This is a genomic window from Streptomyces malaysiense (assembly GCF_000980885.2).
In the GTDB taxonomy this organism is placed as follows: Bacteria; Actinomycetota; Actinomycetes; order Streptomycetales; family Streptomycetaceae; genus Streptomyces; species Streptomyces malaysiense.
Window position 1 is genome coordinate 1 of sequence record NZ_LBDA02000055.1, and the last position, 56,557, is coordinate 56,557.

Annotated in this window: 52 protein-coding genes (1 of these 52 cut by a window edge); 22 read left to right on the plus strand and 30 right to left on the minus strand. The window is 72.8% G+C overall.

The annotated features are described in order from the left end of the window. Positions 1-58: 58 nt before the first annotated feature. The 3 genes from VT52_RS23190 (at position 59) to VT52_RS23200 (ending at position 3,809) form a co-directional block, all read left to right on the plus strand. Positions 59-1,012, plus strand: coding sequence for a protein phosphatase 2C domain-containing protein (locus VT52_RS23190; RefSeq protein WP_046424612.1), 954 nt, complete (start codon positions 59-61; stop codon positions 1,010-1,012). Between the two features lie 106 nt (positions 1,013-1,118). After that, entirely contained in the window at positions 1,119-2,861 is a 1,743-nt protein-coding gene (locus VT52_RS23195) for a pyruvate dehydrogenase (RefSeq protein WP_046424582.1), read from the plus strand. Positions 2,862-3,416: 555 nt separating this feature from the next. Beyond that, positions 3,417-3,809: an ATP-binding protein gene (locus VT52_RS23200; RefSeq protein ID WP_107481417.1), complete on the plus strand. Its 393-nt coding sequence runs from the start codon at positions 3,417-3,419 to the stop codon at positions 3,807-3,809. Positions 3,810-3,979: 170 nt separating this feature from the next. Here the strand turns inward: VT52_RS23200 and VT52_RS23205 are convergent, their stop codons facing one another. After that, the gene (locus VT52_RS23205; RefSeq protein ID WP_046424580.1) at positions 3,980-5,047 is read right to left on the minus strand and encodes a DUF2637 domain-containing protein; all 1,068 of its coding nucleotides are present in this window, start codon (positions 5,045-5,047) and stop codon (positions 3,980-3,982) included. A gap of 418 nt (positions 5,048-5,465) precedes the next feature. Between VT52_RS23205 and VT52_RS23210 the strand changes: the two genes are divergently transcribed. Further along, positions 5,466-6,179 (plus strand): GntR family transcriptional regulator, encoded by a 714-nt coding sequence (locus VT52_RS23210; RefSeq protein ID WP_079175209.1) that lies wholly within the window; start codon positions 5,466-5,468, stop codon positions 6,177-6,179. Between the two features lie 660 nt (positions 6,180-6,839). Here VT52_RS23210 and VT52_RS23215 read toward each other — a convergent pair. From VT52_RS23215 to VT52_RS23225, 3 genes are all read right to left on the minus strand, one after another. Continuing rightward, on the minus strand, positions 6,840-7,373 hold the full coding sequence (locus VT52_RS23215) for a DUF2231 domain-containing protein (protein WP_046424578.1): 534 nt from the start codon (positions 7,371-7,373) through the stop codon (positions 6,840-6,842). A gap of 90 nt (positions 7,374-7,463) precedes the next feature. Next, the gene (locus VT52_RS23220; protein ID WP_046424576.1) at positions 7,464-8,231 is read right to left on the minus strand and encodes a hypothetical protein; all 768 of its coding nucleotides are present in this window, start codon (positions 8,229-8,231) and stop codon (positions 7,464-7,466) included. Between the two features lie 165 nt (positions 8,232-8,396). Beyond that, positions 8,397-10,079 carry a PucR family transcriptional regulator gene (locus VT52_RS23225; protein WP_046424575.1) on the minus strand — a complete coding sequence of 561 codons (1,683 nt, stop codon included), beginning with the start codon at positions 10,077-10,079 and terminating at the stop codon, positions 8,397-8,399. 293 nt (positions 10,080-10,372) lie between these two features. On the opposite strand from VT52_RS23225, the gene VT52_RS23230 reads away from it, so the two are divergent. The 6 genes from VT52_RS23230 (at position 10,373) to VT52_RS23255 (ending at position 17,832) form a co-directional block, all read left to right on the plus strand. Further along, positions 10,373-11,263 carry an FAD binding domain-containing protein gene (locus VT52_RS23230; RefSeq protein WP_046424573.1) on the plus strand — a complete coding sequence of 297 codons (891 nt, stop codon included), beginning with the start codon at positions 10,373-10,375 and terminating at the stop codon, positions 11,261-11,263. Further along, positions 11,263-11,835: a (2Fe-2S)-binding protein gene (locus tag VT52_RS23235; protein WP_046424572.1), complete on the plus strand. Its 573-nt coding sequence runs from the start codon at positions 11,263-11,265 to the stop codon at positions 11,833-11,835. The genes VT52_RS23230 and VT52_RS23235 overlap by 1 nt, the downstream gene beginning before the upstream one ends. Position 11,836: 1 nt before the next feature. After that, a complete protein-coding gene (locus VT52_RS23240; protein ID WP_046424571.1) occupies positions 11,837-14,221 on the plus strand; it encodes a xanthine dehydrogenase family protein molybdopterin-binding subunit in 2,385 nt (794 codons plus the stop codon). A gap of 216 nt (positions 14,222-14,437) precedes the next feature. Beyond that, positions 14,438-15,895, plus strand: a complete 1,458-nt coding sequence (locus VT52_RS23245; RefSeq protein WP_046424570.1) for an NCS2 family permease — start codon at positions 14,438-14,440, stop codon at positions 15,893-15,895. 49 nt (positions 15,896-15,944) lie between these two features. Beyond that, entirely contained in the window at positions 15,945-17,090 is a 1,146-nt protein-coding gene (locus VT52_RS23250) for an XdhC family protein (protein ID WP_046424569.1), read from the plus strand. 100 nt (positions 17,091-17,190) lie between these two features. After that, positions 17,191-17,832, plus strand: a complete 642-nt coding sequence (locus tag VT52_RS23255) for a LysE family translocator (RefSeq protein ID WP_046424568.1) — start codon at positions 17,191-17,193, stop codon at positions 17,830-17,832. 14 nt (positions 17,833-17,846) lie between these two features. Here the strand turns inward: VT52_RS23255 and VT52_RS23260 are convergent, their stop codons facing one another. From VT52_RS23260 to VT52_RS23275, 4 genes are all read right to left on the minus strand, one after another. Next, entirely contained in the window at positions 17,847-18,287 is a 441-nt protein-coding gene (locus tag VT52_RS23260) for an SRPBCC family protein (RefSeq protein ID WP_046424566.1), read from the minus strand. Positions 18,288-18,375: 88 nt separating this feature from the next. After that, on the minus strand, positions 18,376-19,143 hold the full coding sequence (locus VT52_RS23265; protein ID WP_046424604.1) for a polysaccharide deacetylase family protein: 768 nt from the start codon (positions 19,141-19,143) through the stop codon (positions 18,376-18,378). Positions 19,144-19,338: 195 nt separating this feature from the next. Beyond that, positions 19,339-20,181: a patatin-like phospholipase family protein gene (locus VT52_RS23270; RefSeq protein WP_046424565.1), complete on the minus strand. Its 843-nt coding sequence runs from the start codon at positions 20,179-20,181 to the stop codon at positions 19,339-19,341. Positions 20,182-20,293: 112 nt separating this feature from the next. Further along, positions 20,294-21,130: a helix-turn-helix transcriptional regulator gene (locus tag VT52_RS23275; protein ID WP_046424564.1), complete on the minus strand. Its 837-nt coding sequence runs from the start codon at positions 21,128-21,130 to the stop codon at positions 20,294-20,296. Positions 21,131-21,268: 138 nt separating this feature from the next. Between VT52_RS23275 and VT52_RS23280 the strand changes: the two genes are divergently transcribed. Next, positions 21,269-22,048, plus strand: coding sequence for an NAD(P)H-dependent oxidoreductase (locus tag VT52_RS23280; RefSeq protein ID WP_046424561.1), 780 nt, complete (start codon positions 21,269-21,271; stop codon positions 22,046-22,048). A gap of 110 nt (positions 22,049-22,158) precedes the next feature. Here the strand turns inward: VT52_RS23280 and VT52_RS23285 are convergent, their stop codons facing one another. From VT52_RS23285 to VT52_RS23295, 3 genes are all read right to left on the minus strand, one after another. Next, on the minus strand, positions 22,159-22,950 hold the full coding sequence (locus VT52_RS23285; RefSeq protein ID WP_046424559.1) for a S1 family peptidase: 792 nt from the start codon (positions 22,948-22,950) through the stop codon (positions 22,159-22,161). A 206-nt stretch (positions 22,951-23,156) separates the two neighbouring features. Continuing rightward, entirely contained in the window at positions 23,157-25,985 is a 2,829-nt protein-coding gene (locus VT52_RS23290) for an ATP-binding protein (protein ID WP_046424557.1), read from the minus strand. A gap of 156 nt (positions 25,986-26,141) precedes the next feature. Next, positions 26,142-27,014 carry a helix-turn-helix transcriptional regulator gene (locus tag VT52_RS23295; RefSeq protein ID WP_046424556.1) on the minus strand — a complete coding sequence of 291 codons (873 nt, stop codon included), beginning with the start codon at positions 27,012-27,014 and terminating at the stop codon, positions 26,142-26,144. A 151-nt stretch (positions 27,015-27,165) separates the two neighbouring features. Here VT52_RS23295 and VT52_RS23300 point away from each other — a divergent pair, with 151 nt between their 5' ends. Together VT52_RS23300 and VT52_RS23305 are read left to right on the plus strand one after the other, a co-directional pair. Continuing rightward, positions 27,166-28,839, plus strand: coding sequence for an AMP-binding protein (locus VT52_RS23300; protein WP_046424554.1), 1,674 nt, complete (start codon positions 27,166-27,168; stop codon positions 28,837-28,839). Next, positions 28,836-30,449 carry an AMP-binding protein gene (locus VT52_RS23305; RefSeq protein ID WP_046424552.1) on the plus strand — a complete coding sequence of 538 codons (1,614 nt, stop codon included), beginning with the start codon at positions 28,836-28,838 and terminating at the stop codon, positions 30,447-30,449. Before VT52_RS23300 ends, VT52_RS23305 begins: the two co-directional genes overlap by 4 nt. Positions 30,450-30,458: 9 nt before the next feature. On the opposite strand, the gene VT52_RS23310 is transcribed toward VT52_RS23305, so the two are convergent. Next, on the minus strand, positions 30,459-31,241 hold the full coding sequence (locus VT52_RS23310) for a hypothetical protein (protein WP_206306591.1): 783 nt from the start codon (positions 31,239-31,241) through the stop codon (positions 30,459-30,461). Positions 31,242-31,511: 270 nt separating this feature from the next. Between VT52_RS23310 and gcl the strand changes: the two genes are divergently transcribed. After that, the gene (gene gcl / locus VT52_RS23315) at positions 31,512-33,299 is read left to right on the plus strand and encodes a glyoxylate carboligase (protein WP_079175211.1); all 1,788 of its coding nucleotides are present in this window, start codon (positions 31,512-31,514) and stop codon (positions 33,297-33,299) included. 65 nt (positions 33,300-33,364) lie between these two features. On the opposite strand, the gene VT52_RS23320 is transcribed toward gcl, so the two are convergent. From VT52_RS23320 to VT52_RS23335, 4 genes are all read right to left on the minus strand, one after another. Next, positions 33,365-33,598: a hypothetical protein gene (locus tag VT52_RS23320; RefSeq protein ID WP_046424549.1), complete on the minus strand. Its 234-nt coding sequence runs from the start codon at positions 33,596-33,598 to the stop codon at positions 33,365-33,367. A gap of 677 nt (positions 33,599-34,275) precedes the next feature. Continuing rightward, positions 34,276-35,733, minus strand: coding sequence for a catalase (locus tag VT52_RS23325; protein ID WP_046424548.1), 1,458 nt, complete (start codon positions 35,731-35,733; stop codon positions 34,276-34,278). Positions 35,734-35,952: 219 nt separating this feature from the next. Then, a complete protein-coding gene (locus VT52_RS23330) occupies positions 35,953-36,846 on the minus strand; it encodes a 2-hydroxy-3-oxopropionate reductase (protein WP_046424546.1) in 894 nt (297 codons plus the stop codon). A gap of 44 nt (positions 36,847-36,890) precedes the next feature. Next, positions 36,891-37,748, minus strand: coding sequence for a TIM barrel protein (locus tag VT52_RS23335; protein ID WP_046424544.1), 858 nt, complete (start codon positions 37,746-37,748; stop codon positions 36,891-36,893). A 161-nt stretch (positions 37,749-37,909) separates the two neighbouring features. Here VT52_RS23335 and VT52_RS23340 point away from each other — a divergent pair, with 161 nt between their 5' ends. The 7 genes from VT52_RS23340 (at position 37,910) to VT52_RS23370 (ending at position 43,778) form a co-directional block, all read left to right on the plus strand. Then, on the plus strand, positions 37,910-38,194 hold the full coding sequence (locus VT52_RS23340; RefSeq protein WP_046424542.1) for a hypothetical protein: 285 nt from the start codon (positions 37,910-37,912) through the stop codon (positions 38,192-38,194). 47 nt (positions 38,195-38,241) lie between these two features. Next, positions 38,242-38,553 (plus strand): helix-turn-helix domain-containing protein, encoded by a 312-nt coding sequence (locus tag VT52_RS23345; protein ID WP_420856298.1) that lies wholly within the window; start codon positions 38,242-38,244, stop codon positions 38,551-38,553. Between the two features lie 137 nt (positions 38,554-38,690). Further along, entirely contained in the window at positions 38,691-39,203 is a 513-nt protein-coding gene (gene uraD, locus VT52_RS23350; RefSeq protein ID WP_046424536.1) for a 2-oxo-4-hydroxy-4-carboxy-5-ureidoimidazoline decarboxylase, read from the plus strand. A gap of 3 nt (positions 39,204-39,206) precedes the next feature. Further along, positions 39,207-39,614 carry a hydroxyisourate hydrolase gene (uraH, locus tag VT52_RS23355; RefSeq protein ID WP_046424534.1) on the plus strand — a complete coding sequence of 136 codons (408 nt, stop codon included), beginning with the start codon at positions 39,207-39,209 and terminating at the stop codon, positions 39,612-39,614. Positions 39,615-39,618: 4 nt separating this feature from the next. Continuing rightward, positions 39,619-40,566, plus strand: a complete 948-nt coding sequence (gene pucL / locus VT52_RS23360) for a factor-independent urate hydroxylase (protein WP_046424533.1) — start codon at positions 39,619-39,621, stop codon at positions 40,564-40,566. A 130-nt stretch (positions 40,567-40,696) separates the two neighbouring features. After that, on the plus strand, positions 40,697-42,076 hold the full coding sequence (locus VT52_RS23365) for an 8-oxoguanine deaminase (RefSeq protein ID WP_046424531.1): 1,380 nt from the start codon (positions 40,697-40,699) through the stop codon (positions 42,074-42,076). Positions 42,077-42,452: 376 nt separating this feature from the next. Beyond that, positions 42,453-43,778, plus strand: a complete 1,326-nt coding sequence (locus tag VT52_RS23370; protein ID WP_046424601.1) for a nucleobase:cation symporter-2 family protein — start codon at positions 42,453-42,455, stop codon at positions 43,776-43,778. A 64-nt stretch (positions 43,779-43,842) separates the two neighbouring features. Here the strand turns inward: VT52_RS23370 and VT52_RS23375 are convergent, their stop codons facing one another. From VT52_RS23375 to VT52_RS23415, 9 genes are all read right to left on the minus strand, one after another. Continuing rightward, entirely contained in the window at positions 43,843-44,265 is a 423-nt protein-coding gene (locus tag VT52_RS23375) for an acyl-CoA thioesterase (protein ID WP_046424529.1), read from the minus strand. Between the two features lie 97 nt (positions 44,266-44,362). Next, the gene (locus VT52_RS23380) at positions 44,363-44,986 is read right to left on the minus strand and encodes a hypothetical protein (RefSeq protein ID WP_046424527.1); all 624 of its coding nucleotides are present in this window, start codon (positions 44,984-44,986) and stop codon (positions 44,363-44,365) included. A 132-nt stretch (positions 44,987-45,118) separates the two neighbouring features. Beyond that, positions 45,119-45,715: a histidine phosphatase family protein gene (locus tag VT52_RS23385; RefSeq protein WP_046424525.1), complete on the minus strand. Its 597-nt coding sequence runs from the start codon at positions 45,713-45,715 to the stop codon at positions 45,119-45,121. 424 nt (positions 45,716-46,139) lie between these two features. Then, positions 46,140-46,367 carry a hypothetical protein gene (locus tag VT52_RS23390; RefSeq protein ID WP_046424524.1) on the minus strand — a complete coding sequence of 76 codons (228 nt, stop codon included), beginning with the start codon at positions 46,365-46,367 and terminating at the stop codon, positions 46,140-46,142. A gap of 11 nt (positions 46,368-46,378) precedes the next feature. Then, on the minus strand, positions 46,379-47,278 hold the full coding sequence (locus VT52_RS39750; protein WP_046424522.1) for a glycoside hydrolase family 25 protein: 900 nt from the start codon (positions 47,276-47,278) through the stop codon (positions 46,379-46,381). 340 nt (positions 47,279-47,618) lie between these two features. Beyond that, the gene (locus tag VT52_RS23400) at positions 47,619-48,149 is read right to left on the minus strand and encodes a hypothetical protein (RefSeq protein WP_046424521.1); all 531 of its coding nucleotides are present in this window, start codon (positions 48,147-48,149) and stop codon (positions 47,619-47,621) included. Between the two features lie 81 nt (positions 48,150-48,230). After that, positions 48,231-49,034 (minus strand): hypothetical protein, encoded by an 804-nt coding sequence (locus VT52_RS23405; RefSeq protein WP_046424598.1) that lies wholly within the window; start codon positions 49,032-49,034, stop codon positions 48,231-48,233. After that, entirely contained in the window at positions 49,034-50,296 is a 1,263-nt protein-coding gene (locus VT52_RS23410; protein ID WP_046424519.1) for a VWA domain-containing protein, read from the minus strand. Before VT52_RS23410 ends, VT52_RS23405 begins: the two co-directional genes overlap by 1 nt. Before the next feature lie 9 nt (positions 50,297-50,305). After that, positions 50,306-51,856 carry an IucA/IucC family protein gene (locus VT52_RS23415; protein ID WP_046424517.1) on the minus strand — a complete coding sequence of 517 codons (1,551 nt, stop codon included), beginning with the start codon at positions 51,854-51,856 and terminating at the stop codon, positions 50,306-50,308. 174 nt (positions 51,857-52,030) lie between these two features. On the opposite strand from VT52_RS23415, the gene VT52_RS23420 reads away from it, so the two are divergent. Then, complete coding sequence (locus tag VT52_RS23420; RefSeq protein WP_046424596.1) at positions 52,031-53,536, plus strand: IucA/IucC family protein; 1,506 nt, start codon at positions 52,031-52,033, stop codon at positions 53,534-53,536. Between the two features lie 16 nt (positions 53,537-53,552). Here the strand turns inward: VT52_RS23420 and VT52_RS23425 are convergent, their stop codons facing one another. From VT52_RS23425 to VT52_RS23445, 5 genes are all read right to left on the minus strand, one after another. Further along, positions 53,553-54,377 (minus strand): CAP domain-containing protein, encoded by an 825-nt coding sequence (locus VT52_RS23425; RefSeq protein WP_046424515.1) that lies wholly within the window; start codon positions 54,375-54,377, stop codon positions 53,553-53,555. Between the two features lie 361 nt (positions 54,378-54,738). Further along, positions 54,739-55,086, minus strand: a complete 348-nt coding sequence (locus tag VT52_RS23430) for a hypothetical protein (protein WP_143070905.1) — start codon at positions 55,084-55,086, stop codon at positions 54,739-54,741. A gap of 105 nt (positions 55,087-55,191) precedes the next feature. Then, positions 55,192-55,488: a Dabb family protein gene (locus tag VT52_RS23435; protein ID WP_046424512.1), complete on the minus strand. Its 297-nt coding sequence runs from the start codon at positions 55,486-55,488 to the stop codon at positions 55,192-55,194. 10 nt (positions 55,489-55,498) lie between these two features. Further along, positions 55,499-56,470 (minus strand): branched-chain amino acid transaminase, encoded by a 972-nt coding sequence (locus tag VT52_RS23440; RefSeq protein WP_046424510.1) that lies wholly within the window; start codon positions 56,468-56,470, stop codon positions 55,499-55,501. Further along, positions 56,467-56,557, minus strand: partial view of a phenylacetate--CoA ligase family protein gene (locus tag VT52_RS23445; protein WP_046424507.1) — the end only. The gene runs 1,331 nt beyond the window's last position; only the last 91 of its 1,422 coding nucleotides appear in the window; its start codon lies off the right edge, out of view; the stop codon is at positions 56,467-56,469. Before VT52_RS23445 ends, VT52_RS23440 begins: the two co-directional genes overlap by 4 nt.

A 56,557-nucleotide genomic window follows, 5' to 3' on the forward strand; every position in this document is an offset into this window, starting at 1 on the left:
ATCCTCCTCCGCCCCCGAACCTCCCTCGGTTGCCGAGCCCGCCTCGGCCCTCGACTTCGTGGGGTCCGGACCGCCCACCTACGACCCCGAGCCCACCGCCCTCCCCGGCGCCGAACCGGAGGAACTGGCGGAGCTGGTGGCGGACACGGTCCTGGACGGGGCCCGGTACGGGACGTGGACGCTGCGGTCGGTGTCGCTGCGCGGGGACTCGGCCCGCTACCGGGGCGAGCCGCGCCGGGACGCGCTGCTGACCGCGCGGTTCGGGACCGGCGAACACGCGCTGGTGCTCGTCGCCATGGCCACCGGCGCCCGCGCCACCCCCGAGGCGCACCTCGCGGCGGCCGAGGCGTGCCGCTGGATCGGCCGGGCGGTGGGCCGCAGCCACCGGCGGCTCGCCGAGGACATCCGGGCGACCCGGCGCGCCGACCTGAAGGCGGGCCTGCACCGGCTCGCCGACCGGAGCCTCGGCCGGCTCCGCGCGAGCGCCGTCGAACGGGGCGCGGGAGCCGAGGAGTACACGGCCACCCTGCGCTGTCTGCTGCTGCCCGCCGACCCGCACTGCCGTGCCCGCGTCTTCTTCGGCGTCGGTGACGGCGGCCTCTTCCTGCTGCGGGACGGCATCTGGCGGGACATCGAGCCGCGCGCCACGGCGGAGCAGCCCCCCGCGCCGCCCGGCGCTCCCGAGCCCGGTGCGGACGACGACCGCCTCACCCTCGACCTCGGCGTCCCCGCCCCGCCGGACCCGTACGAACAGCCGCCCGAGCCGCCGTCCCCGCCCGCCCCCGAACCCTTCCGTTTCCAGGTCTCGCTAGCCCGCCCGGGTGATGCGCTGCTGATGTGCACTCCGGGCCTGGCGGAGCCGCTGCGCGGCGAGCCCGCCCTGAGCGCCCATCTGTCCCGGCGCTGGTCGGGCCGCCGCGCGCCCGGCCTCGCCGCGTTCCTCACCGACGCCCGGGTACGGGTCAAGGGCTACGCCGACGACCGTACGGCCGCGGCCCTGTGGGAGGCGTGACCGGCCCGCGTATGCCTCCATGGAACCGGGGCACCACGCACGGGTCCGGGGACGGGTCCGTGACCCCGCACGGATCCCGGACCCCGGAAGGGGCAGACGAGAGAACATGGCCAGGCAGAACGTCGCCGAACAGTTCGTCGACATCCTCGTCCGCGCCGGCGTGCGCCGCCTCTACGGCGTCGTCGGCGACAGCCTCAACCCGGTCGTGGACGCCGTCCGCCGCCACTCCCGCATCGACTGGGTGCATGTCCGCCATGAGGAGACCGCCGCCTTCGCGGCCGGCGCCGAGGCCCAGATCACCGGGAAGCTGGCCGCCTGCGCCGGCTCCTGCGGCCCCGGCAACCTGCACCTCATCAACGGCCTGTACGACGCCCACCGCTCCATGGCCCCCGTGCTCGCCCTCGCCTCCCACATCCCCTCCAGCGAGATCGGCCTCGGGTACTTCCAGGAGACCCACCCCGACCGGCTCTTCCAGGAGTGCAGCCACTACAGCGAGCTGATCTCCAGCCCCAGGCAGATGCCCCGGCTGCTCCAGACCGCCATCCAGCACGCCGTCGGCCGGAGCGGGGTCAGCGTGGTCTCGCTGCCCGGTGACATCGCCGCCGAACCCGCCCCGGAGAAGGCCGCGCAGAGCGCCCTGGTCACCTCCCGGCCCACCGTCCGCCCCGGTGACGCCGAGATCGACGCACTCGTGGAGATGATCGACGAGGCCGGCAAGGTCACGCTGTTCTGCGGCAGCGGCACGGCCGGGGCGCACGCCGAGGTGATGCGGTTCGCCGAGAAGATCAAGTCCCCGGTGGGGCACGCCCTGCGGGGCAAGGAATTCATCCAGTACGACAATCCGTACGACGTCGGCATGAGCGGGCTGCTCGGCTACGGCGCCGCCTACGAGGCCACCCACGAGTGCGATCTGCTGATCCTGCTCGGCACCGACTTCCCGTACAACGCCTTCCTGCCCGACGACGTGCGGATAGCCCAGGTCGACGTGCGGCCCGAGGTGCTCGGCCGGCGCTCCCGGCTCGACCTCGCCGTGTGGGGCGATGTGCGCGAGACGCTGCGCTGCCTCATCCCGCGGGTCGAGGAGAAGACCAGCAGGCGCTTCCTGGACCGGATGCTGAAGAAACACGCCGACGCGCTGGAGGGCGTGGTCAAGGCGTACACCAGAAAGGTCGACCGGCACGTCCCGATCCACCCCGAGTACGTGGCCGCGGTACTCGACGAAATCGCCGACGACGACGCGGTGTTCACCGTGGACACCGGCATGTGCAACGTCTGGGCGGCGCGCTACATCTCGCCCAACGGCCGCCGCAGGATCATCGGTTCGTTCTCGCACGGCTCGATGGCCAACGGGCTGCCCATGGCGATCGGCGCCCAGTTCACCGACCGGCGCCGGCAGGTGGTGTCGATGTCCGGTGACGGTGGGTTCACCATGCTGATGGGGGACTTCCTGACGCTCGTGCAGCACGATCTCCCGGTCAAGGTGGTGCTGTTCGACAACTCCGCGCTCGGAATGATCGAACTGGAGATGATGGTCTCCGGACTGCCCGCGTACGGCACCGTCAACGTCAACCCGGACTTCGCCGCCGTGGCCCGCGCGTGCGGGGCGTACGGGGTGCGGGTGGAGAAGCCCAAGCAACTCGCCGGCGCGCTCAAGGACGCGTTCCGGCACAAGGGCCCGGCCCTGGTGGACATCGTCACCGACCCCAACGCCCTGTCCATCCCGCCGAAGATCAGCGCCGAGATGGTCACCGGGTTCGCGCTGTCCGCCTCCAAGGTCGTGCTGGACGGCGGGGTCGGCCGCATGGTCCAGATGGCCCGCTCCAACCTGCGCAACGTGCCCCGGCCCTGACACCGTCCGGACCCCCCTGACACCACCCGGACCGGGGAGCGGATTTCGGCCAGTTTCACGGCCCGTGACGACATGCCGACCGGCTGTGCCGGGCGCGGCGGTCCGGCCGTCACGGGGCGTCAGCGGCGTCAGGTGGCTGCCCGGAAGGCCGCCCGGGGGCCTCCGCGGCCATCCCGCGCCCCGGTGCGGCGGGCCCCGGCGGTGGCCGAACCGCCGGTCATCGGGCCGATGCCAGGACTGGCCGTTGGTCCACTGGGCAAGCATCCCCCCGTGAACGTGTTCGACCAGGAGGGGCAGGGTTCGAGCGGCGTGCGGGCGGGGGCCATGAAGAGGCAGGCACGAGGGGGCGGTCCCGTGACCACCGGGACCCCCTGCGCGGAACCGGGGGACGGTACGGAGGAGACCCCGGGGGAAGTTCCCGGCGGCGTCCGGGAGGCGGTGGGCACCGTGCGGGCAGCGGGTCCGGTGCCGGGCGCGGCGGAGTCACCGGGGCGGCTGGTGCGGGTTCCCGCCGGCGATCGCCCACGGGAGGCGCGCGGCGGGCGCGGCCGGGTCGTGGAGCCGCCGCAGCGGCTGTGGCGCAGGCTCGGGCGGGCGGATCTGCGTTCCGTGCCCGAGGCGCGCCGGGAGCTGCGCGAGCTGCTGCGGGACTGGGGCAAGCCGGGACGCTCGGAGATCGCCGAGCTGCTCACCAGCGAACTGGTCACCAACGCGCTCGTGCACACCGACGACGACGCCGTCCTCACCGCGGTCCTGGCGCCGGGCGGACTGCGGGTGGAGGTGAGGGACTTCGTGCCCCGAAGACCCCGGGTGCGCACCCCCGACCCGGACGGCGACACCCACGGCCGTGGCATGGTCCTGGTGGAGTCCCTCGCGGACGCCTGGGGCGTACGGCCGCACGGGGTCGGCAAGTCGGTGTGGTTCGAACTGGGCGCCGAGGCGGCGTGAGCGACGGCGGTCGTGGGCCGGGGACGGGCAGGGGCCGGGGACGGGCACGGGGCGGTGACGGACATGGGCCGGGGGTGCGACCGCTCGGTCGCACCCCCGGCCCATGAGGGATCCGTGGCTCCTGGAGGCTCCTGGGGCCTCTCGTCCCGATCACGCCGGGCTCGCGGACCCTAGCCGAACTGCTGCTCCAGGTCCTTGAGCTTGCGCTCCAGGGAGTCCAGGCGGGGCAGGGCCATGGTGTCGTCCTCGGCGGTGAGGTCGACGGTCACCGGCTCGGGCCCTTTGGCCACCGGCTCAGACCCTTTGCGGACCGGCTGGAGGGAGGGACGGGAGGGCACCGGCAGAGCATCCGCGTTCGCTATGGCAGGCTCCGCGGAGGTGGCGCCCGAGGAGCCGCGCTCCACCGCCTGCACCTCGACCTGCCGGCCGCCGACCCGGTTCACGAAGCGGCCGTGGCCCCGGCTGATGGCCTTGAGCTGGGCGCGCTCCATCCGCTGCTGCTCGCGCCTGCGCTGGCGCGACTGCTCCTTCTGCCGGTTGTCCTCGCGGACCTCCTCGACCGCCTCGTCCAGGCTGCGCACGCCCTCCAGGAGCATCAGCGACCACGCCTTGTAGGTCTCGCGGGGCGCGCGCAGCCAGCGCACGATGCGGATCTGCGGCAGCGGGCGCGGCACCAGGCCCTGCTCGCGCAGCGCGGCGCGGCGGGTCTGCTTGAGCGCGCGGTCGAACAGGACGGCCGCCGACAGGGACATGCCGGAGAAGAACTGCGGGGCGCCCGCGTGGGCGACACCGCGCGGCGCGTGCACCCAGTTGAACCAGGCGGCGGCCGCGGCGAACAGCCACACGAGGATGCGGGAGCCGAGGGCCGCGTCACCGTGGCTGGCCTCGCGCACCGCGAGGACGGAGCAGAACATGGCCGCGCCGTCGAGGCCGAACGGCACCAGGTACTGCCAGCCGTCGGTCAGGCCCAGGTTCTGCTCGCCGAAGCCGACGAGGCCGTGGAAGGACAGGGCGGCCGCCACCGCCGCGCAGCAGAACAGCAGCACGTAGGAGGCGGTGCCGTAGATGGCCTCCTTGCGCCGGCGGCGCTCCTCGCTGCGCTCCCAGGAGTCGTCCGCACTCGCGTTCTCCCCGGAGGAGCGCTTGCCGCGCGCGAGCACCGCTACCGCCGCCACCATGCCCAGGAGCAGTACGGCGCCCGGAAGCAGCCAGTTCAGCGATATGTCGGTCAGTCTCATCAGGGGTCCCTTGCATTGGGATAGGGCGTAACGCCCGCCATATTGACCCACTCCGGGCGGCCCTCAGGGAGTTTCGGGGCAAGAGGCCGCCAAGAGGGTGCGAGGGGATGCCCGGGGACGGCGATCTGCTCGAACTGACGCATGAGGGGCGGGAGTTGAGTTCGAATAAGACTACCCGTACGGATGGTTCGACGGAAAGTTCCTGCGACGGGTGAGGAAGTTGTGAATCACCTGTCCGTGCGCGGCGGCCCGATTCGAGTTGATCTTAGTGGACCGCGGGGGTCCGCTCGTCCCCGATCGTCCTCGATCGACCTCGATCGAGTTTGACGTACCGCTCGGTACGTCTAGGGTGCTTGACGAACAACCGACAAGCCGTCGTCAATGACCCCAAGTACCGACAAGCCGCCAGGAGGACCCCGTGAGGCAGAGCGCGCAGGGCTCCGCGGCGGCGTACACGCACGGTGAGGGACTGGTTCCGGGCCCGCGCCGGCCCGAGGGCGAGCGGCCGGTGGTACAGCGCGCCTCGGTGCGCGGGCAGATCCTGGAGGCGCTGCGAACGGCGCTGGTCGCGGGCGAGCTGAAGCCGGGCGAGGTGTACTCGGCGCCGGTGCTCGGGGACCGCTTCGGGGTCTCGGCGACGCCCGTGCGGGAGGCGATGCAGCAGCTGGCCCTGGAGGGCGCCGTCGAGGTGGTGCCCAACCGCGGGTTCCGGGTGGTCGAGCGGGGGGCGCGGGAGCTGGCCGAGCTGGCGGAGGTGCGGGAGCTGCTGGAGGTCCCGGTGATGCTGCGGCTGGCCCGTACGGTCCCGGCCGCGCGCTGGGCCGAGCTGCGGCCGCTGGCCCAGGACACGGTCCGGGCGGCGACGTCCGGCTGCCCCGCGACGTACGCCGAGTCCGACCGCGTCTTCCACCGCGCGATGCTGGCCCTCTCCGGCAACGAGGAACTGGTCCGCATCGCCTCGGACCTCCACCGCCGTGCACACTGGCCCCTGGCCGGCGGCCCGGTCCGGCACGCCCGCGCGGACCTGCTCGCGGACGCGGCGGAACACGTGTCCCTGCTGGAGGCACTGGTGGCCCGGGACTTCGAGGTGGTACGGGAACTGGTGGCGGAACACTTCGCGGGCGCGGCCTGAGCGACCCCGCCGGGCTCGTGGCCGCACCGGGACGCGGGTCCTCCGGCCCCGTGGCCGTACCGGGACGCGAGCGCCGCCGGGCTCGCGGGCGTACCTGGGCAGGGGCGCTGCGGTCTCGTGGCCGTACCTGGATGGGGCTGCCGCTGGGCCCGTTGCTTGACCCGGACGCGTATGCCGCCGGGCTCGCGGCCGTACCGGGGAGGCGGGTGCCGTCGGCGCTGTGGCCGCACTCAGGCGTGGATGCCGGCGCTCGTGGCCGTACCGGGACGCGAGCGCCGCCGGGCTCGCGGGCGTACCTGGGCAGGGGCGCTGCGGTCTCGTGGCCGTACCTGGATGGGGCTGCCGCCGGGTTCGTAGCCGTACCGGGGAGGCGGGTGCCGTCGGCGCTGTGGCCGCACTCAGGCGTGGATGCCGGCGCTCGTGGCCGTACCCGGACGCGCATGCCGCCGGGCTCGTGGCCGTAACCCGGATGTGGATGCCGCCCGGCCCTCAGCCGCGCCGGGACGCGGGCGCCGCCGGCCCCGTGGCCGTACTCGGTCGGGGGTGCCGCCGGCTCGTGGCCGTATCCGGACGCGCACGTCGCCGGGATCGCGGCCGTACCCCGACGTGGATGTCGTCGCTGCCGAGGGGGCGCGGTTTCCCGCGCCCCCTCGGCGCGCGTTACGAACCGTCGCCGTCGTGCTCGCTGTGCGCCGACTTCGAGAACCCGTCGTGCCACGCCGCCTTCGCGCCGGAGTCGCCGATCCGGTACACGTCCACCACCGCGCCCACCGCGATGACCGCGGACAGCAGCCCGATGACGATCCGCACCGGCAGCGCGGACCAGCGCGAGCCGACGCGCTCCGTGCCCTCCGCCGTGCTCGCCGCGCGACGCAGGTCGCGGCCGGCCCACCACACCACCACGGCCAGTACGAACAGGCCCAGCGCCCACGGCAGCAGCCCGTCGCCCAGCTCGGTGTGCTTGCGCACCAGCGGGTCGTCGTCGACATGCCGCTCCAGCCACTCACCGGCGTTCGTCGTGAGCGGCACGCTGACCAGCGACACGAGGCCCAGTACGGGCAGCAGGACGCCGAGCCGGTGCGCGGCCCGCGGCCACACCGCCGCGGCGACCAGCGCGAGCGCGGTCAGCGGGACCAGCACCACGACGACATGGACGAGCAGGATATGGGCCGGAAGCCCGTTGATGAGTGTCATACGACGCTCTCCTGGAGTGGGGGGTCTCGGGACGCGCCACCCTGGCACAGCCGTCTCTCAGTTCCCTCTGAGTCCGCCCCGCCTCCCGGGTCACGCCGTGACCGGTCCCGCCGCCGGGGGCGCGAGCTGCGCCGCCAGCCATGTCGGCACGCCCCCCAGGAGCCGGAACAGCCGCCGCGCCTCGTCCCGCAGCCGGGTCGCCGCCGGTTCGTCCTCGGTGTCCGCCAGGGACACCAGCGCGGGCGCCGTGCCCACGAGGTACCCCAGCTCCTCCCGGATCCGCAGGGACTCCGCGAACCCGTGCCGCGCCTCCGCCAGCTCCCCGTCCCGCAGGGCGAGCCCGGCGAGATGCCGCCAGGTGAACGACAGCAGCAGTGGATCGGTGTGCGCGGTCGCGCCCGCGTGCGCCCGGCGGTACGCGGCCCGCGCCGCCTGCGGGGAGCGGGACAGGTTCTCCGCGAGCAGCCCCCGCCGGAAGTCCAGCAGCGCCCGCCCCGCCGCCCCGGGCGGGATCAGCGCCGCCGCCCGCCCCAGCGCGGCCCGCGCCTCGTCCACCCGGTCCCGGACGCCGTGCAGCGTCGCGGCGTACGCGAGCTGCCCGCGCTCGCACGCGGCCGCGCCCCGCTCCTCGTCGGTGTGCGCGAGCGCCTCCGCCGTACGCAGCGCGTCCTCCGCGTCCGCCCAGCCGCCCTCGGTGTACAGGCAGCGCTCGACCAGCAGCATCGCCCGTTGCAGCGCCGCGCCCGGCGTGTCCGGTGGCAGCAGGGCCGCGGCGTCGGCCCAGCAGGCCCGCGAGCGCAACCGCCATACCGCGGTCTGGAGCGGATCGTCACCGGCGGTCGTTCCGTTCCCAGACATGGCGGTATACGCCACGTTGACCTCCCCAGGCACGCCATCGGGCTGTTGAGTGGTGGCGGCATTCCAGCACCGATCGCCACACCGGGCCAAGGGGATGGGTGAAAGTTTTCACAAAGTCGTGGGGGTGCGGCGCGGACGTGATTCGTCCGCTTCGCCCCGCCCGGCTCAGCTCATCCGCAGTGCCAGGAAGAAATCGAGCTTGTCCTCCAGGCGCGACAGGTCCCGTCCCGTCAACTGCTCGATCCGCCCGACGCGGTAGCGCAGCGTGTTGACGTGCAGGTGCAGACGGGTGGCGCAGCGGGTCCAGGAGCCGTCGCAGTCGAGGAACGCCTCCAGGGTCGGTATCAGCTCCGCGCGGTGCCGGCGGTCGTAGTCCGTCAGCGGGTCGAGCAGCCGGGCCGTGAAGGCGCGGCGCACGTCGTCCGGGACGAACGGGAGCAGCAGCACATGGCTGGCCAGCTCCTGGTGCCCGGCCGCGCAGACCCGGCCGGGCCGGGCCGCCGCCACCCGGCGGGCGTGCCGGGCCTCCTCCAGGGCGCCGCGCAGGCCCTCCGCGGAGTGCACGGCCGCGCTGACGCCGAGCGTGAGCCGCCCGTCGCCGTCCAGGCCCGCGGACAGCGGCTCGCGCACCACCTGGAGCAGCGCGTCGGCGAGCAGCCCGGTCTCCGCGTCCTCACGGTCCGCGGCGACGGCCGGTACGGCGGGCAGCGGCACCAGCGCCACCGCCTCGTCCCCGGTGTGCGCCACGGCGATGCGGTCGGCGGGCTCGGGGCCGGTCGCCAGCGGGTCGACCAGCACCTCCTCCAGGAGGGACTGGGCCACCGGGCCGCCCTCGATCTCCTCGCCGTCCCACTCCACCCGGGCCACCACGACCTGCCAGTGCGGGGCCGCGCCGAGGCCGGGCAGCAGCACCGGCGCGGCCACCCGCAGCCTGGCGGCGATCTCGGCGGGCGCGGCGCCCGTCTGCACCAGTTCCAGGACCTCCTGGGCGAGCCGGCGCCGTACCGTACGGGCCGCCTCCCGGCGGTCGCGTTCCACGGCGATCAGCTGGGTGACGCCCTGGAGCAGGTCCATACGCTGGCCGTCCCAGTCGCCGGCGTCCGCCTCCACGGCCAGCAGCCAGTCCGACAGCACCGTCTCGCGCACATCGCGCGCGGCGCCCGGGGCACGCCCCGAGGAGCGGATCGGGAAGAGCGAGTACGTCGTACCGTCCAGCTGGACCCGGTGCGGGGAGCGCCGGCCGGTGCGGGTGGCGGCCAGGTGCTCGGCGGCCAGCCGGGCGCAGGTCCCGGCGGGCAGGCCGGGACCAGCCTCCTTGGAGCCGGCGATCAGCCGGCCGGTGGGGGAGAGCACCCAGGCGCGCAGGTCGAGGTCGGTGCCGAGCAGGTCGAGCACCACGTCGGGGCCGCCGCCCGCCGGGCCGGAGGTCATCATCCGGCGGTGCCGGTCCACCACGGCGGCCAGGTCCCCGGCGCGCTCGCCGGACACCTGCCGTACGACGTGCTCGGTGACGGTCGCGAAGGCCACCGACTCGTCCACCGCGAGCAGCGGCAGCCGGTGCTTGGCGCAGGCCGCCACCAGGTCCTCCGGCACCCCGCCCAGCTCGGCGGTGCCCGCCGCGAGGGCCGCCACCCCGGCCTGCACCAGCAGGCGTACGAACGGCTCGGAGTCCGCCCCGTCCCGCCGCCAGGCGAGTCCCGTCAGCACCAGCTCGCCGCCGGAGAGGTAGCGGCTCGGGTCCCGCAGGTCGGTCGTCATCACACCGCGCACCGAGCGGTCCAGCTCGTCCTCGCCGCCGAGCAGCAGCAGGCCCAGCGCGTCGGTGTCCAGCAGTGCGCGCAGCCGCATCTCGTTGCCGCCGTTTCTGTGTCTCGAAACCTACGATGGATCTTCGGAGGGTGACGGGGGAGTGGCCGTTTCCCCGGGAAAACGGAGAGGTTACCGATGTCCTCCGTTCATACGAATCTACAAGATGCTTCCCCTGGCCAGCGAACTCCTTCATGGTTTCGGTGACTGACCCCGTCGGAGTACACAGCGGTGTACTGGCTCCACTCCACGTCAAGACGACAGGAACGAGCCGGGCCCGCCGCACACGGATTGGCTCAAATCCGCAGAACCCAAGACGAAGAAGAGAGCCGGTCATGGACTTCCTTCGCCCCGCCAGCTGGGAGGAGGCGCTCGCCGCGAAGGGCGAGCATCCCACCGCAGTGCCGATCGCGGGTGGCACCGATGTGATGGTCGAGATCAACTTCGACCACCGCAGGCCCGAGTACCTGCTCGATCTCAACCGCGTCGGCGATCTCTACGAATGGGAGACCGGCGAGGACTCCGTGCGACTGGGCGCCTCCGTGCCCTACAGCACGATCATGGAACAGCTCCGTGCCGAGCTGCCGGGCCTCGCGCTCGCCTCGCACACGGTCGCCTCCCCGCAGATCCGCAACCGCGGCGGCGTCGGCGGCAACCTCGGCACGGCGTCGCCCGCCGGCGACGCCCACCCCGCCCTCCTCGCCGCCGGCGCCGAGGTCGAGGTGGCGTCGGCGGCGCGCGGCACCCGCATGATCCCGATCGACGCGTTCTACACGGGTGTCAAGCGCAACGCGCTGGAGCCCGACGAGCTGATCCGCGCCGTGCACGTGAAGAAGGCGGACGGCCCGCAGCAGTACTCCAAGGTCGGCACCCGCAACGCCATGGTCATCGCCGTGTGCGCCTTCGGCCTGGCCCTGCACCCGCGGACCCGCACCGTGCGCACCGGCATCGGCTCGGCCGCGCCCACGCCGGTGCGCGCCGAGGCCGCCGAGGAGTTCCTGAACGCGGCGCTGGCGGAGGGCGGCTTCTGGGACAACGGGAAGATCATCACTCCTTCCGTCGCCAAGCAGTTCGCGGACCTGTGCGCCGCCGCCTGCAACCCGATCGACGACGTCCGGGGCACCGCGAGCTACCGCCGGCACGCGGTCGGCGTCATGGCCCGCCGGACCCTGACCTGGACCTGGGAGTCGTACCGCGGCGCCCGCCGCACCGAGGGAGCTGCGTGATGCGCGTCAACTTCACCGTCAACGGACGCCCGCAGGAGGCCGACGACGTCTGGGAGGGCGAGTCCCTGCTCTACGTGCTGCGCGAGCGGCTCGGCCTGCCCGGCTCCAAGAACGCCTGCGAGCAGGGCGAGTGCGGCTCCTGCACCGTGCGCCTCGACGGCGTGCCGGTGTGTTCCTGCCTGGTGGCCGCCGGACAGGCCGAGGGCCGGGACGTGGTGACCGTCGAGGGCCTCGGCGACCACGCGCGGCAGCGGTCCTGCGGCGGCTCCGACGGCGTCCCGCTGGACGCGGCCAAGGGCTGGGCGGCCAAGGCCGGCACCGACTCCCAGGCCGGCGAGGGCGTCGAACTCGCCCCCATCCAGCAGGCGTTCATCGACGCCGGCGCGGTCCAGTGCGGCTTCTGCACCCCGGGCCTGCTCGTCGCCTCAGACGAACTCCTGGAGCGCAACCCCAACCCGTCCGACGCCGACATCCGCGAGGCGCTGTCGGGCAACCTGTGCCGCTGCACGGGCTACGAGAAGATCATGGACGCGGTCCGTCTGGCCGCCGCCCGCCAGTCCGAGGGGGTCTGACATGCCGGCCAACGGCGTTCCCACGAAGATCACACAGGGCTCGGGCACCAAGGGCGGGATCGGCGAGTCCACCCTGCGCCCCGACGGCACCCTGAAGGTCACCGGCGAATTCGCCTACTCCTCGGACATGTGGCACGAGGACATGCTGTGGGGCCAGATCCTGCGCTCCACCGTCGCGCACGCCGAGATCGTCTCCATCGACACCGCCGAGGCCCTCGCGCTGCCGGGCGTGTACGCCGTCATGACGTACGACGACCTGCCGACCGAGGTGAAGCACTACGGCCTGGAGATCCAGGACACCCCGGTCCTCGCGCACGGCAAGGTGCGCCATCACGGGGAGCCGGTGGCGATCGTCGCCGCCGACCACCCGGAGACCGCCCGCCGCGCCGCCGCCAAGATCAAGGTGGAGTACCGCGAACTCCCCGTGATCACCGACGAGAGGTCGGCCCTCGCGCCGGACGCCGTCCTGGTCCACGAGGGCCGCGACGACCACCACATCGGGCATGTCGCGCACCCGAACATCGTGCACCGCCAGCCGATCGTGCGCGGCGACGCGGCCGTGGCCGCCGCCCGCGCCGATGTGATCGTCAAGGGCGAGTACACCTTCGGCATGCAGGACCAGGCGTTCCTCGGACCCGAGTCCGGGCTCGCGGTGCCCGAGGAGGACGGCGGCGTCCACCTCTACATCGCCACCCAGTGGCTGCACTCCGACCTGCGCCAGATCGCGCCCGTGCTCGGGCTGCCCGAGCGCAAGGTGCGGATGACGCTGTCCGGCGTCGGCGGCGCCTTCGGCGGCCGCGAGGACCTGTCGATGCAGATCCACGCCTGCCTGCTGGCGCTGCGCACCGGCAAGCCCGTCAAGATCGTCTACAACCGGTTCGAGTCCTTCTTCGGGCACGTCCACCGCCACCCGGCCAAGCTGTACTACGAGCACGGGGCCACCCGCGACGGCAAGCTGACCCACGTCAAGTGCCGGATCGTCCTGGACGGCGGCGCCTACGCCTCCGCCTCCCCGGCCGTCGTCGGCAACGCCTCCTCGCTGAGCGTCGGGCCGTACGTCGTGGACGACGTCGACATCGAGGCCCTCGCCCTTTACACCAACAACCCGCCCTGCGGCGCGATGCGCGGCTTCGGCGCGGTCCAGGCGTGCTTCGCTTACGAGGCCCAGATGGACAAGGTGGCGAAGGAACTCGGCATGGACCCGGTGGAGTTCAGGCAGCTGAACGCCATGGAGCAGGGCACGGTCATGCCCACCGGGCAGCCGGTCGACTCCCCGGCGCCGGTCGCCGAACTCCTGCGCCGCGTCAAGGCGATGCCGCTGCCGCCCGAGCGTCAGTGGGAGTCCAGCGAGGGCGCCGACGTACGGCAGCTGCCCGGCGGCCTGTCCAACACCACGCACGGCGAGGGCGTCGTACGCGGGATCGGCTACGCGGTCGGCATCAAGAACGTCGGCTTCTCCGAGGGCTTCGACGACTACTCCACCGCCAGGGTGCGCATGGAGGTGATCGCGGGCGAGCCCGTCGCCACCGTGCACACCGCGATGGCGGAGGTCGGCCAGGGCGGCGTCACCGTGCACGCCCAGATCGCCCGCAGCGAACTCGGCGTCGCCCAGGTGACCATCCACCCGGCCGACACCCAGGTGGGCTCGGCGGGTTCGACCTCCGCCTCCCGGCAGACGTACGTCACCGGCGGCGCCGTCAAGAACGCCTGCGAGCTGGTCCGGGAACGGGTCCTGGAGCTCGGCCGGCGCAAGTTCGGCTCCTACCACCCCGCCTGGGCCACCGCGGAACTGCTGCTGGAGGGCGGCAAGGTCGTCACCGACGGCGGCGAGGTGCTCGCCGACCTGGTCGACGTCCTGGAGGGCGAGGCCGTGGAGGTCGAGGAGGAGTGGCGGCACCGGCCGACCGAGGCCTTCGACCTGCGCACCGGGCAGGGCAACGGCCACGTCCAGTACTCCTTCGCCGCGCACCGCGCCGTGGTCGAGGTCGACACCGAACTCGGCCTGGTCAAGGTCATCGAGCTGGCCTGCGCCCAGGACGTCGGCAAGGCGCTCAACCCGCTCTCCGTCGTCGGCCAGATCCAGGGCGGCACCACGCAGGGCCTGGGCGTCGCGGTGATGGAGGAGATCATCGTGGACCCGAAGACCGCGAAGGTCAGGAACCCCTCCTTCACGGACTACCTGATCCCGACCATCCTCGACACGCCGACCATCCCGGTCGACGTCCTCGAACTCGCCGACGAACACGCCCCGTACGGGCTGCGCGGCATCGGCGAGGCCCCGACCCTGTCCTCGACCCCGGCCGTCCTCGCGGCGATCCGGGGCGCGACGGGCCTGGAGCTCGACAGGACACCGGTACGTCCGGAGCACCTCACGGGCACGGCCTGATCACCCGCCGCCGCGGCACGTGTGCCTCACCCCGAGCCTTCAGGGCTCGGGCGGCACGGTGGCCGCGGCGGCACCCCGGCGCCGGGCAACCGCTCACCCCGGCTCCACCCCACACGTGCAACACCGGGCCGTCCCCCGGGTTACGTGCACATCCCAAATCCCGCTCATCTCACCGGAGTTGACCGGGTGCCCCTGTGAACCTTGGGAGACGGCACCATGACCCACCCATCAGTGGAGACCAGGACCACGGCCGAGGACGCCGGCGACGGCAGCCGCGTCCCGGCCGGCCGGTCCTGGCTCGACCGGTACTTCCACATATCCAGAAGAGGATCCTCGGTCGCGCGTGAGGTGCGCGGCGGCGTCACCACCTTCATGGCGATGGCGTACATCCTCCTCCTCAACCCCCTGATCCTGTCCGGCAAGGACGTCCAGGGCGACACCCTCGGCCAGAAGGCCCTGATCACGGCGACCGCGTTCGCCGCGGCGCTCACCACGCTGCTGATGGGCTTCGTCGGCAAGGTGCCCCTCGCGCTCGCCGCCGGTCTCTCGGTCTCCGGCGTGCTGTCCGCGCAGGTCGTGCCCAACATGACCTGGCCGCAGGCGATGGGCATGTGCGTGGTGTACGGCGTCGTCATCATGCTGCTGGTCGTCACCGGCCTGCGCGAGATGATCATGAACGCGATCCCGCTCGCGCTCAAGCACGGCATCACCATGGGCATCGGCCTGTTCATCGCCCTCATCGGCTTCTACAAGTCCGGCTTCGTGCACCAGGGCAAGGACACCCCGCTGAGCCTCGGCCCCGCGGGCCAGCTCACCGGCTGGCCGGTGCTGCTCTTCGCCGGCACCCTGCTGCTGATCTTCATGCTCCAGGCCCGTAACGTCCCCGGCGCCATCCTCATCGGCATCGTCTCCGGCACGGTCGTCGCCGTCGTCCTCAACGGCATCGGTGTCATCGACCCCCACCAGTGGGAGTCCGGCGCGCCCGAACTGCACGGCGGCGCCGTCTCGATGCCGGACTTCTCGCTCTTCGGGCACGTCGGCTTCGGCGGCTGGGACAAGGTCGGCGGGATGACCATCGCGGTGATCGTGTTCACCCTGGTGCTCGCCGGCTTCTTCGACGCGATGGCCACCATCATCGGCGTCGGCACGGAGGCCGGCCTCGCCGACGACAAGGGCCGGATGCCAGGGCTCTCCAAGGCCCTGTTCATCGACGGCGCGGGCGGTGCGATCGGCGGTCTGGCCGGCGGCTCGGGTCAGACGGTCTTCATCGAGTCGGCGACAGGCGTCGGCGAGGGGGCCCGTACGGGACTCGCGTCCGCGGTGACCGGGCTGCTCTTCGCGGCCTGTCTGTTCTTCACCCCGGTGACCGCGATCGTCCCGCAGGAGGTGGCCGCCGCGGCGCTGGTGGTCATCGGCGCGATGATGCTGATGAACGCGCGGCACGTGGACTGGGGCGACCGGGCCACGGCGATCCCGGTCTTCCTGACCGTCGTCCTGATGCCGTTCACGTACGCGATCACCACGGGAGTCGCCGCGGGCGTCATCTCCTACACGGCGATCAAGGTGGCCCAGGGCCGGGCGCGGGAGATCGGTGCGTTCATGTGGGGGCTGACGGTGGTCTTCCTCGTGTACTTCGCCCTGCACCCCGTCGAGGGCTGGCTCGGCGTCCACTAGCGACGCGGGCGGCCCCCCTTCCGAGCAACCATCCTGAGGAGACCGACAGATGCTGGACATCGCCGAAGAGCTGGACCGGTGGGTCGGGCAGGGGCGTGACTTCGCCGTCGCCACCGTCGTGGGCGTCGGGGGCAGTGCCCCCCGGCAGCCGGGCGCCGCGCTGGCGGTGGACACCGACGGCACCGCCGTCGGGTCGGTCTCCGGTGGCTGTGTGGAGGGCGCCGTGTACGAGCTGTGCCAACAGGCGCTGAGGGACGGGGAGACCGTCCTCGAACGGTTCGGGTACAGCGACGAGGACGCCTTCGCGGTCGGCCTGACCTGCGGCGGCGTCATCGACATCCTGGTGGCACCGGTCCGGGCGGACGACCCCGCCCGGCCGGTGATCGCCGCCATGCTGGCCGCCGCCGCCCGCGGGGAGGCGGCGGCGCTCGCGCGGATCGTGGACGGCCCGGCCGGCCTGTCCGGCCGCGCCCTGCTCGTCCGGCCCGACGGATCGTACGACGGCGGTTACGGCGCCCACCCCGAGCTGGACCGCACCGTCGCCGCCGAGGCCCGCGCCCTCCTGGACGCGGGCCGCACCGGCACCGTGGAGATCGGCGCCCAGGGCTCCCGCTGCGGTGCCCCGCTCACCGTCCTGGTGGAGTCCTCCGTACCCCCGCCCCGGATGATCGTCTTCGGCGCGATCGACTTCGCCTCCGCCCTGGTCCGCGTCGGCAAGTTCCTCGGCCACCACGTCACCGTGTGCGACGCCCGCCCGGTCTTCGCCACCCGCACCCGCTTCCCGGACGCCGACGAGATCGTGGTCGAGTGGCCCCACACCTACCTGGAACGCACCGCGACCGACGGCCGTACCGTCCTGTGCGTCCTCACCCACGACGCCAAGTTCGACGTGCCGCTCCTCAAGGTGGCGCTGCGCCTCCCGGTCGCCTACGTCGGCGCGATGGGCTCCCGGCGCACCCACCTCGACCGCGCGCGGCGGCTGCGCGAGGTCGGCCTGACGGAGAGTGAACTGGCCCGGCTGAGGTCCCCGATCGGCCTGGACCTCGGCGCCCGTACGCCCGAGGAGACGGCCCTGTCCATCGCGGCGGAGATCGTCGCCGCCCGGCGTGGCGGCAGCGGGGTCGCCCTGACCGGCGGGCACACCCCGATCCACCACGAGACGGCGGCCCGCACGCGCATCGGGTCGGTGGCCTGAGCCGCCGCGCCCTCCCGGCCCCCGACATCCGGCCTCACTGGCCGCCGGCCGCGGCGAAAAGCGATTGCCGCGCGCACGGGCCCCTGTGTTCCATGAGGGAATGGTGTCCCTCGACCGGCTCCTCGCCTTCTCGGCGGTGGCCCTCCTGCTGATCGTGATACCCGGCCCGAGCGTGCTCTTCGTCGTCGGGCGGGCCCTGGCGCACGGCCGCCGCGCCGCGCTGACCACGGTCGCCGGGAACACCCTCGGCGCGTACGTCCTCGTCGCCGCGGTGGCCCTCGGCGTCGGGCCGGTGGTGGCACGCTCGGTCCTCCTGTTCACCGCGCTCAAGCTCGCGGGCGCCGCCTACCTGGTGCACCTCGGCGTCAAGGCATGGCGGCAACGCGGTTCGCTGCGGGCCGCGTTCACGCGGTCCGGCCCTCTGGAGCGGGGCGGTCTGCGCACCCTGGGCGAGGGCTTCGCGGTCGGTGTGGCCAACCCCAAGACCATGGTGTTCTTCGCCGCCGTACTGCCCCAGTTCGTGGACCGGGCCCGGGGGCACGTGCCCCTCCAGATGCTGCTGCTCGGCCTGGTCTTCAACGTCATCGCGCTGGTCTCGGACAGCGTCTGGGGCCTGGTCGCCTCCGCCGCCCGCGACTGGTTCGCCCGCTCGCCCCGGCGGCTGTCCGCGGTCGGCGGCGCCGGCGGTCTGGCCATGATCGGCCTGGGTGTGACGGTGGCGGTGACGGGGCGCAAGGACTGACCGCCGCCCGCGGTTCAGTCCCCCCTGAGCAGCCGGTTCATCGCCCGCCCGAAGACGGTGCGAGCCGTCGCCGCGACCACACCGTCGAACGCGCCGGGCAGGAGGCGCACCCGCAGTTCCTCCTGCCACACCACCCGGCTGCGGCCCCCGGGCCCCGGCCGGACCTCGATCTGCGCCCAGCCGAGGACCACCCGGCCCCGCTTCTCCAGCCGGCACATCCCGTCCTCGCCGTCCGCGGGCGGGCGCCAGGCGGTCACCTCCATGGGGTCGTCCACGGCGAGCGGGCCGATGCCCGAGCGCGCCGTGAAACGGGTGCCCACCCGGGTGGGGCCGGGGGTGAGCACACTGATCCGGGTCAGCGGTACGGCGGTCCCGTGGCGGGGCCACTCGGTGATCCGGCGCCACGCCTCGTCCAGCGGGAGCGGCACGGTCCGGGTGAGGGTGAAGGTCGGCACGTGCCGATCGTAGGCAATGACTCCCGCGTTCCCGGCAGTTCCGGACCGGCTCACCCGGTCGGGCCACTCCCCGGGGCCCGGAGGGGGCTCAGGGCCGGTAGACCTTGCCCGGTTCGGCCCTGCCGGGGGCGAGGAGCTGGGGGACCGTCACGAAGGTGTACCCGCGCTTCTTGAGGGCGTCGATGATGCCCGGCACCGCGGGCACGGTGCCGGCGTAGATGTCGTGCAGCAGGATGATCCCGTCCCGGTCGGCCTGGTCGAGGACGCGCTTGGTGATGAGCGCCGAGTCGGTGGTCGTGTAGTCCTTGGCGGTGACGCTCCACAGGACCTCCGCGAGCCCCAACTCCTTGCATATCTCGTGGATGTTGGTGTCGGTGCGGCCCTGCGGCGGGCGCATCAGCGTGGGCTTGCGCCCGGTGATCCGCTCGATCGCGTCGTTCGGCCGCCGCAGTTCGTCGCGCACCTGGTCGTCGGACAGGTCCGTGAGGATCTTGTGGTCCCAGGTGTGGCTCGCCACCTCGTGGCCCTCGTCCGACATCCGCTTGACCAACCGCGGGTACTTCTCGATGTGCCGCTTGCCGAGCAGGAAGAACGTCGCGTGGACCTTCTTCTCCTTCAGGATGTCCAGCAGTTTCGGGGAGTTCTCGCTGGGGCCGGCGTCGAAGGTCAGCGCGATGCACTTGGCCTTGCGGCAGTCGACGCCGCCGAAGCTCGCCGGCGCCTCCTGTGCCGCCTGCTCGCGCGCGGTGCTCGGTGAGGTGGTGTCGACCTGTGCGCAGCCGCTCAGGGCCAGCGCCAGGCCGAGGGCGGCCGAGACGAGTGCGGCCGGACGGAACCCGCGGCGCCGTTCGCGCATCTTGCCTGTCGCGAGCACCGGCGGACGGGTTTTCTCGATCGAAGGAGACATGCCGGGACTATACACACATTTTATAGTCCATTTGTTCGAATGTGATCACGGCGAGATGCCCGGCACGGCGCTGCCCCGGCCGCCGCCCGCGTGCGGCCAAGTACCCGTGGGGGAGCGGTGATCCGGGGGCCGGACCGGCCTCCGTCAGCCCTGCGCCCACTCCGGCTCCAGCCGCCGCCCCTGCTCACGGCCCGCCTTCGCCGCCGGTTCGCGGGTCGCCGGGTCCAGGGGGTTGGCACCGATCGCGGCGGCCGAGGCTTCGTCGGGAGCGATGACGAAAACCTGGGCGCCCTCGGCGCGCAGCGCGGCGACCGTGTCGTCCAGCGGGTAGTCGCTCGGGAGCGGTTCGACGGGACCCAGCGGGACGAGGACCAGGACACGGGTGGCACCGGTGGCGAGGTCGGCGTTGGCGACGGAGCGGATGCCGCCGTCGATGTAGCGGCGCCCGGCGATCGTCACCGGCGGCCACACGCCCGGGACGGCGCAACTGGCGGCGACCGCGTCGACCAGCGGGACGCCCGAGTCGCGGTCGAACACCCGCGGGTCACCGGTCTCCGCGTCGACCGCGACGAGCTTCAGCGCCCGCTTTGGCCAGCCGTGGTCCGGCAGCCGGGACTCGATCACCGCGAGCCGCTCCGGCTCGCCGACCGTCCGCGCGGCGAGGGCCACCCGGCCGACCGCGCTGCGCAGCCGTGCCGGCGAGGCAGCCGTGGCCATCGTGACGCCGATCTCCGCGGCGAACCTCTCGATGTCCATCTCGGCCGTGATCTCGCGGGCCTGCAACGAAGGCTCCACCTGCCGCGCGTACAGCTCCTCCACACCGAGCCCGCTGCCCAGTTGGGCCGCGACGGTCGCGCCCGCGGAGGTGCCCACCAGCAGACCGGCCCCGGTGACGTCCTGCCCGGCATCGGCGAGCCCGGCGAGCAGCCCGGTCATCCAGGCGATGCCGCCCACACCGCCGCCACCCAGCACCAACGCCTCGGTCATCTCTTCTCCTCCAGCGGTCCTCGGGGTCGCACCGGCACCGCCGGTCCCACGGGGAACCCTTCCCTCCGCCGTCCCCGCCCAAGATCCCCTTCGGGTAAAGGCCCAGGAAGGATCAGACGGTGTCCGGCACGACCGGGTCACCGGTGGCGTCGAGCGCGGCCAGCAGCCGCAGGCTGTCGTCGGCGGGGGTGCCGGGCGCGGCCGATTGCACGATCAGCTCCGTGCCCGCGCAGTCCGGCAGGACGAAGTTCTCCTGGTGCAGCTCCAGGCGGCCGACCGAGGCGTGCTGGTAGACCTTGCGGCCGTGGGTGCGGGTACGGACATCCGCGCGAGCCCAAAACTGGCGGAAACGCTCGCTGTGCATGGCGAGTTCACCTATGAGGGACGCCAGTTCGGGATCGTCGGGGCAGCGGCCGGCGGCCAGCCGCAGATGGCCGACGGTGTCGAACGCGCAGCCCTCCCAGTCGGCGAACAGCGCGCGCCCCTCCTCGGTCAGGAAGACGTGCCGGGCGAGGTTCAGCCCCTCGGCGGGACGGCCGTAGAGCAGATCGGCGAGCCGGTTCGCGGCCAGTACCGTCAGCCGGTGGTCGATGATGAACGCAGGTGCGTCGGCGACGAGTTGCAGCACCCGCAGCAGCTCGGGGCGCGGCCGGGCGACGGACGGCCGCCGCCGGGTCCGCGCGGGCCGGTTGGCGAGGCGGTGCAGATGCTCGCGCTCCACCTCGTCCAGATCGAGCGCCCGCGCGAGCGCGTCGAGCACCTGGGCCGAGGGCCGGCGGGCCCGCCCCTGCTCCAGCCGGACGTAGTAGTCGACGCTCACCCCCGACAGGTGCGCGACCTCCTCGCGCCGCAGCCCGCTCACCCGGCGGCGCGGGTCGGCGCGGATGCCGGCGGACTCCGGGTGGACCCGGGCCCGTCGGGTGCGCAGGAAGTCCGCGAGATCGTCCATCGCTCCAGTATCCGTGCCGGACGGCCGCGTTGGGTGGCCCTGCCGGTACCAGGAAGCCCGGACCTGCGGAAGGAGCGCCCCTGAACCGCGCCGCCCGATCCCGCGAGGATCGAACTCCCAGAGATCCGAGGAGCGGATATGAAGGTCTTCATCGTGCACGCCCACCCCGAGCGTCGGTCGCTGAACGGCGCGCTCACCGACATCGCCGTGGAGACGCTGTCCGGCGCGGGCCACGAGGTGCGGGTCAGCGATCTGTACGCGATGCGCTGGAAGTCCACCGTCGACGCCGCCGACTTCGGCCCCGTCGCCTCCGACCCGCTGGACGTCGTGCGCGACTCCGGACGTGCCCACGAGAGCGGCGCGCTCGCCGCCGACGTCCGCGCGGAACAGGAGAAGCTGCGCTGGGCCGACACCGTGATCCTCCAGTTCCCGCTGTGGTGGTACACGATGCCCGCGATCCTCAAGGGCTGGGTGGACCGCGTCTTCACCCACGGCTTCGGATACGGCGTGGGCGAGCACAGCGACACCCGGTACGGCGACCGCTTCGGCGAGGGCGCCCTCCAAGGCAGGCGCGCCATGCTGTCGTTGACGGTCGGCGGCCCGGAGTCCCACTACTCCGACCGCGGCATCAACGGCCCGATCGACGACCTGCTGTACCCGATCCAGCACGGCGTGCTCTACCACCCCGGCATGGCGGTGCTGCCGCCGTTCGTCCTGTACCGCGCGGGGCGGTTGTCCGCCGAGGCGTTCGCGGACGCGGCCGGGCGGTGGCGGGAGCGGCTGCTGTCCCTGGAGGAGACCGAGCCCGTCCCGTACCGCGCGCAGAACGCCGGGGACTACGAGATCCCCGCGGTCCGGCTGCGCGCGGGACTGGAGGCGCCGGGCCGCAGCGGATTCGGCCTGCACATCGCCGGGTAGCGCCGCGCGAGGGGAGGCCGGACGTGGAAAGGGGGGCGCTGCGGGCTGCTCGTGGTCGCTCGCAACGCCCCCCTGGCCTTACCCGAGGGGTACTCGGGAGATCCTCCGGGTCACGAGTTCACCTGTGCGGTGACCTGGTCCGCGAAGGTGGCCAGCCGGGTGTACACACCCGGGTAGCCCGCCTCCGCGCACCCCTCGCCCCAAGAAGTGATCCCTGCCAGGACGCCCCCGATGAGCAGGGGACCGCCGCTGTCGCCCTGGCAGGTGTCTACGCCGCCGGAACTGAGCCCGGCGCACACCATGTCGGACTGCACGTAGTCCGAACCGTAGGAGGAACGGCAGCTCGTGTCGGACACGACCGGCACGGTCGCGGTCCGCAGCTGCCTGGAGGAGCTGCCGTTCTCCGAAGTCGTGCCCCAGCCGAGGATCCGCGCCGTGGTACCGGCCGCGTACACACCCGTCTGGGAGGAGGAGACGTACGACACCGGCTTGTACGGCATCGACGTCGACAGGGTCAGCACGGCCACGTCGTCGCCCTTGGTGGCGTCCGAGTAGTCCGGGTTCACCCAGATCCTGCTGACCTTGCTCACCGTGCCGTCGGTGCCGTTCAGCTTGGTACGGCCGCCGACGACGCGGACGCCGCCCGGGGTTTCGCCGGCCATGCAGTGCGCGGCCGTCACCACCTTGGTGGCGGCCACCAGGCTGCCGCCGCAGAACTGGTTGCCGGACGCGTCCGTGATCTGCATGACGAACGGGTAGGCGGTGGTGGTCGTCGTCGTACCGCCGACAATGGGCTGGGGAGCCGCGCTCGCCGTGGGGGAGGCGAGCAGCGCGGTCGTCGCGGCGGCGGCGGTGGCCACCAGGACCGCGGCGGTGCGTCTGGCACGTGTGGGCCCGAACATGAGTCTCCTCAGTGGGGTTGCACCGGTGGGGGGTCGCACGGGTAGGGGGCGTGCACGGTGGTGGGGGGTGGGTCCGACCCCCTGTACCCGGGCGAGCGGTACGCCCATTACGCTAGGTCCGGAACCTTCGGCTCCCAATGAGGGAACCCCCTAGGGGGGCGGGTGAGGGAAAACCCTCGGTCCGGCTCAGTTAACCGCCGCCGTGCTCAGTGCGCGCGCCGACCTGCGGCCAATCGGACGATGTCCACCCGCGAACGGATCCCGAGCTTGCGGTAGACCCGGGTGAGCGTGGCCTCGACCGTCTTGACGCTGATGAACAGCCGCGCCGCTATCTCCCGGTTGGTGGCGCCCTCCATGACCAGCGCGGCCACCTGACGCTCCATCGCGGCCAGTACGTCCAGCACGTCGAGCGCGTCCAGGGCGGCGGGCGCGGTCCGCGCCGGTTCCGCGGCGAGGGTGGTGAGCGCCTCGTCCACCTGGCGCAGCCAGGGCAGCGCCCGGCAGCGGCGGAACAGCCGGGTCGCCTCGTCGTAGGCCGCGGGTCCGGGCCGCCGGCCGCGCAGCCGGGCCAGCGCGAACGCGGCCCGCGCCTCCTCCAGGCCGTAGCCCAGCTTGCCGAGCCGGTCCTGAGCCGACCTCAGCCGGTCGAGCGCCGCCTCGCCCGCGCCCTGCGCGGCCCGCACCAGCGCCTCGGAGCGGTCGAGCACGGCGAGGACGCTCTCCCGGCCGAGCCGGAGCGCGTGCTCCCGCGCGGTGTCGATGACGTCCTGCGCCTCGGCGGGTTCACCGATGCGGACCAGTGCCTCGGCGAGGTCGCCCTGCCAGCGGCCGCGGGCCGGGTCGGTGATGCCGAGCCCCAGCTCAAGACTGCGCACCCGGCGCAGCGAACGCACTGTGCCCGCCGGGTCCCCGGCCACCAACTGGGCGTACCCGAGCGCGCCCAGGGCCCGGGAGAGGTACATCTGGTCGCCGTCCCCCTCGGCGTGTTCCACCGCCTCCCGGGCGAGGGTGAGCGCCCGGTCCACGTCCCCGCCGGACGCCTCCGCGAGCGAGGTCAGCATGGCCGAGGCGGTCTCGCCGATCCCGGAGTCCCGGGCGAGCTCGAGGCTGTCGCGGGCGAGGTCCAGCGCGCGGCCGCAATGCCCGGCGCGCAGTTCGGTCTCGGCGAGGCCGCGCAGGAAGTGCACCTCGCTCTCCACCGAGCCGCGCCGGCGCACCTCGCGCAGCAGCCCGGTGACGGTGGCGCGCGCCTCGGCCAGCTGGTCGCCCATGACCAGCCAGCGGAACCGGGCGCTGCCCGCCCCGTTGTGATGCCAGGCCACCCGGGGGTCCTGGGGTTCGCGCAGGGCCCGCTTGATGGTGCGGGGCGCCTCCGGATGGCCCATCAGGGTCTCGGTCTGCGCCTGGAAGGAGAGGGCGAGCAGCTCGGTGCGCCGGTCCTTGCCGCGCGCGGCCAGCTCCGCGGCGTGCGCGGCGGCGCCGCGGGCCGCGGTGAAGTCGCCCTCCACTATCAGCGCCCGCCAGCCCAGCTGGTAGTTGACCAGGGCGAGCAGCCGCGGGTCGTCCCCGGCGTCGGCGAGGGCCTGCGGGAAGAGGGCGTCGACCTCGGCCATGGTGTGGCCCGCCGTGTCGATGACGATGATCCAGGCGCGCACCCGTTCGGCGGGCACGCTCGCCCGCTTGAGCACCTCCCGGGCGATGTCCCGGGCGAGGTCCACCTCGCCCGCGGTGATGGCGTCCTCGGCGGCGCCGAGCCGGCGTTCCTCCGGGCTGGGCGAGCCGTCCACCGGGGTGTGCCGGGCGGCCAGCAGACCCAGCTGGGCCGCGACCGAGGGTGCGCCGCGGTCCCGGGCGAGGGCGGCGGCCTCGGCGAGCCGGGCGGCGACCTCCGGATCGGCGCCGGTGGTGGCGAGGGCGAGGTGCCGGGCCCGCTCGATGGGGTCGGAGGCGGCCGTGGACAGCGCCGCGTGCGCGGCCCGCCGTTCCTGCGCGGGCGCCTCCGCGTACAGCGCGGCGGAGATGAGCGGATGCGCGAAGCGTACGGCCGGGGCCTCCGACTCCGTGGCCAGCAGCCCGAGTTCGGCGGCCTGGGCGCACTCGGCCTCGGCGTTCTCCCGGCCCGCCGCGTGCAGCAGCGCCGGGGTGGGGCGGGCGCCGGCGCTGGCCACCAGCAGGGTGCGGCGGGCCTCCACGGACAGCATGTCCAGGCGGCTGAGCACCAGGGCGCGCAGCGAGGTGGGCACCGGCAGCGGCTCGCCCGGCCGGGGCGGGGTGGGGCTCTCGGCGAGGGCGCGGCCGAGTTCCAGCGCGAACAGCGGGTTGCCGCCGCTGGTGCGGTGGACCTCGCGGACCGTGGAGCGGGGCAGCCCCCCGTGGCCGCGGTGACCGAGCAGTTCGGCGATCCGGGTGCGCGAGAGCGGCCCGAGCCGCACGGCGAGGGTGTCCGGCGGGCAGGACCGCAGATGGCGGTCGTACTCCTGGCTGTCCTGACCCTCCGTCCGTACCGCGCACAGGAGTTGGACCGGGGTGCCGCCGAGCCGGCGGGCGGCGAAGCCGAGCAGTTCGGCGCTGGCCGGGTCCAGCCACTGCAGGTCGTCGGCGACGACCAGGACCGGGCCGCGGGTTGCGAGCACCCGCAGCGCGGACAGGACGGCGAGGCGCAGGGCGAGGCCGTCGCGCTGGAGGCTGGACTCGCCGCGGCCGGTGAGCGCCGACTCCAGTGCGGTGCGCTGGGCGGCGGGCAGCCGCGGGCAGACGTCGTCGAGGACCAGGCCGAGGAGGTCGGCGAGGGCGAGGAACGGAAGGTGGGATTCGGACTCGGTCGCCGAGCAGCGCAGGACGATGTGCGCGGGCGAGGCGTATTCCTCGGCCAATGCCCGCAGGATGGTCGATTTCCCTATTCCGGCCGGCCCGTGGAGCAGCACGCTGCCGCCGGCGGCGAGTTGGGCGCGGGCGGCGGAGCACAGCTCCTCGCGGCCGATGACCAGGTCCGAGCGGCATCTCGCAGGCTCCTGGAAGTCCCGTCGCACGGTCACCGCTCCCCTCGTATGTCGTGTCCGGACCAAATTCTAGGCAACGATCCTTGAAATTCGGACGGAAGCCGTGGTGAGGGAAATAACAAACGGTCAAGCATGAGGAAATTCAAAGCATCCGCGCATGAATGGGAAGGTTTCCTTCAGTGTCCCGGGGGGCTACGGAAGCAGCCCCGCCCTACGTGCCGCGGTCACCGCCTCCCCTCGCGTGTGTGCGCCCAACTTCCGCATCGCTGAACGCAGATAGCCCTTGACCGTCTCCGGGCGCAGCCCCAGCCGCTCGGCCACCGCGGCGTTGGTCGCACCCGCCGCCACCCAGGACAGCACGTCCAGTTCGCGCGGCGCCAGAGCCGGTCCGCCGGCCGGCCGCGGCGCCGTCAGCAGCCCGCAGGCGGCCAGCAGATCGGCACGCAGGGCCGGATCGGTGATCCGGGGCGCGAGCGCCCGCAGCGCCGCGTGCGCCTCACGCACCTGCTCCCAGGTGCCCGTGCCGCCCCCCGCGCCGGCCCCGGCGGCACCGCACGGCTGGGCCCCCGCACCCTTGAGGGGGGCCCGGCCGGCCACCGTCAGCAGCTCCCACGCCTCGTCCCGCAGGACCAGCGTCTGCTCCACGTCCCGCGCCACCGCCACCGCCGCGCCGAGCGCCCGGTCACCGAGCGGCTGTGCCGAACGCAGCGCGCCGTACAGCACCCCGCGCACCCGGCGCCGCACCACCACCGGCACCGCGAGCACCGAGCGGATGCCCTCCGCGGCCACCGGGATGTCGTACTCGTGGCTGATGTGCCGGGAGCTGGAGTAGTCCGTCACCGCGCAGGGCCTGGCCAGCGCCACCGCCTTGCCGCCGAGCCCGCTGCCCGAGCTCACCGCGAGCGAGCGCAGCGCGGCCGTCGCCGTGCCGCTCAGCTCGCTGATGCGCACCTGCGGCCGGCCGGACTCCACCAGCCCGCCGAAGGCGACCGGCAGCCCCGTCGCGCGCCGTAGCCGGAGCAGCGCACCGCGGATCTCCACCGCCGTCACGGCCTGTGCTGTCACCTCATCGCTCCTTCGGTGCGGCTGATGTGCGGACCACACCCCCGTGCGCGCAGGGACCACACCCCCGTTCGGGGGTAGTGAGACCTGCATCACGGATTAGACGATGCCGGGGAGCCGCCCGGCAATGGTCGGGAACATAGGAGGACGACGGATGACGACGGCGACCGATGCCTTCAGGAGCGCGCGGGACTTCCTGCTGGCACACCGCGAGGACTATGCCACCGCCTACGACGGGTTCGCGTGGCCCCGGCCGGAGCACTTCAACTGGGCGCTGGACTGGTTCGACGTGATCGCCGCCGGCAACGACCGCGCCGCGCTGCACATCGTGGAGGAGGACGGCGGCGAGACCCGGCTGTCCTTCGCCGAACTGTCCGAGCGCTCCGACCGGGTCGCGAACTGGCTGCGCGCGCGGGGGGTCGCCGCCGAGGACCGCGTCCTCGTCATGCTCGGCAACCAGGCCGAGCTGTGGGAGGTCATGCTGGCCGCGATGAAGCTGCGCGCGGTCGTCATCCCGGCCACCCCGCTGCTCGGCCCCGCCGACCTGCGCGACCGTGTCGAGCGCGGCCGGGTCAGGCACGCGCTGGTGCGGGCCGAGGACGTCGCCAAGTTCGCCGAGGTGCCCGGCGCCTACACCCGGATCGCGGTCGGCGGCACACCGGCGGAGGGCTGGCTGCCGTACGAGGACGCCTACGGCGCCCCCACCGGCTTCACGGCCGACGGGCCCACCCGCTGCGACGACCCGCTGATGCTCTACTTCACCTCGGGCACCACCGCCCGCCCCAAGCTGGTCGAGCACACCCATGTCTCCTACCCCGTAGGTCACTTGGCGACCATGTACTGGGTCGGCCTGAAGCCCGGCGACGTCCATCTGAACATCTCCTCGCCCGGCTGGGCCAAGCACGCCTGGTCCAACCTGTTCGCCCCGTGGAACGCCGAGGCGACCGTCTTCATCTTCAACTACACGAGGTTCGACGCGGGCCGGCTCATGGCCGAGATGGACCGCGCCGGGGTGACCACCTTCTGCGCCCCGCCCACCGTGTGGCGCATGCTCATCCAAGCCGACCTCGGACAACTGCGCACGCCGCCACGCGAGGTGGTGGCCGCGGGCGAACCGCTCAACCCCGAGGTCATCGAACAGGTGCGGCGCTCCTGGGGGTTGACGATCCGGGACGGCTTCGGGCAGACCGAGACCGCCGTACAGGTCTCCAACCCTCCGGGCCAGCCGCTGAAGACCGGCTCCATGGGCCGCCCCAGCCCCGGCTACCGCGTGGAGCTCCTCGACCCGGTCACCGGCGCGCCCGGCGCCGCCGAGGGCGAGATCGCGCTCGACCTCGCCGACCCGCCCGTCGGCCTGATGGCGGGCTACCACGGCGACCCGGACCGCACCGCCGAGGCCATGGCGGGCGGCTACTACCGCACCGGTGACATCGCCGCGCGCGACGAGGACGGCTACCTCACCTACATCGGCCGCGCCGACGACGTCTTCAAGGCGTCCGACTACAAGATCAGCCCCTTCGAGCTGGAGAGCGCGCTGCTGGAGCACCCGGCGGTGGCCGAGGCCGCCGTCGTGCCCGCCCCGGACGAGCTGCGGCTCGCGGTGCCCAAGGCGTACGTCCTGCTCGCCGAGGGCTACGAGCCGGGACCCGGCACCGCCAAGGCGATCTTCGAGCACTCCCGCCAGGTGCTCGCCCCCTACAAGCGCGTCCGCCGACTGGAGTTCGGCACGCTGCCCAAGACCGTCTCCGGCAAGATCCGCCGCATCGAGCTGCGCGAGGCCACCGCGCGGGGTTCGGCGGACGAGTACCGCGAGGAGGACTTCCGGTGAGCGCCCCGCAGCTCTCGTACGCCCACGGGACGGGCACCACCGCGCTGCTCGGCGACACCATCGGCGCCGACCTCGCCCGTACCGCGCGGACCTGGCCCGACCGCGAGGCCCTGGTCGACGTGGCGGGCGGGCGCCGCTGGACGTACGCCGCCTTCGACGCCGACGTGGACCGGCTCGCCCGCGCCCTGCTGGCGAGCGGCATCGCCAAGGGCGACCGGGTGGGCATCTGGGCGGTCAACTGCGCCGAGTGGGTGCTCGTGCAGTACGCCACCGCCCGCATCGGCGCCGTCATGGTCAACATCAACCCGGCCTACCGCACCCACGAGGTGCGCTTCGTGCTCCGGCAGGCGGGCGTACGGCTGCTGTTCGCCTCTCTCAGCCACAAGACGAGCGATTACCGCGCCATGGTCGAGGAGGTCCGCGGCAGCTGCCAGGAGCTGCGCGAGGTCGTCTACTTCGGGGGGCCCGGCTGGGCGGCGTTCACCGCGCGCGGCGACAGCGGTGACCGGACCGGACTGGCGGCACGGGAAGCGGAGTTGTCCTGCGACGACCCGATCAACATCCAGTACACCTCGGGCACCACCGGCTTCCCCAAGGGAGCCACCCTCTCCCACCACAACATCCTCAACAACGGTTATTTCGTCGGGGAGTTGGTCAAGTACACGGAGCAGGACCGGATCTGCGTCCCGGTCCCCTTCTACCACTGCTTCGGCATGGTGATGGCCAACCTGGCGGCCACCTCGCACGGTGCCTGCATCGTGATCCCGGCCCCGTCCTTCGAACCGAAGGCCAGCCTGGAGGCGGTGCAGCGGGAGCGGTGCACGTCCCTGTACGGCGTCCCGACCATGTTCATCGCCGAGCTGAACCTGCCGGACTTCGCCTCGTACGACCTCTCCACCCTGCGCACCGGCATCATGGCCGGCTCGCCCTGCCCGGTGGAGGTGATGAAGCGGGTCGTCGCCGAGATGCACATGGCCGAGGTCGCCATCTGCTACGGCATGACCGAGACCTCGCCGGTGTCCCTCCAGACCCGGACCGACGACGACCTGGAGCACCGCACCGCCACCGTCGGCCGCGTCCTGCCCCACCTGGAGGTCAAGGTCGTCGACCCGGCCACCGGTGTCACCCGGCCGCGCGGCGGGACGGGCGAGCTGTGCACCCGCGGCTACAGCGTGATGCTCGGCTACTGGGACGAGCCGGAGAAGACCGCCGAGGTCATCGACGCGGGCCGCTGGATGCACACCGGGGACCTGGCGATGATGCGCGAGGACGGGTACGTGGAGATCGTCGGCCGCATCAAGGACATGATCATCCGGGGCGGCGAGAACATCTACCCGCGCGAGATCGAGGAGTTCCTCTACGCGCACCCGAAGATCAGGGACGTACAGGTCGTCGGGGTGCCGGACGAGAGGTACGGCGAGGAGGTGCTCGCCTGCGTGATCCCGCGGGACGAGGGCGACCCGCCTACCCTCGACGAACTGCGGGCCTTCTGCCGGGGGCGGCTCGCGCACTACAAGGTGCCGAGCAGGCTCAGCATCCTCGACACCTTCCCGATGACGGTGTCGGGGAAGGTGCGGAAGATCGAACTGCGGGAGCGGTACCGGGACTGAACCGCCGCGTCAGCCCCGTCGCGCGCGGCGCCCCGGCTCCGGGGCGCCGTCGGCGTCCAGGGCGCCGGCGGGATCGTTCACCGGCTGCGGGACGCCCGCGAGGTCCAGCACGAACAGCGGCACGCCCAGGGAGTCCGCGCAGGCGCGGGCGGCCTCGCTGTAACCGGCGAGCGAGAAGTACACGCAGTCGGCGGACTCCGTCATCGCGGTCAGCCACAGGCACTCCACGTCCCGGGGCGCGGCGGGCCGTACCGTCGGCTCCACCTGGGCGAGCAGCCCCCGGGCGGCGAGCCCGACGCCGTTCGTCGGCCGCTGGTCGGCGCGGCGGATGTCCTCGTACCCGAGCCAGCGCAGATACAGCGCGGTCGCGGTGACGACGTCCCGCGCGGTGCGGACGGCGTGCGGCCGGAAGGCGCGGCGCGACGGGGCGGCGTCGGGGGCATCCGGCCGGGCGGCGCGCGGCTCGGCGCGGGCGGCGGAAGCCTGCGCGTGCGCGGGGGACGGCTCGCCGCGGACCCCCGGGCCCGGGTCCGCCTCCAGCACCGGGACGAGCAGCACCGTGCCGCACGGACAGCCCAGTTCCGGGCGCGGCCAGTGGTTGAGCCGCCCGCACGCGGCGCACACGGCGCCGGTCCACTCCTCGGCCCAGGACCGGTGCTCGGCCACGACCGGCGCGGCACGGCGGTCCAGCCGCGGGGCGGCCGTGGTTCCGCAGGCGCAGGGATACACCGGGGCGGTGTAGACGTGCTCACGCCGGCAGGCCGGACAGCGCACCGGCACGCTCTCGGGCATGGCCCACTCACTCTCGCGCGACACCTCGGGACAGCGCTCCCATGGTGCTCCCGGCCCACCGCGTTTGTCCGGCGTTTCCGCGGCACTTGCCGGTGTCTTTGTGTCTCTTGACGAGGTCGGCGCTTCTCTCTACATTGCTTCCAGATAGTAGAAGTTGAATTCCACGATACGGAATATCTGGTCTGTCGGGGTTCAACGCAGACTCTCTGGAGAGTGCTCACCGCGGGGCGCGACGGGAGTACGCATCCGACACCGAGGCAGGAGTACTCGATGGCTCGTATGACCGCTGCCCGCGCGGCAGTTGAGATCCTCAAGCGCGAGGGCGTCAGTGACGCCTTCGGTGTGCCGGGGGCCGCGATCAACCCGTTCTACAAGGCCCTCAAGGAGGGCGGCGGCATCCAGCACACCCTCGCCCGCCATGTCGAGGGCGCCTCGCACATGGCCGAGGGCTACACTCGCGCGCGGCCGGGCAACATCGGCGTGTGCGTCGGCACGTCCGGGCCGGCCGGCACCGACATGATCACCGGCCTGTACTCGGCGTCCGGCGACTCCGTCCCGATCCTGTGCATCACCGGGCAGGCGCCCACGCATGTGATCCACAAGGAGGACTTCCAGGCCGTCGACATCGCCGCGATCGCGCGCCCGGTGACCAAGATGGCGGTGACCGTGCTGGAGGCGGCCCAGGTCCCCGGCGTCTTCCAGCAGGCGTTCCACCTGATGCGCTCCGGCCGGCCGGGACCGGTGCTGATCGACCTGCCGATCGACGTCCAGCTCACGGAGATCGAGTTCGACCCGGAGACGTACGAGCCGCTGCCGGTGTACAAGCCGGCCGCGACCCGCGCGCAGATCGAGAAGGCGATGTCGTACCTGCTCGCCGCCGAGCGGCCGGTCCTCGTGGCCGGCGGCGGAGTCATCGGCGCGGACGCCTGCGAACTGCTCACCGAGTTCGCCGAGCTGACCGGCACCCCCGTCATCCCGACCCTGATGGGCTGGGGAGCGCTGCCCGACGACCACGAGCTGAACGCGGGCATGGTCGGCGTGCAGACCGCGCACCGCTACGGCAACGCCACCTTCCTGGAGTCCGACTGCGTCCTCGGTATCGGCAACCGGTGGGCGAACCGGCACACCGGCTACAAGCTGGACGTCTACCGCGAGGGCCGCACCTTCGTGCACGTGGACATCGAGCCCACGCAGATCGGCCGGATCTTCCCGCCGGACTACGGGGTGGTGTCCGACGCGCGGGCGGCGCTGGAGCTGTTCGTCCGGGTGGCACGGGAACTGAAGGCGGCCGGCCGGCTCCCCGACCGCGCGGACTGGATCTCCTCGTGCCAGGAGCGCAAGGCCACACTGCTGCGCCGTACGCACTTCGACGACGTGCCGATGAAGCCGCAGCGGGTGTACGAGGAGATGAACCGGGCCTTCGGCCCCGAGACGCGGTACGTCACCACGATCGGGCTCTCCCAGATCGCCGGCGCGCAGATGCTGCACGTCTACAAGCCCCGGCACTGGATCAACTGCGGCCAGGCCGGGCCGCTCGGCTGGACGATCCCGGCCGCGATCGGCGTCGCGAAGGCCGATCCGGAGGCCGCGGTGGTCGCCCTGTCCGGCGACTACGACTTCCAGTTCCTGATCGAGGAACTGGCGGCCGCCGCCCAGCACCGGATCCCCTATGTGCACGTCCTGGTCAACAACGCCTACCTGGGTCTGATCCGCCAGGCGCAGCTCGGGCTGGACATCGACTTCCAGGTGAACCTGGAGTTCGAGAACATCAACACGCCCGAGATCGGCGTCTACGGCGTGGACCACGTCAAGGTCGCCGAGGGCCTGGGCTGCAAGGCCCTGCGGGTCACCGAGCCGGACCAGCTGGGCCCCGCGTTCGAGGAGGCGAAGAAGCTGGCCGCCCAGTACCGGGTGCCGGTCGTGGTCGAGGCGATCCTGGAGCGGGTCACGAACATCTCGATGAGCCGCACGATGGACATCAGCGACGTCACCGAGTTCGAACCCCTCGCCACGGAGGCGGCCCACGCGCCGACGGCGATCGGCGCGCTGAAGCGCTGACGCCCCGCGGTGTGCGAAAGAGGCGGCCCGTCCACCGGACGGGCCGCCTCTTCTCATGTCCGCTCCTACACCTCGTGCTCCGAGAGGCCGGGCCAGTCCTCGGGCCCGCCGCCCTGCCACTCGATGAGGTCGTCCTCCTCCACCTCGACCCGGTCCAGATCGACCAGCCGCAGGATCTCCACGACGTCGTCCAGATGCGAGGCCAGCCCCAGCGTCACCTCTCCCTCGGTGACGCGCCTGGAGCCGTCCAGGGCGGGCGCGTGGACGACGATGTGCGGGTGCTGAACCGGATTACCCATACCGCCAGCGTGCGACGGCCGCGGTGTTCCCGCACGCCGTACGGCTGCCGCGGGACTCCCCGGACCATGCCGAGGGCCAAAGCGACCGGCTCGACTTCCAGGAGCGGTACCGGATCTTCCAGGACGGGGCACGCCGGGAGCCCGGCGTCCGACACCGGTGCGGCCTGAGCAGGCGGCACCGCACGCCCGGGTGCCTGCCGGCGCCGTGCACGAGGCCGTCGGGCAGGCCGTCGGCCACCTCGTCGGGCCGGACGGGAACCGTGCCGGGATCCGTGAGGCCGCGTGAGGCCGTGTGGAGGTCCTCACCTGCGAGGAACTCCTGGACAACGCCGAACGCTCCCTCGCCGTGGGTCTCGACCCGGCGTAGGGAGCGTCGTGCTGCTGCTGCCGTCCGGCGGCGCGGCGCTGGGCGCGACAGGTAGGTCGCGCCGCCGGACGGGGTCGGGATGGGTGGGACCGCGGGGGTGTGACGGAGGCGGGGCCTCTTCACTCTGGTCGAGAAGCGGCCCGGCTCCTTGACCACCGCACTGGCTCGCACGCCGCCGCGGTCCTCGCCCTGCCCGTGCCGCACTGGACGGCCACCCCTCAAATCGGGCCGTCCGGCGCGGCGCGGGCCGCGTGCGCGGGCATGACCTCCCGTCAGTCCCCGCACGCCGCCTGCTGATCGATCGAGGCGCTCAGTCCTCGCGCAGTGCCTCGACCGCTTCCCGCACGCGCCTGCCGTAGTCCGGGTCCGCCGCGTGGAAGTGTGCGAGGTTCTTCTCGATCACGTCGTCGCGGGAGACCTGGGCGAGGCCCCCGGCGATGTTGGCGACCAGGCGCCGCTTCTCCTCCTGCGACATCAGGCGGTACAGCTCGCCCGCCTGGTAGAAGTCGTCGTCCTTGGTGTGGAGCGGTGCGGCGTGGGTGCCGGTGTGGCCCGAGACGGGCAGCGGCGACGCGAGGGGCCGGCCGGTCTCGGCGGGGCCGTCGTAGGAGTTCGGCTCGTAGTTCTTCGCGTACCGGCCCTGGGAGTTGGCCGCCATGAGACCGTCGCGCCCGTAGTTGTGCGCGGTTGTCGCCCGGGGCGCGTTCACGGCGAGCTGGGTGTGGTTGACGCCCAGGCGGTACCGGTGGGCGTCCGCGTACGCGAACAGCCGGCCCTGGAGCATCTTGTCCGGCGAGGGACCGATGCCCGGCACGAAGTTGTTCGGGGAGAAGGCGGCCTGCTCGACCTCGGCGAACACGTTGTCCGGGTTGCGGTCCAGGACCAGGCGGCCCACCCGCTGGAGCGGGTAGTCCCGGTGCGGCCAGACCTTGGTCAGGTCGAACGGGTTGAAGCGGTACTCCGCCGCGTCCGCCGCTGGCATGATCTGCACGTACAGCGTCCACGACGGGTGCACGCCCCGCTCGATCGCCTGGAGCAGGTCCGTCTGGTGGGAGTTGGGGTCCTTGCCCGCCAGCTCCTGCGCCTGCTCGGTGGACAGGCAGCGGATGCCCTGGTTCGTCTTGAAGTGGTACTTGACGAAGAAGCCCTCGCCTGCCGCGTTCGTCCACTGGTAGGTGTGCGAGCCGTAACCGTTCATGTGCCGGTACGACGCCGGGACGCCGCGGTCGCCCATCAGCCAGGTCACCTGGTGCGTGGCCTCGGGGGCGTGCGCCCAGAAGTCCCAGACGTTGTCGGGCTCCTGCTTGCCGGTGAACGGGTCCCGCTTCTGCGAGTGGATGAAGTCGGGGAACTTCAGCGGGTCCTTGATGAAGAAGACCGGGGTGTTGTTGCCGACGAGGTCGTAATTTCCCTCCTCGGTGTAGAACTTGAGCGCGAAGCCGCGAGGGTCGCGCACCGCGTCCGCGCCGCCGAGGTTGTCGGCGACCGTGGAGAACCGCGCGAACACCTCGGTGCGCTTGCCGATCTCGCCGAGGAAGGCGGCGTGGGTGTAGCCGGTGACGTCGTCGGTCACCTCGAAGTGGCCGTAGGCGCCGGAGCCCCGGGCATGCACCACCCGCTCCGGGATCCGCTCGCGGTTGAAGCGCGCGAGCTTCTCCAGGAGGTGCTGGTCCTGGAGCAGGAGCGGGCCGCCGACGCCGGCGGTGGCGGAGTTCTGGTTGTCGGCGACCGGGGCGCCGGACTCTGTCGTGAGCACGCGCTGCGACATCGTGGACCTTCCATGCGAGTGGCAGCGGAAATCGTCTTCCGCTTTGTGGAGCCTAGAAGTCTGCGTGGAGCCTAGGAGTGGGGTGAACGAGGCGTCAACAGTTTGTTGAATTTGGTTCCGGGCCGCGGCGCCGCATCGGGCGCGACGGGACAGGTGTCAGCGGCACCGCGACCCGGAAGTCTCGAAGGGGGCCCGGAGGCCGCCGGCTGCGGTGAGGTGTCAGACCTGTGCGCCGGACAGCCGTTCCACCGACCGCAGCAGGGCCGAGTGGTCCAGGCCGCCGTCGCCCTGGGCACGCAGGGACGCCACCAGCTGTGCGACCACGGCGCCGACCGGCAGGGCCGCGCCGACGCTGCGGGCGGCGTCGGTCACGATGCCCATGTCCTTGTGGTGCAGATCGATCCGGAAGCCCGGCGCGAAGTCGCGGTTCAGGAAGTTGTCCTTCTTGCGCGTCAGCACCGTCGAGCCGGCGAGGCCCCCGTTCAGCACGTCGAGGGCGGCCGCGAGGTCCACCCCCGACTTCTCCAGGAAGACCACGGCCTCGGCGCACGCCTGGATGTTGACGGCGACGATCAGCTGGTTGGCCGCCTTCACGGTCTGACCCGAGCCGTGCGGTCCGCAGAGCACGATGGTCTTGCCGAGGGCCTCGAAGAGGGGCTTCGCCTCGTCGAAGTCGGCCTGGTCGCCGCCGACCATGATGGACAGCACCGCCTCGACGGCACCGGCCTCGCCGCCGGAGACCGGGGCGTCCAGGACCCGGACGCCCTTCTCCTCGGCGGCGGCCGCCAGGTCGATCGAGGTCCCCGGGGTGATCGAGGACATGTCGATCAGCAGGGTGCCGGGGCGGACGTTCTCCAGGATGCCGTCCGGGCCGTAGGCGATGGCCTCCACCTGCGGGGACGCGGGCACCATCGTGATCACCACATCGGCGTCGCGCACGGCCTCGGCGATCGAGGGGGCCGCGGTGCCGCCGGCGGCGGCCAGCCGGTCCAGTTTCGCCTGCTCCAGGGTGTGGCCGGTGACGTCGTAACCCGCCTTGATCAGGTTCTCGGACATGGGGGAGCCCATGATGCCGAGGCCGATCCAGGCGATCTTCGGAAGCGTCTTGCTCATGTTCGGGGGTGCCTCTCTCAACTGCCGTGCAAAGTCTGGGAAGTTCAGCGCGCGGGGCGCGCCTCGCGCGGGAGCCAGTCGAAGGCCTCGGCGCTCGGGCGGTCGCCCGGCTTGTACTCCAGGCCCACCCAGCCCTCGTAACCGGCCTTCCGCAGCCGGTCGAGCGACTCCGCCAGCGGGAGCGTGCCCGTGCCGGGGGCGCCGCGGCCCGGGTTGTCGGCGATCTGGACATGGCCGGTCTTCGCGGTGTAGCGGTCGATCACCGCGGGCAGGTCCTCGCCGTTCATGGCCAGGTGGTACAGGTCCATCAGGAACGACGCGTTCCCGAGTCCCGTGGCCGCGTTGACCCGGTCGACGACCTCCACCGCGGCCGGCGCCGACACCAGCGGGTAGCGCGGCGACTCGGGCGCGTTCAGCGCCTCGATCAGCAGCGTCGCCCCGATCCGGTCGGCGGCGCGGGCCGCGAGGGTCAGGTTCTCCAGGGCGAGCGCGTCCTGCTCGGCAGGGTCCACGCCGTCCACGCGGTTGCCGTAGAGCGCGTTGAGCGCCGTGCAGCCGAGGGACGCGGCGAAGTCCGCCGTCACGTCGATGTTGGCGCGGAACCGCTCGGACTCCTCGCCGGGGACGGACAGGGCGCCGCGATCGGGGCCCGGGAGCTGTCCGGCGTAGAAGTTCAGTCCGGTCAGCCTTACGCCCGCCTCCTCGATCGCCCGTTTCAGGGCGTCCAGGCGGGATTTCTCGGGGGTGGGTGAGTCGACCCAGGGCCACCACAGCTCGACCGCGGAGAAGCCCGCCGCGGCGGCGGCCGCGGGGCGCTCCAGGAGCGGGAGTTCCGTGAAGAGGATCGACAGGTTGACGTTGAAGCGCTGGTCTGCGGCTGTGCCCCAGTCGAAGCCTGGCATGTCGGGCCGCGCTCCCTTCCGTGGTAGTAATTCCGTATTACGGAAGTTCGTTTCTGCTTAATGGAAGATTGCCGCCGTGTGTCGGTGCTTGTCAAGAGGGGTCCGCAGGCCGGTCCCTGCTGGGGCGCCCCGGGGCGCGCGTCGCGCGTTAGGTTGTGCGCGTGCGATTGAGAGTGGAGTTCACGACCGAACCCTTCGACTTGGAAGAGGCCCCCGCGCATGCCCTGGCGGCGCGCGAGGTCATCGAGGCCGCGGCCCTCGACGCCGTGGACGTGGGCCCGTTCGGCAACACCGCCGAGGGCGGCGCCGAGCGCGTGCTCACCGCGGTGGACGCGCTGCTGCGCAGGAGTCTCGCGGCCGGCGCCACCCGGATCTCGCTCCAGGTCAACGTGCTGGGCGACGGGGACGGCGCGGACGGCCGGAGCGATGGGGAGGGCGATAGGTGACCGGGGAGCAGCCCTTCATCGCGGCCGTGAAACCGCTGGTCGACGCCATGGGCGGGGTGATGATGCCGCCCGACGAGGCCGGCCCCGAGGACGTCGTGCTCGCCTGGGAGGGGGCCGATGTCGTCGCCGTACGGCTGCCTCAGCTCGCCGACTCCCTCGATCACATCCTCGCCGCGATGGAGCGCAGGGAGGGGCGGCCGCTGTCCGACCTGGACCGCAGGGCCAAACAGGAGGTCGTGCGGATACTGGAGGCGCGGGGTGCCTTCGCGGTGCGGCACGGCGTGGAGACCGTGGCGAGCGCGCTGGGCGTCAGCCGCTTCACCGTCTACAACTACCTCAACCGGGAGAAGGGCGCCTGAAGCCCTCAGGAGGTGTCGCCGCTCGTAACAGCTTGTAACGCGGATTTTTCAACAAAGTGTTGACGTGGCGTTTCCGGGGGCGTTAGCTATCGGCAGCCCGTTCAGCACGAAGGCCGAATCCGGCCACGGAGGCTCCCGTGACGTCGACTTCCACGCCCCCGGGTCTGGCCCGGTTCAACGATCTGGAGGAGCGGGCGGCTTTCGCCGCCCTCCACGAGGCGTGCGCCTCCAGCACGTGGGCACGACGGCTGACCGCCGCCCGCCCCTACGCCACAGCCGAGGAGCTCTACGCGGCGAGCGACGCGGCCCTGGCCGAGCTGACCGCCGCCGACCTGGCGGAGGCGATGGCCGGGCACCCGCCGATCGGGCGGCCCCGGCCGGGCGATCCGGCCTCGGCCCGTGAGCAGCGCGGCATGGCCGGCGCGTCCGACGAGCTCAAGGCCGAGATGCTCGAACTCAACCTGGCCTACCAGGAGAGGTTCGGACACGTCTTCCTCATCTGCGCCACCGGTCTGACCGGCGAGCGGATGCGGGACGCGGTCAAGGCGCGGATCGGCAACGCGCCGGAGCGGGAGCGGGAGATCGTCCGCACCGAGCTGGGGAAGATCAACCGCATCCGACTGGCCCGACTCGTCGAAGAGGACGCCTGACCCATGAGCACCAGCACCACCGCCTCCGTGTCCACGCACATCCTGGACACCTCGATCGGCCGCCCCGCCGAGGGCGTCGCCGTCCACCTCTTCGCCCGCTCGGGCCGGGACGCGGACTGGCGGGCGCTCGGCGGCTCCGCGACCGATGCCGACGGCCGGTGCAAGGACCTGCCGACGCCACCGGTGGGTACCACCCAGGTACGGCTCGACTTCGCGGTGGAGCCGTACTTCCGAGAGCAATCAGCGAACCAGCAAGCCGATGCGCAGCAGGACGCCCCCGCGAATCGGGACAGCGGACCGGCCGTGTTCTTCCCGGAGGTGGCGATCACCTTCGCCGTCGTACCGGGCGAGCACTACCACGTACCGCTGCTGCTCAACCCGTTCGGCTACTCCGTTTACCGAGGGAGCTAGCTACATGACCGTCAATTCCCGCCCTGCCCGCCCTGTGATCCTGGGCCAGAACCAGTACGGCAAGGCCGAGAACCGAGTCGTCAAGATCACGCGGGACGGCGCCACCCATCACATCAAGGACCTCAACGTCTCCGTGGCGCTGAGCGGTGACATGGAGGACGTCCACTACTCCGGCTCCAACGCCCATGTGCTGCCGACCGACACCACCAAGAACACGGTGTTCGCGTTCGCCAAGGAGCACGGCATCGAGTCCGCCGAGCAGTTCGGCATCCATCTCGCCCGCCACTTCGTCACCTCGCAGGAGCCGATCCAGCGCGCCCGGATCCGGATCGAGGAGTACTCCTGGGAGCGGATCGCCACCTCCGACGCCAATTCCCAGTTCATCGGGGCGGACGAGGTCAAGCACTCCTTCGTCCGCAAGGGCCAGGAGACCCGGCTCACCCAGATCACCTACGACGGCTCGTCCTGGGAGGTCGTCTCCGGCCTCAAGGACCTGACCGTCATGAACTCGACCAACTCCGAGTTCTGGGGCTACGCCAAGGACAAGTACACGACGCTCAAGGAGGCCCACGACCGCATCCTGGCGACCTCCGTCTCCAGCCGCTGGCGGTTCAACTGGACCGACGACGAGCAGAAGATGCCCCAGTGGGAGAAGTCCTACGAGCAGGTGAAGAAGCACATGCTCCAGGCGTTCGCGGAGACCTACTCGCTCTCCCTGCAGCAGACGATGTACCAGATGGGCGCGCGCATCATCAACAACCGCAGCGAGATCGACGAGGTCCGCTTCTCGCTGCCCAACAAGCACCACTTCCTGGTCGACCTGGAGCCGTTCGGGCTCAAGAACGACAACGAGGTCTACTACGCCGCCGACCGGCCCTACGGCCTGATCGAGGCGACGATCCTGCGGGACGGCTGCGAACCGCGGATCCCGGTGGACCTCACCAACCTCTGATCCACCCCCCTTTTCTCGGCACCCGCGGCCGGGGCGACGCCCCCACCCGAACCCCGGCCGCGGTACTCAAATCTCCCAGGGTCCTGCCGTGCCCTCCCCACAGAAGTCCGCTGAGCGAAAAGGACGGAACATGGCAGCAGCCCAGCGCATCGTCATCGAGAACTGCTCGATCGCGACCGTCGACGCCGAAGACACCGAATACGCCTCCGGGTACCTGGTCCTCGCCGGCAACCGCATCGAGGCGCTCGGCGCCGGGTCGGCTCCCGAGGGCCTGGAGAACGTGGTCCGCCGGATCGACGCGACCGGACATCTCGCGACCCCCGGCCTGATCAACACCCACCACCACTTCTACCAGTGGATCACCCGGGGCCTGGCCACGGACCACAACCTGTTCGACTGGCTGGTCGCGCTCTACCCGGTCTGGGCGCGCATCGACGAGTCCATGGCCTACACGGCGGCCCAGGGGTCGCTCGCCATGATGGCCCGCGGCGGTGTCACCACCGCCATGGACCACCACTACGTCTATCCGCGCGGCACCGGCGACCTGTCCGGCGCCATCATCCGCGCCGCCCGCGAGACGGGCGTCCGCTTCACCCTCGCCCGCGGCTCCATGGACCGCGGCGAGTCGGACGGGGGGCTGCCCCCGGACTTCGCGGTGGAGAGCCTGGAGGGCGCGCTCGCCGCGACCCAGGCCACCGTCGAGGAGCACCACGACCCCTCCTTCGACGCCATGACCCAGGTCGCCGTCGCCCCCTGCTCCCCCTTCTCCGTCTCCACCGACCTCCTGCGCAACGCGGCCGAGCTGGCCCGCCGCCTCGGCGTACGGCTGCACACGCACGGCTCGGAGACCGTGGAGGAGGAGAAGTTCTGCCACGAGCTGTTCGGCATGGGCCCGACCGACTACTTCGAGTCCACCGGCTGGCTGGGCGAGGACGTGTGGATGGCGCACTGCGTCCACATGAACGACTCCGACATCGCCGCCTTCGCCCGTACCGGGACCGGCGTCGCCCACTGCCCCTCGTCCAACGCCCGGCTCGCCGCCGGCATCGCACGGGTCCCGGACATGCTCGCCGCCGGCGTCCCGGTCGGCCTCGGCGTCGACGGCACCGCCTCCAACGAGTCCGGCGAACTCCACACCGAGCTGCGCAACGCCCTGCTCATCAACCGGCTCGGCGCCCACCGGGAGGCCGCGCTGAACGCCCGCCAGGCCCTGCGGCTCGGCACCCACGGGGGCGCCCGCGTCCTCGGCCGCGCCGCCGAGACCGGTTCCCTGGAGGCGGGCAAGCTGGCCGACGTGGTGCTGTGGAAGCTGGACACACTGGCCCACGCCTCCATCGCCGACCCGGTGACCGCCCTGGTCCTCGGCGCGGCCGCCCCGGTCACCGCGTCGTTCGTGAACGGTCGTCAGATCGTCGCGGACGGACGGCTGCTGACCGTCGACGAGGACGCCGTCGCGCGCGCCACCCGCGACGAGGCCCGGCGCCTGGCACAGCTCGCGGCCCAGCGCTGACCCCCCGACTCCGGCCGGGAGGGACGGCTCCCGGCCGGCAGCCGTGGACCCGAGCGGGGCCCACGGCGGCCGGCTCCGGGGCGCGCACGAGCGTGCGCGCCCCGGAACGGTTCCCCACCAAAACCCTTGTGGTTCCCCTCCACGACCCCTACGGATCCCCGTCCACGACCCCCCCAAGGTCCCCCGGTCCCTCCCTCACTCTCGGCTGCGTTCGAGCGGGAGGGTGCCCCCATGCCCGTCGCGCACCACCTCCCTGACACCCACGTCCACAGCCGACGTGTTCAACCGACCGGAGGAGCCCGTCGTGTCCGCCCAATCCGCCGAAGCAGCGCCAGTCCCCGTCCACCCGGTGGACGAGAAACTCCCCGCCCTGAAGATGGCGACCAGCGGCCTCCAGCATGTGGCCGCCATGTACGCGGGGGTCGTCGCCCCGCCCCTGATCGTCGGCGCGGCCGCCGGCCTGTCCGGCGGCGACCTCACCTTCCTCACCGGCGCCTGTCTGTTCACCGCAGGGCTCGCCACGTTCCTCCAGACCCTCGGCTTCTGGAAGATCGGCGCCCGGCTGCCCTTCGTGAACGGAGTCACCTTCGCCGGCGTCGCCCCCATGACGGCGATCATCGCCTCGGTCAAGGACAAGTCCGACGCCCTGCCGGTGATCTTCGGGGCGGTCATGGTCGCCGGCCTCCTCGGCTTCCTCGCGGCCCCGGTGTTCTGCAAGGCCGTCCGCTTCTTCCCGCCGGTCGTCACCGGTACGGTCATCACCCTGATAGGCGTCTCCCTGCTCCCGGTCGCCTTCGGCTGGGCCCAGGGCCCCGACCCCTCGGCCCACGACTACGGTTCGACCACCAACCTCACCCTGGCCGGCATCACCCTTCTCATCGTCCTGCTGCTGCGCCGATTCACCCGGGGGTTCGTCAAACAGATCGCCGTGCTGCTCGGCCTGATCGCGGGCACCCTGATCGCGATCCCGTTCGGGGCCACCGACTTCTCCCCGGTCGCGTCGGCCGACCTGATCGGCTTCCCGACGCCCTTCCACTTCGGTGCCCCGCAGTTCCACATCGCCGCGATCCTGTCGATGTGCGTGGTGATGGTGGTCTCGATGACCGAGTCCACCGCCGACATGCTGGCCCTCGGCGAGATCGTCGAACGGCCCTCCGACGAGCGGACCATCTCGGCCGGCCTGCGGGCCGACACCCTGGGCTCCGCCCTCAGCCCCCTCTTCAACGGCTTCATGTGCAGCGCCTTCGCCCAGAACATCGGCCTGGTCGCCATGACCCGCATCCGCAGCCGCTTCGTCGTGGCCTTCGGCGGCGGCTTCCTGGTCCTGATGGGGCTGTGCCCGGCGGCCGCGGCCCTGATCGCCGTCGTCCCCCGTCCCGTCCTCGGCGGCGCGGGCGTCGTCCTGTTCGGCTCGGTCGCCGCGAGTGGCATCCAGACCCTGGTGCGGGCCGGCCTGGACAGGGACAACAACGTCCTGATCGTCGCGGTCTCCCTGGCCATCGGGATCGTCCCGATCACGGCGCCGGACTTCTACCACGCGTTCCCGGACACGGCGCGGATCGTGCTGGACTCCGGGATATCCACGGGGTGTGTCGCGGCGGTGGTGCTGAACCTGGTCTTCAACCACCTCGGCCGCGGCCGGGACGCGCAGGACGTCACGCATCCGATGGAGGCGGGGGAGGAGCTGGCGTCGGTGCAGTGAGGCTAGGGCGCGGGGTACGGCGACGGCCGTGCCCCGCACCGGGAACCGCCCGCCCCCCGGTGGGTCACAGGCCGAACAGGGCCGCGTCGGTGGCCAGTTCCTCGAAGACCTTGGCCGGGTCGGCGACCAGCTTGCGCTCCCTCAGGTCCAGCAGGCCGCCGACGCCGGTGACCTCGGCGGCCAGGGTGCCGTCGGCCTTGCGCAGCTCCTGGTGGACCTTGAAGGTCTTGCCGGAGGTCCACTCGAAGGCGCAGGTGACGTCCACCTCGTCGCCGGCGAGGAGTTCGCGCAGGTAGCGGATGGTCGTCTCCAGGACCACCGGGCCGACACCGGTGCGCACCAGGCCGGTCTGGCCGATGCCGGCGGCCTGGAGCAGTGACCAGCGGGCGTGCTCGGCGTAGTTGAGGTACACGGCCTGATTCAGATGGCCCTGCACATCGGTCTCGTACCCGCGGACGGTGACGCGGACGGAGAACGGTTCGCTCACGGCTTTCCCCTCTTGCTCCGGTACGGCGGCTGCTCCGGTACGGCGGCGCCGCCCACCCGGTGATCCTTCCACGCGCGGTGGCGGTGCCGCCCCCGGGTCAGGCACGGCGCGGGGACGCCAGCAGATAGCGGGCGCGGGTGCGCGGCTCGGTGTACTCGCCGGGCTGCCACCCCGCCCGCTCCAGCGTCTTCGCGCAGGCCGACAGGGCCGACGCGTCCGGCGCGTACACGGCGACCGCCTCCGGCTGCGGGGTGGGGCGCACCCGGTAGCCGGGTGCGGACTCCGTCTCCGGGTGGTGTCCGGCCGCCTCCAGGGCGAGGGCGGCGGCCCGCACCAGATGACCGCGCTCCCAGCCGCACGGCCGGTCCGCCGAGCCGTCCGGGTTGGTCATCCGGCGCAGCTCCAGCAGGCCCTGCCACGCGCCGCGCACCTCGCGCAGCCGCGCGGCGGCCGAGGGCGGGGCCGCCTCCCGCGCCCCGCCGGCACGTGCCGCGAAGACCCCGGTGGCGGGGGCCGCCCGCTCCGGTGTCCCGGGTGACCCCTCGCGGGTCCGCTGCCCGGCCGGGGTCAGGAAATGGTCGTGCGGCGGGCGCGGGTGCCGGAAGGCGAGGCCCCGGCGCACCAGGGCCGCGAGCTGCGCCTGCGTTCCGCGCAACCGGCCGGTGACCGGGTCGGCCGCGTCGATCACCCGCCGCTGGGCGGTGGTCGGCTCTCGGCTCACGGTGTGCTCCCCTCCCGGGTGCCGCCGGGTACGGCCGCCGGTCCGGCGGCTCGGAGGGAAGCCTAGGGCGAGGGTATGACAACGGGCCGCGGGACGGGAGCCCGACCGGGTGCGGGACGGTGGGTCCGGTCCTCAGCCGGGCCGGATGTTCCACCCCGCCACCACCGGCCGCCCGTGCTCCGTGCCCAGACGGCACAGCGTGCCCGTGGCCAGCTGGAACAGCGCGCCGTGTCCGGCGGGCAGGCCGAGGCGGCGGGCGGTCAGGACGCGCAGCAGGTGGCCGTGGGCGACGAGGACCACGCCGCCCTCGGTGTCGCGCAGGGCGGCGTCGACCTCGGCCAGCACGCGGTCGGCGCGCTCGCCGACCTGCTCCGGGCTCTCACCGGGGTGGCCGGGCGGGCCCGGCGCGACGCCGTCGGCGAACAGGAACCAGCCGGGGCGGGTCCGCTGGATCTCCGGGGTGGTGACGCCCTCGTACCCGCCGTAGTCCCATTCGCGCAGGTCGGCCTCGACCCGGGCGTCGTGGACGCCGATCAGCTCGGCGGTCTCCCGGGCCCGCCGCAGCGGGCTGACGAAGGCGGCGCCGATGCGCTGCGAGCGGATCAGCGGCACCAGCCGGCGCGCCTCCTCCCGGCCGCGTTCGGTCAGCGGTACGTCGGTCCAGCCGGTGTGCCGTCCGGAGCGCGACCACTCGGTCTCACCGTGCCGGACGAGAAAGAGGTCACCCATCCCAGCGCCTTCCCGCTCGTCTGGCAGCACCGTGCCACGGGGGACCGGCGCCCGCAGGGCGGATTGCGCCGGACGGCCCCCGGCCGCGCGATGGGCCGCTCGTCGTCCCGGCCGTCCGGAGCGGCCGGGTGCCGCCACCGGGCCCGTGCGCCGCGGCCTCCCCACGCGGGGGTCGGCGAGGCCGCGGCTCAGCCGGACCACCAGCGCCTCTCGGGCGAGGTCTGCCGGGGCGCTCGATCGCAGGGCTCGGCGTGGATCTCGGCGCCGGCGCCGGCGGCGGCCGCATCCGGATCGACGGCCACCTCCGTCGCCTCGCCGGGCTGGAGCAGCTTGTCTCCGGGTCGTGGTCCGCGACGTCCTCCCCGACCTCGGTGAGTCCCCGCGCGATCCCATCGGGCTTCGTCTCCGCCCGAGTCCGGCATCGTCACTCCCGCACTCCCACCCCATTCGTTCGCAGCCACACCGGCAGCAGACCCTGTACCGACGGAAGGGCCATCACCCGCGCCACCCCGCCGGCCACCGCCAGCGCGCCCGCCACCCACGGCAGCGACTCCGGCACACCCGACGCGCGCACGATCTCCGGCAGGACCACGGCGACACCCACCAGCGCCTGGAACACGGTCCGCACGGTGACCTTCGTGGAATCCTTCATGACGGCCTCCTTCAGCCCTGAGAGCCGGTCACGTCGACCGACACGTGAACCACCGCGTCCGCGATGGCCTTCTGCACGGCCGCCACCACCGTCGCCGTGTCCACGCCCGACCCGATCAGCGACGCGAGCTTCTCGATCGCCGCCGTCTGCGCGGCCTCCTGTGCCTGCATCTTCGTGAGCATGGCCACGATCTTGTCGCTGTTCTCGTGGGCGATGCGGGAGTGCGCGTAACCGGAGCCGAGCGCGAGGTCGACGGGGATCTTCCGGTCCGCGAGGCCCTTGTCGTCGGGCCAGTGCGCCGGGATCCACGCGCCGATGTTGATCTGGTCGCTGAGCTGCATGTCCGCCTCCTGCGGTGTGGTTCCGGCCGCCCACGCGGCGAGCGCGGCCCGGGAATCGAAAGCGGCGACGTCGCCGTCACCGCCCTGAGGTGCGGCGTCCGTGTACTGGTGGATCAGCCACTTCGCCTTGATGCGGGGCTTGCCGGCGGTGACGTAGTCGGCGATCCACAGGCCGTCGCCGGCGTAGCTGGTGGTGTCCCGGCCGAGCCAGAACGTCTGGTTGCAGTACAGGATCACCTTGTGGTTCGGGCGGAGGCGTTTCACCTCGCGGAGGAAGGTGTCCTTGTCGGCGCAGGAGACGCCCTGGTCTTCCCAGTCCGCGGCGAGGATGTCGCCGGGCCGGGAGGCGCACTTCGACACGAAGTACGCCGCCTGGGCGGTCATGCTGCCGGGCCGCAGGAAGTGGTAGAAGCCGACCACGAGCCCGGCCGCGCGGGCATGGTCGGCCTGGGCCTGCATGCGCGGGTTGATGTACGAGGTGCCCTCGGTCGCCTTGACGATGACGAAGTCCAGGCCGGATGTCGAGTACGTCGACGGCTGGTACGCGGATACGTCGATGCCGTGGATCATGATGTGCTCACGTTGTTGTCGTGCGCCCACCCGTCCATCGGCGCCCCGGCCTGAACCAGCCGAGGATCAGGCGCGGGAACCGGAGAAGGAGTGGGCGACGGAGGAGGGGACGGCACCGTGGCCCACACCGGCACGGTCACATCGCCCTGTTGGGGCAGCGGCCACTGCGTGTCGGCCTCCCAGAACCAGGCAGAGCCGCTCGTTCTCCTGGATTATCCCCAGTAGTTGTCGATCCGGAACGCCTGCCGGCCGGTGTCGTGGGCCGAGAGCACGTACGCGTGGCCGCCGGCTGCCCGGGTCGTTCGGACGCCCGGCGAAGTGACCGGCCCGGCCGGTGGGTTCACGTGGACGCCGGCAGGTTCCACTCTCCCGAATGGCCGGGCGGAAGACCGAGATCGTGCCGGACGGCCGCGTAGTACGCCTCCCGCGCGGCGCGCTGGCGCGCCATCATGGCCCGCCATGTCTCGGGGTCGTGGCTCTCCTCGCGCAGGAACCGCTCCATGTCCATCAGCGCGACGACCCACTCGCGCGCCTTGTCCACCACGCCGGTGCTGCCGAGCATCAGCAGCGCCTCCCCGGCGGGATCCCGGGCATCGGTCGCCTCGGCCAGCTGGGGAGCCGCCTCCTCGGGGGACAGCGGATGCGGATGGGGGTCGACGCCCAGATGGGCCGCGATCCGGTAGGTCAGGGTGACGGACTGCTTGAGCGCCCTCGCGTACTCGGCGTAGATCGCCAGCCGCCGCTCCTCCCAGCGGGCGGCCCGCTCACGGTGGAAGCGGATCCGATCGCCGCGGGCGATCGCCAGGTACGAGCCGATGGCGCCGATGACGACCCCGACCAGCGCCGGAAGCTGTTGTATGAACGCGGACATGGCGCCAAACTATCGGCTGCGGCGAACCGCCGGGGCCGTAAAGGAGGGCCCGCCACCCGGCGGGCCCTCCTCGCGGCGAGGTCAGACGGTCGGCGGCCGGCCGTGTCCCCGCGTCAGCGCGTATCCGCCGATTCCGGCCAGCGCGGCCAGCACCGCGCCGATCGCCGTCCACACCCAGCGGTCGGACCACCAGCCGGAGGACCAGCCGTCCCGGGAACCGAAGCTGGAGAGCACGGCGGCCTTGGAATCGTCGCCCCGCGCCTCGGACTTGACCGCGATACCGGGGACGAGCGGCTTGCCCAGGGACCCGTCGACGGCCGAAGCGCCGCCGATGTCCTTGGAGTCCACCTGGACCTCGGCGCCGACCGGCTGACCGAGATCCGCCGCGCCGAGGTCCACGACCGTCAGCCGGACGTAGTACGTGCCGGGCAGCGGGTCGTTCGCCCATGGCTCCGCCCAGCCGCGCACCGTGCGCATCACGCAGGCCAACTCGACCGATTCGGCGCTCTGTCCGGCGGTGCGGGAGGAGGCGCCGTACTGGCAGGACTGGTGGCGGCGCAGACCGTCGTACACATCGAGCTGCCAGGTCTCGGAGCCGTGCGTCCGCGGCAGTTTCACGCTCGCCCTGACCGTCGGCCGCTGCCCGGTGTCCGCCGGGAAGGACCAGTACAGGTAGTCACCGGTGGACCCGGAGGCCGTGGCCCGCTGCCCCTGCTGGAGCTCCGTCGCCGTACGGAAGGACGTACCCGCCTGCGTGGGCGCCGAGCCGTCGGAGCCGCCGGAGGCACTGGGGGAGGGCGAGGCGTCGGCGGCGGCCGGACCCGCGGCCAGGCCGAGCGTGAGCAGCGCCGCGCCCAAAGCGCCCCATACCCGTGTCGTACGCATCAGTTCGTCCTCCAGATCGCGACCCGCCAGCGCGACAGCCAGCCCCACACCACACCCGCGACGAAGCCGACGAGCACCAGCGTGCCCAGCAGCCACCAGCCGCGGCCGAGACCGAACGACGCCACGTCGTGCGCCTGGTCGGGACCGTTCACCACGTCCACGGTCAGCTCCAGCGGCAGACCCGGCGTGCTCTTCACGCCCGCGGGCGCCGAGAAGGAGTGCGCGACCTCCAGGCACACCGTCTCGGCCGGCGCGTTGTCGTCGTCGCTCGACGGCTTCGGGTAGCGCAGTCCGGTGGAGATCATGTCGGTGCGGCCGGTACCCGCCGCCTCACCACGGACGATCTCCCGTCCCTTGACGGTCACCGCCCGCAGCAGCACCCCGTAGGAGGGGTTCACCGCCCGGTCGTCCGCGACGCTCACCGAGGCGCGCAGCTCCTGGCCGGGCTTGACGTCGACCTTGTACCAGCGCTGCTGTCCGAACGCCGCGCGGTCGGTGTACAGACCGGACTTCAGCGTCGGCGCGCTCGTGCACTGCCCGGCGCCCGAGGTGGCCACCGGCGTCACCACCGGATCCGCCGCCCGGTGCACCAACTGGTCCACCCGGTCGGTCAGTTCCTCCTTGTGCTGCACGGAGGTGTACGTGCCGCCGGTCGCGTCCGCGATGCAGCTGAGCTGGTCGCGGGTCTTGGAGTCGGGCACCAGACCGAGCGTGTCGATGGTCAGGCCGATGCCCTTGGCGGCTATCTCCCGGGCCACCTCGCACGGGTCCAGCGGCTGACAGGTGTCCTCGCCGTCGCTGATCAGCACGATCCGGCGGGTGCCGGAACCACCGTCGAGGTCGTCCGCCGCCTTCAGCAGCGCGGGCCCGATCGGCGTCCAGCCGGTCGGCTGGAGCGTCGCCACCGCGGTCTTCGCGCCGGTCCGGTCCAGCGGGCCGACCGGGTACAGCTGCGCGGTGTCCTTGCAGCCCTCCTTGCGGTCGTTCCCGCGGTAGTTGGCGCCGAGCGTGCGGATGCCCAGTTCCACGTCCTGCGGGGTCGCGTCGAGCACATCGTCGAACGCCTGCTTCGCCGCCGCCATCCGGGTGCCGCCGTCGATGTCCCGGGTCCGCATGGATCCGCTGACGTCCAGCACCAGTTCGACCTTCGGAGCGGCCTGCTCCGTCTCGTCGGCGGCCGCCGCTGTCGGGAACGTGAGCCCGGCGGCCAGTGCGGCGAGCAGGGCGCACACTCCTGCCGCCAGCCGTTGTCTTCTGATCATCGACGGATCCTATTGATCAACCGTGCCGGGCTCCAAAACGTGCGGGTGGGGCAGGGCCGTCCACCGGTCGCCCGGCGTTCCGGGCGACAGCCGCATCAGCGTCAACGCCTTCGCGGGCACCGGACCCCGGCGCAGCACGGTGAGATCGGATGTGTCCGCGAGGTCCGGTACCGCCGCCGCCAGCGCCGCCCCGAGTGCCGGACCGGACCCCGCCACCGAGGCCAGCGCGCCGGCCACCAGGGAGCCGAACAGCTTGCGGCGCAGGGCGGTCTCGTCGTCCGTGACCAGCCGTCCGGCGAGCGCGGGCGGCGCGATGCCGTGCCGGGCCAGGCGGGCCGGGCTGATCCGGATGTCGGCCAGATCGCGGTAGACCAGCCGCAGCGGGCTCCCGTCGGCGGCCAGCACTATCAGGAGGTTCTGGCCGTGCGCCTCCAGGGCCACCCCGAGATCGAGCAGCCGCAGCCCCACGGTGAGCGCCAGCCGGGTGAATGCGGCCAGCCATTCGGGATCCCGGGGCAGCCGGGTGGTGGCGAGCGCGGCCACCGGCAGCACCCGCTCGCCCGGCCCCGCGTACCCCGCGGGCGACTCCCGCAGCAGCGCGGCCAGATCGGGGATCCCCGCGGTGACCGCGCCCAGGGTGCGGGTGACGTCCAGCAACCCGCTGGTGTGCGCCGCGAGTTCGGCCGCGAAGTCGGACAGGACCGCCGCCGCCTCGACCGAGTACGGCGAGATGTCCCGGACCGACGAGGTCAGCCGGGCACTCAGCGCCGTCTTCACATGGAGCCCGCCCGGCACGGCCAGCGTCCGCAGGGACATCAGGGGCCGGGCCGTGCGCCACTCGTCGTACGGCCGCTTCAGCACATGCCCCGCCTGCCACGGGTGCACCGGCACCAACAGCCTTTCCCCGTCACGCAGTTCGTCCGGCCACTCGCCGGTCACCAGGCACTCGTCGGCCGGCACCGGCAGCGTCCCGAGCCGTACCGCGGACCGGTGCTCCGGGGCGTACGCCAGCTGGTCCGCCACCGAGAAACCGGGCCGGGAGCGGCAGTTGGGATGGAAGGGGTGCCCGTCGACCACCCGCTGCTCCCACTCCCAGTCCCGCTCCCGGCCCGCGGATACGCCGACCGGCCACTCGTCCGGGTGATCGGCGGCGGCGCGGGACAGCGCCAGACCGGCCACGCTGTGCCCCAGCTCCGCCGCGAACCTCTCGGCCTCCGGCCCCACCCCGGCACCGGCCGCCAGCTCCGCCGTCAGCCGGGCCGGATCGTCGTACCGCCGCCGCTCCAGGTGGACGGCGGTGACGTAGGCGTGCGTGGCGTACGGGTCCGCGTGCGGGCCGCGCAGCGTCCGGCCGTCGGCCAGCCGCAGCTCCAGGCCGTACGCCCCGCGTGCCCGCCCGGTGATCCAGGGCAGCGGCTCGTGCGCCAGTCCCCGCCACAGCCGGGTCAGCACGGCCGCGCGGGCGCCGGGCAGCTCGGCGTCGTACCGGGGCAGCAGCCCGGGGCGCAGGGCCCTCAGCTCCGCCGCGACCTCGGCCTCGGCGGTGGGGGAGTGGGACACGGACGGCTCCTCGATCGCGGCCGGTACGGGGCACGATGGTCGGGTACGGAGGTCGGCACCATGGTCGGATACGAAGCCATACTGATCGCTTCCGGGCCCCGTGCGAAGAACGCCCCCACCCGGGTGCGACGCTCGAAGGAGAACGGCTCGGAGAAGAACGCCGCCGAAGAACGAATGGATCGCGTGGACCTCAAGCCCCCCGCAGCCGCCGTCGGCCGGCTCGCCGACGCCTATGCGGCCGCCCCCCTGCTCAACTGCCTGCTCCGGGAGGTGGCCGAGCCGCTGTCCGGCGCCCCCGGGAAGCGGCCGGCCCACCGGCTGCCCGGCACCGGACGGCTGCTGCGCGTGCGCCCCGGCCGCCGCCCCGCCGACCCCGAGGTGTTCGTGGCCGGCGCCTGGCACCGCATCGGCCATCCCGAACTGGTCAAGCTCGTCGCCGAGGAACTGCGCCGGCACACCGGGCTGCCCGGCGGCGACCTGCCCGCCGAGATGATCGACAGCCGGGAAGCCGTCGCCGCGCTGCTTGCCGCCCGCGCCCGCACGGCCCCGCCCGAGGACCCCTATCTGCGCTCCGAGCAGTCCCTGATCACCGGTCACCCCTACCATCCGGCACCCAAGGCGCGCGGTGGCGGCCCGGTCGCTTCCTGGCTGCCGTACGCCCCCGAGGCGCACGCCCGCTTCCCGCTGGTGCTGCTCGGGGTGCGCGAGGACCAGGTGACCGAGGAGGGCGACACCCGGGCCCTGGACGCCCTGGGCAGCGCCCCGCCCGGCTACCGGCTGCTGCCCGCCCACCCCTGGCAGCTCGACCTGGTCGCCGACACCCTCGCTCCCGCCTTCGCCGACGGCCGCCTCGTCCGGCTCGGCACGACCCCCTTCGACGCCTGGCCGACGGCGGCCGTCCGCACGGTGTACGAGCCGCGGGCCGACCTGTTCCTGAAGTTCAGCCTGGACGTGCGGATCACCAACGACATCCGCCGGCTCTGGCGCCACGACCTGCGCCGGCTGCGCCGTACCGACGCCGCCGCCGGACGCGCCTTCGCCGCGATGGGAGCGCCCGCCGCGTGGCTCGCCGACCGCGGCCACCGGGCGCCCTCCTTCGCCTACGAGGAACTGGCCGTGGTGGTCCGCGACGGGCTGCGCGGCCATCTGCTCCCGGGCGCCGTGCCGCTGCTCGCCGCGGGGCTGGCCGAGGGCTTCGAGGGCAGCCCGCTCGCCGCGACGCCCGACCCCGCGGCCTGGTGGGAGGCGTATCTGGGGCAGGTCGTGCCGCCCGCGCTGACCGCCTTCGACGCGCACGGGGTCGTCCTGGAGGCGCATCTCCAGAACACCCTCGTCGCGGTGGACGCCTCCGGTCTGCCCGTGCAGGCGCTGTTCCGGGACGCCGAGGGGGTCAAGCTGCTGCCGGACGTCCCGCGCGCCGCGGGCTGGGAGCGGCTGGTGTACTGCCTGCTCGTCAACCACCTCATGGAGATCGCCGGCGCCCTGGCCGAAGAACATCGCGGGTACGACCCCTGGCCCGCCGTGCGCCGTTCGCTCGCCCGGCACGATGTGCCCGAGATCCCCGCCCTGCTCGGCTCGCCCACCCTGCCGGGCAAGACGAACCTGCTGCTGCGGTGGACGGGCGCGGACGGGGCGGACGCGCGGTACCTGCCGTTGCGCAATCCGCTCGCGGGCCGCTGACCCGTCGTGCGCGCGGCTACCGGGGCGTGCCGAAGTCCTGCGTCCAGTAGCTGCCGGGCTGAGCGAGACCGACACCGATCTCCTGGTAGCCGCAGTTCAGGATGTTGGCCCGGTGGCCGGGGCTGGACATCCAGCCCGCCATGACCTCGGCGGCCGTCGAGTAGCCGTACGCGACGTTCTCGCCGTACGCGCTCCAGGTGTAACCCGCCTGCGTGATGCGGGTGCCCGGGTCGGAGCCGTCGGAGCCGGTGTGCGACATGTTCTGGTGGGCCGCCATGTCCGCGCTGTGCGCCTGCGCCGCCTCGGTGAGCTTCGCGTCGAGGGTGAGCGGCCGGCAACCGGCCTTCGCGCGCTCGGCGTTGACCAGCTGCACGATCTGCGCGGCGACGCCGGAGGCGGCGCCGGTGGACGCCGTGGCCGCCGTCGGGGTGCTCGACGCCGCGGCGGCCGGAGCCGGCGCCGCGCTCTGCTCGGGCGGGGCGGCCTCGGGCGTGCCGCCCGGCCGCGCGGCGGCCGGCGGGGTCGCGGCCGCCGTGGTGGCGGTGCGCGGGGCGCCGGGGAGCGCGGGGAGATGCCGGGGATGACGGTGGTGCGCCCGCTGCTTCGGTATCGCCAGGGACAGGCCCGGCCGCTGGAGTGCCGCGGTCTGTCCCGGCGTGGCCGTGCCGGTGGGCGCGAGTGCGTCCGCCGGCACGGCAGCGGTGACGGCGGTGGCCTGGTCCGTCGCGCCGGACGGCCAGTCCGTGCAGGCCAGGGCGACGGTCGGCACGCCCACCGTGCCGACCGCGACGGCGCCGATGACCATCCGCCGGAAATGCTGCGTCTTACGGTGCTTGCCCATGGTGTGAACCTCGCTCGGTGATCGCCGAGCGCCCAGTCTCGGCACGGGCCGGAGAGGACCGCAACGAGCCTTACTACTATCCGGCCTCGTAGTCGCGCGGGCCCCTTGTCAGACGTCCGTGAAGGTGCGGACTTCGCGATCGTGACGTTCGCTCCGATCCGGCGCACCGTCAGGAGCGCGTCCGTGCGGACGAGTAGGGAGAGGCGTTCCGCTCGCCGGGGACGGCCGCCCTCGGAAGGGTCCACGCGGATATCAAGACGGACAAATCTCATATGTCGGCGGAGTGCGGTCTACTATTCACGACGCCTAGTTGTTGTTTTTATGTGAGGGTTATCACGCGGGTGACCGGCTTCCCGGCCCCTCACCCGCACATCGCGGACGGCGGCTGATCCCACTCGCGAACATGACCGGCCTGTCCCGTGTCCACACCCGCCGTGCGCGCCGCGTCGTTGGACCTGGCCACCGCGACACCGGTGGCCATGACGGCGGCGCGCACCGAACCCAGGGCCTCGCGCAGCAGTTGTACGCGGTCGTGCCGGCCGGAGGACGGGGTGACCGCGCCCGCCCGGGTCAGCATCAGTCCGGCTTCAAGCACCGCGACCTGTGCCTCCACCAGCGGATCGCGGCGTTCGGCGGTGGTCAGGAGGGCGTCCAGCGCCTCCTCGACGAGGGTGGCGGGACTGTCGTTCCGGGGAACGGTCGCTGTCATGTCGTGATCCTCGGGGTAGTGGTCGTACGGGCGCGGGACGGGGTGCACCGGACGCGGGCCGGACCGGTCACGGCTGATCCGGCCCTTCACGGGGGCGGGCGGCTCTCAGGCGACGGCGAAGTCCGCGACCACCCAGGTGGCGATCTCCTTCCACAGCTCGACGCCGCGGACGTGGTCGGGATGGACCAGGTAGCGGTCGACCGCTCCCCGGTCGGCGAACGTGCCGATCAGGGCGAAGTCGTAGGCGACGGGCCGCTCGGTCATGTTGCGCCCGAACTCCCAGCCGAGGATCTCCTCGATGTGGTCCGGGTGGCCCGCGGTGGCCGCCTCGGCGGCCCGTGCGCGGGCGTCGGACCAGTCGACCTCGGGCCGGAAACGAAAGAGGACGGTGTGTCGGATCATCGGTTCCTCCTCAGAGAAGGACGGGGGTCGCGTGGACCGGTGTCAGCCAGTCCTGCTCGTCGTGGGGGTCCCGGCCGCGGACGGACCGGTCGTAGGCGTCCATGACCGTGCGGGTGAGGGGACCCGGGACACCGGAGCCCACCGGGCGGCCGTCCAGGGCGGTGACGGGGACGATCTCGCAGCCGGTGCCGGTCAGGAAGATCTCGTCCGCCGTGTACAGCTCGGACCGCAGGACCGTGCGCCGCTCGACCTCGATCGCCGCCTCGCGGCGGAGCAGCGAGATCACCGAGTCCCTGGTGATGCCCTCCAGGATGTCCGCGTCCTGGGCCGGGGTGACGACCCGTCCGGCGCGGACCACGAAGACGTTGGCCGTGCTGGCCTCGGCGACATGGCCGGCCTGGTTGAGGAAGATCGCGTCGTCGTAGCCGGCGGCGGTCGCCTCGTCGGTGGCCAGCGCGTTGTTGGCGTACGCGCCGGTGATCTTCGCGCGGGCGGGGAGCGAGCTGTCCGGGATCCGCCGCCAGGAGGAGATCCCGCAGCTGATCCCGCCCTTCGGCAGGTAACTGCCCATGGGCAGGCTGACGATGGTCAGCGCGCAGGACACGCCCCGCAGCCGGACACCGAACGGCACCCCCGGCTCCAGGGCCGTCTTGTAGGCGAGAGGTCTGAGGTAGGCGTCGCCGGTGTGGCCGTTGCGCCGCAGCAACTCGGCCGCGATATCGACCAGTTCGGCGGCGCTGTACTCGATCGCGATACGCAGCAGGCGCGCCGATCCGATCATCCTGGTGAAGTGGTCGTGGGCCCGGAAGAGGTGGGCCTCGCCCGAGTCGCCGGCATAGGAGCGGATGCCCTCGAAGACCCCGGTGCCGTACTGGAGCGCCTGCAGGTCGGGGCCGAGCCGTACGTCGGCCGCGGCCACGAAGTCGCCGTCGTGGAAGACCCACCGGCCCGCGGCCGGGGCGGCGGTGCGGCCGGCGCTCATCGTGCCTCCCGCCGGCGGGCGATGGCCATGGCCGCCTCGTGCTCGGGGTCCGGCGCCGTGCGCAGGTCCCGGACCCGGGCCGCCTTC

Bases quoted from the DNA above. Each gene is read 5' to 3' on its own strand.
- VT52_RS23270 (WP_046424565.1), bottom strand. From the start codon at position 20,181: ATGACCGAGGCGTTGGTGCTGGGTGGCGGCGGTGTGGGCGGCATCGCC.
- VT52_RS23370 (WP_046424601.1), top strand. From the start codon at position 42,453: ATGGCGACCAGCGGCCTCCAGCATGTGGCCGCCATGTACGCGGGGGTC.
- VT52_RS23325 (WP_046424548.1), bottom strand. From the start codon at position 35,733: ATGTCGCAGCGCGTGCTCACGACAGAGTCCGGCGCCCCGGTCGCCGAC.
- VT52_RS23235 (WP_046424572.1), top strand. From the start codon at position 11,263: ATGCGCGTCAACTTCACCGTCAACGGACGCCCGCAGGAGGCCGACGAC.
- VT52_RS23195 (WP_046424582.1), top strand. From the start codon at position 1,119: ATGGCCAGGCAGAACGTCGCCGAACAGTTCGTCGACATCCTCGTCCGC.
- VT52_RS39750 (WP_046424522.1), bottom strand. From the start codon at position 47,278: ATGATCCACGGCATCGACGTATCCGCGTACCAGCCGTCGACGTACTCG.
- VT52_RS23330 (WP_046424546.1), bottom strand. From the start codon at position 36,846: ATGAGCAAGACGCTTCCGAAGATCGCCTGGATCGGCCTCGGCATCATG.
- VT52_RS23345 (WP_420856298.1), top strand. From the start codon at position 38,242: ATGGGCGGGGTGATGATGCCGCCCGACGAGGCCGGCCCCGAGGACGTC.
- VT52_RS23385 (WP_046424525.1), bottom strand. From the start codon at position 45,715: ATGGGTGACCTCTTTCTCGTCCGGCACGGTGAGACCGAGTGGTCGCGC.
- gcl (WP_079175211.1), top strand. From the start codon at position 31,512: ATGGCTCGTATGACCGCTGCCCGCGCGGCAGTTGAGATCCTCAAGCGC.
- VT52_RS23280 (WP_046424561.1), top strand. From the start codon at position 21,269: ATGAAGGTCTTCATCGTGCACGCCCACCCCGAGCGTCGGTCGCTGAAC.
- VT52_RS23410 (WP_046424519.1), bottom strand. From the start codon at position 50,296: ATGATCAGAAGACAACGGCTGGCGGCAGGAGTGTGCGCCCTGCTCGCC.
- VT52_RS23265 (WP_046424604.1), bottom strand. From the start codon at position 19,143: ATGCGCGAACGGCGCCGCGGGTTCCGTCCGGCCGCACTCGTCTCGGCC.
- VT52_RS23230 (WP_046424573.1), top strand. From the start codon at position 10,373: ATGGACTTCCTTCGCCCCGCCAGCTGGGAGGAGGCGCTCGCCGCGAAG.
- VT52_RS23220 (WP_046424576.1), bottom strand. From the start codon at position 8,231: ATGTCTGGGAACGGAACGACCGCCGGTGACGATCCGCTCCAGACCGCG.
- VT52_RS23430 (WP_143070905.1), bottom strand. From the start codon at position 55,086: ATGACAGCGACCGTTCCCCGGAACGACAGTCCCGCCACCCTCGTCGAG.
- VT52_RS23300 (WP_046424554.1), top strand. From the start codon at position 27,166: ATGACGACGGCGACCGATGCCTTCAGGAGCGCGCGGGACTTCCTGCTG.
- VT52_RS23240 (WP_046424571.1), top strand. From the start codon at position 11,837: ATGCCGGCCAACGGCGTTCCCACGAAGATCACACAGGGCTCGGGCACC.
- VT52_RS23320 (WP_046424549.1), bottom strand. From the start codon at position 33,598: ATGGGTAATCCGGTTCAGCACCCGCACATCGTCGTCCACGCGCCCGCC.
- VT52_RS23440 (WP_046424510.1), bottom strand. From the start codon at position 56,470: ATGAGCGCCGGCCGCACCGCCGCCCCGGCCGCGGGCCGGTGGGTCTTC.
- VT52_RS23405 (WP_046424598.1), bottom strand. From the start codon at position 49,034: ATGCGTACGACACGGGTATGGGGCGCTTTGGGCGCGGCGCTGCTCACG.
- VT52_RS23285 (WP_046424559.1), bottom strand. From the start codon at position 22,950: ATGTTCGGGCCCACACGTGCCAGACGCACCGCCGCGGTCCTGGTGGCC.
- VT52_RS23225 (WP_046424575.1), bottom strand. From the start codon at position 10,079: ATGCGGCTGCGCGCACTGCTGGACACCGACGCGCTGGGCCTGCTGCTG.
- VT52_RS23310 (WP_206306591.1), bottom strand. From the start codon at position 31,241: ATGCCCGAGAGCGTGCCGGTGCGCTGTCCGGCCTGCCGGCGTGAGCAC.
- VT52_RS23215 (WP_046424578.1), bottom strand. From the start codon at position 7,373: ATGACACTCATCAACGGGCTTCCGGCCCATATCCTGCTCGTCCATGTC.
- uraH (WP_046424534.1), top strand. From the start codon at position 39,207: ATGAGCACCAGCACCACCGCCTCCGTGTCCACGCACATCCTGGACACC.
- pucL (WP_046424533.1), top strand. From the start codon at position 39,619: ATGACCGTCAATTCCCGCCCTGCCCGCCCTGTGATCCTGGGCCAGAAC.
- VT52_RS23435 (WP_046424512.1), bottom strand. From the start codon at position 55,488: ATGATCCGACACACCGTCCTCTTTCGTTTCCGGCCCGAGGTCGACTGG.
- VT52_RS23365 (WP_046424531.1), top strand. From the start codon at position 40,697: ATGGCAGCAGCCCAGCGCATCGTCATCGAGAACTGCTCGATCGCGACC.
- VT52_RS23245 (WP_046424570.1), top strand. From the start codon at position 14,438: ATGACCCACCCATCAGTGGAGACCAGGACCACGGCCGAGGACGCCGGC.
- VT52_RS23250 (WP_046424569.1), top strand. From the start codon at position 15,945: ATGCTGGACATCGCCGAAGAGCTGGACCGGTGGGTCGGGCAGGGGCGT.
- VT52_RS23400 (WP_046424521.1), bottom strand. From the start codon at position 48,149: ATGTCCGCGTTCATACAACAGCTTCCGGCGCTGGTCGGGGTCGTCATC.
- VT52_RS23275 (WP_046424564.1), bottom strand. From the start codon at position 21,130: ATGGACGATCTCGCGGACTTCCTGCGCACCCGACGGGCCCGGGTCCAC.
- VT52_RS23425 (WP_046424515.1), bottom strand. From the start codon at position 54,377: ATGGGCAAGCACCGTAAGACGCAGCATTTCCGGCGGATGGTCATCGGC.
- VT52_RS23390 (WP_046424524.1), bottom strand. From the start codon at position 46,367: ATGAAGGATTCCACGAAGGTCACCGTGCGGACCGTGTTCCAGGCGCTG.
- VT52_RS23205 (WP_046424580.1), bottom strand. From the start codon at position 5,047: ATGAGACTGACCGACATATCGCTGAACTGGCTGCTTCCGGGCGCCGTA.
- VT52_RS23255 (WP_046424568.1), top strand. From the start codon at position 17,191: ATGGTGTCCCTCGACCGGCTCCTCGCCTTCTCGGCGGTGGCCCTCCTG.
- VT52_RS23335 (WP_046424544.1), bottom strand. From the start codon at position 37,748: ATGCCAGGCTTCGACTGGGGCACAGCCGCAGACCAGCGCTTCAACGTC.
- VT52_RS23420 (WP_046424596.1), top strand. From the start codon at position 52,031: ATGGATCGCGTGGACCTCAAGCCCCCCGCAGCCGCCGTCGGCCGGCTC.